This window comes from Geodermatophilus tzadiensis (assembly GCF_003002915.1).
Taxonomy (GTDB): domain Bacteria; phylum Actinomycetota; class Actinomycetes; order Mycobacteriales; family Geodermatophilaceae; genus Geodermatophilus; species Geodermatophilus tzadiensis.
On sequence record NZ_PVTG01000023.1, the window covers coordinates 1 to 57,671 of the forward strand.

47 protein-coding genes and 1 tRNA gene (1 of these 48 running past the window's edge) are annotated in these 57,671 nt (G+C 74.8%); 29 read left to right on the top strand and 19 right to left on the bottom strand.

Features of this window, described 5'->3' with window-relative positions:
* Positions 1-832 precede the first annotated feature (832 nt).
* From LY71_RS21915 to LY71_RS24590, 4 genes are all read right to left on the bottom strand, one after another.
* Positions 833-3,085, bottom strand: coding sequence for a putative bifunctional diguanylate cyclase/phosphodiesterase (locus LY71_RS21915; RefSeq protein WP_170121440.1), 2,253 nt, complete (start codon positions 3,083-3,085; stop codon positions 833-835).
* Positions 3,086-3,680: 595 nt separating this feature from the next.
* Positions 3,681-3,754: transfer RNA gene (locus tag LY71_RS21920), tRNA-Gly, on the bottom strand.
* Positions 3,755-3,798: 44 nt separating this feature from the next.
* Positions 3,799-6,450 (bottom strand): ATP-binding protein, encoded by a 2,652-nt coding sequence (locus LY71_RS21925; RefSeq protein ID WP_245888227.1) that lies wholly within the window; start codon positions 6,448-6,450, stop codon positions 3,799-3,801.
* A 183-nt stretch (positions 6,451-6,633) separates the two neighbouring features.
* The gene (locus tag LY71_RS24590) at positions 6,634-9,390 is read right to left on the bottom strand and encodes a S8 family serine peptidase (protein WP_146146211.1); all 2,757 of its coding nucleotides are present in this window, start codon (positions 9,388-9,390) and stop codon (positions 6,634-6,636) included.
* Positions 9,391-9,541: 151 nt separating this feature from the next.
* On the opposite strand from LY71_RS24590, the gene dcd reads away from it, so the two are divergent.
* The gene (gene dcd / locus LY71_RS21935) at positions 9,542-10,132 is read left to right on the top strand and encodes a dCTP deaminase (RefSeq protein ID WP_106281833.1); all 591 of its coding nucleotides are present in this window, start codon (positions 9,542-9,544) and stop codon (positions 10,130-10,132) included.
* On the opposite strand, the gene LY71_RS21940 is transcribed toward dcd, so the two are convergent.
* On the bottom strand, positions 10,098-11,372 hold the full coding sequence (locus LY71_RS21940; RefSeq protein WP_106281835.1) for an MFS transporter: 1,275 nt from the start codon (positions 11,370-11,372) through the stop codon (positions 10,098-10,100). The genes dcd and LY71_RS21940 overlap by 35 nt on opposite strands.
* 191 nt (positions 11,373-11,563) lie before the next feature.
* Complete coding sequence (locus LY71_RS21945) at positions 11,564-13,858, bottom strand: (Fe-S)-binding protein (protein WP_106281838.1); 2,295 nt, start codon at positions 13,856-13,858, stop codon at positions 11,564-11,566.
* Positions 13,859-14,458: 600 nt separating this feature from the next.
* Here LY71_RS21945 and dnaK point away from each other — a divergent pair.
* The 5 genes from dnaK to LY71_RS21970 are packed head-to-tail and all read left to right on the top strand — an operon-like array spanning position 14,459 to position 19,268.
* A complete protein-coding gene (gene dnaK / locus LY71_RS21950) occupies positions 14,459-16,330 on the top strand; it encodes a molecular chaperone DnaK (protein ID WP_106281840.1) in 1,872 nt (623 codons plus the stop codon).
* Complete coding sequence (grpE, locus tag LY71_RS21955; RefSeq protein WP_106281842.1) at positions 16,327-17,055, top strand: nucleotide exchange factor GrpE; 729 nt, start codon at positions 16,327-16,329, stop codon at positions 17,053-17,055. Before dnaK ends, grpE begins: the two co-directional genes overlap by 4 nt.
* A gap of 34 nt (positions 17,056-17,089) precedes the next feature.
* Positions 17,090-18,319, top strand: a complete 1,230-nt coding sequence (gene dnaJ / locus LY71_RS21960) for a molecular chaperone DnaJ (RefSeq protein WP_106281844.1) — start codon at positions 17,090-17,092, stop codon at positions 18,317-18,319.
* Entirely contained in the window at positions 18,316-18,780 is a 465-nt protein-coding gene (locus tag LY71_RS21965; protein WP_106281846.1) for a heat shock protein transcriptional repressor HspR, read from the top strand. Before dnaJ ends, LY71_RS21965 begins: the two co-directional genes overlap by 4 nt.
* Positions 18,777-19,268 (top strand): MarR family winged helix-turn-helix transcriptional regulator, encoded by a 492-nt coding sequence (locus LY71_RS21970; RefSeq protein ID WP_106281848.1) that lies wholly within the window; start codon positions 18,777-18,779, stop codon positions 19,266-19,268. Before LY71_RS21965 ends, LY71_RS21970 begins: the two co-directional genes overlap by 4 nt.
* Before the next feature lie 77 nt (positions 19,269-19,345).
* Here LY71_RS21970 and LY71_RS21975 read toward each other — a convergent pair whose 3' ends face one another.
* From LY71_RS21975 to LY71_RS21990, 4 genes are all read right to left on the bottom strand, one after another.
* Positions 19,346-21,118, bottom strand: a complete 1,773-nt coding sequence (locus LY71_RS21975) for an L-lactate permease (protein WP_106281849.1) — start codon at positions 21,116-21,118, stop codon at positions 19,346-19,348.
* 91 nt (positions 21,119-21,209) lie between these two features.
* Positions 21,210-22,556, bottom strand: a complete 1,347-nt coding sequence (glcF, locus tag LY71_RS21980; protein WP_211297483.1) for a glycolate oxidase subunit GlcF — start codon at positions 22,554-22,556, stop codon at positions 21,210-21,212.
* Positions 22,556-23,827 carry an FAD-binding oxidoreductase gene (locus tag LY71_RS21985; protein WP_106281851.1) on the bottom strand — a complete coding sequence of 424 codons (1,272 nt, stop codon included), beginning with the start codon at positions 23,825-23,827 and terminating at the stop codon, positions 22,556-22,558. Before LY71_RS21985 ends, glcF begins: the two co-directional genes overlap by 1 nt.
* Positions 23,828-23,840: 13 nt before the next feature.
* Positions 23,841-25,391, bottom strand: a complete 1,551-nt coding sequence (locus tag LY71_RS21990) for an FAD-binding oxidoreductase (RefSeq protein WP_245888238.1) — start codon at positions 25,389-25,391, stop codon at positions 23,841-23,843.
* A 236-nt stretch (positions 25,392-25,627) separates the two neighbouring features.
* Between LY71_RS21990 and LY71_RS21995 the strand changes: the two genes are divergently transcribed.
* The 3 genes from LY71_RS21995 to LY71_RS22005 all read left to right on the top strand — a co-directional run bounded on the left by LY71_RS21995 (position 25,628) and on the right by LY71_RS22005 (position 28,702).
* A complete protein-coding gene (locus LY71_RS21995; protein WP_281261629.1) occupies positions 25,628-26,398 on the top strand; it encodes an IclR family transcriptional regulator in 771 nt (256 codons plus the stop codon).
* 79 nt (positions 26,399-26,477) lie between these two features.
* Positions 26,478-26,957: a MarR family winged helix-turn-helix transcriptional regulator gene (locus LY71_RS22000; protein WP_106281901.1), complete on the top strand. Its 480-nt coding sequence runs from the start codon at positions 26,478-26,480 to the stop codon at positions 26,955-26,957.
* An 83-nt stretch (positions 26,958-27,040) separates the two neighbouring features.
* The gene (locus LY71_RS22005; RefSeq protein ID WP_245888230.1) at positions 27,041-28,702 is read left to right on the top strand and encodes a DHA2 family efflux MFS transporter permease subunit; all 1,662 of its coding nucleotides are present in this window, start codon (positions 27,041-27,043) and stop codon (positions 28,700-28,702) included.
* A gap of 63 nt (positions 28,703-28,765) precedes the next feature.
* On the opposite strand, the gene LY71_RS22010 is transcribed toward LY71_RS22005, so the two are convergent.
* Both LY71_RS22010 and LY71_RS22015 read right to left on the bottom strand, forming a co-directional pair.
* Positions 28,766-29,206: an OsmC family peroxiredoxin gene (locus tag LY71_RS22010; RefSeq protein WP_106281855.1), complete on the bottom strand. Its 441-nt coding sequence runs from the start codon at positions 29,204-29,206 to the stop codon at positions 28,766-28,768.
* Positions 29,207-29,297: 91 nt separating this feature from the next.
* The gene (locus LY71_RS22015; protein ID WP_211297485.1) at positions 29,298-29,771 is read right to left on the bottom strand and encodes a MarR family winged helix-turn-helix transcriptional regulator; all 474 of its coding nucleotides are present in this window, start codon (positions 29,769-29,771) and stop codon (positions 29,298-29,300) included.
* 203 nt (positions 29,772-29,974) lie between these two features.
* On the opposite strand from LY71_RS22015, the gene clpB reads away from it, so the two are divergent.
* The 9 genes from clpB (at position 29,975) to LY71_RS23635 (ending at position 39,854) form a co-directional block, all read left to right on the top strand.
* A complete protein-coding gene (gene clpB, locus LY71_RS22020) occupies positions 29,975-32,560 on the top strand; it encodes an ATP-dependent chaperone ClpB (protein ID WP_106281857.1) in 2,586 nt (861 codons plus the stop codon).
* Positions 32,561-32,748: 188 nt separating this feature from the next.
* Entirely contained in the window at positions 32,749-33,429 is a 681-nt protein-coding gene (locus LY71_RS22025; RefSeq protein ID WP_146146212.1) for a hypothetical protein, read from the top strand.
* A gap of 65 nt (positions 33,430-33,494) precedes the next feature.
* Positions 33,495-35,186, top strand: coding sequence for a molybdopterin-dependent oxidoreductase (locus LY71_RS22030; protein ID WP_211297486.1), 1,692 nt, complete (start codon positions 33,495-33,497; stop codon positions 35,184-35,186).
* A gap of 111 nt (positions 35,187-35,297) precedes the next feature.
* Positions 35,298-35,972: a fasciclin domain-containing protein gene (locus tag LY71_RS22035; protein ID WP_106281861.1), complete on the top strand. Its 675-nt coding sequence runs from the start codon at positions 35,298-35,300 to the stop codon at positions 35,970-35,972.
* A gap of 75 nt (positions 35,973-36,047) precedes the next feature.
* Positions 36,048-36,602, top strand: coding sequence for an orotate phosphoribosyltransferase (pyrE, locus tag LY71_RS22040; RefSeq protein ID WP_106281863.1), 555 nt, complete (start codon positions 36,048-36,050; stop codon positions 36,600-36,602).
* Positions 36,603-36,633: 31 nt separating this feature from the next.
* A complete protein-coding gene (locus tag LY71_RS22045; RefSeq protein WP_106281865.1) occupies positions 36,634-38,031 on the top strand; it encodes an FAD-binding oxidoreductase in 1,398 nt (465 codons plus the stop codon).
* Positions 38,032-38,105: 74 nt separating this feature from the next.
* Entirely contained in the window at positions 38,106-39,140 is a 1,035-nt protein-coding gene (gene fbaA, locus LY71_RS22050; protein ID WP_106281867.1) for a class II fructose-bisphosphate aldolase, read from the top strand.
* Positions 39,140-39,547, top strand: coding sequence for a DUF3151 domain-containing protein (locus LY71_RS22055; protein ID WP_106281869.1), 408 nt, complete (start codon positions 39,140-39,142; stop codon positions 39,545-39,547). Before fbaA ends, LY71_RS22055 begins: the two co-directional genes overlap by 1 nt.
* 163 nt (positions 39,548-39,710) lie before the next feature.
* Positions 39,711-39,854 carry a GPGG-motif small membrane protein gene (locus LY71_RS23635; RefSeq protein WP_170121441.1) on the top strand — a complete coding sequence of 48 codons (144 nt, stop codon included), beginning with the start codon at positions 39,711-39,713 and terminating at the stop codon, positions 39,852-39,854.
* A 41-nt stretch (positions 39,855-39,895) separates the two neighbouring features.
* On the opposite strand, the gene LY71_RS22060 is transcribed toward LY71_RS23635, so the two are convergent.
* The 3 genes from LY71_RS22060 to LY71_RS22070 form a co-directional block, all read right to left on the bottom strand.
* Complete coding sequence (locus LY71_RS22060; protein WP_106281871.1) at positions 39,896-40,696, bottom strand: ATP-binding cassette domain-containing protein; 801 nt, start codon at positions 40,694-40,696, stop codon at positions 39,896-39,898.
* Positions 40,693-41,739 (bottom strand): ABC transporter permease, encoded by a 1,047-nt coding sequence (locus tag LY71_RS22065; protein WP_245888232.1) that lies wholly within the window; start codon positions 41,737-41,739, stop codon positions 40,693-40,695. The genes LY71_RS22060 and LY71_RS22065 overlap by 4 nt, the downstream gene beginning before the upstream one ends.
* Before the next feature lie 77 nt (positions 41,740-41,816).
* On the bottom strand, positions 41,817-42,431 hold the full coding sequence (locus tag LY71_RS22070) for a hypothetical protein (RefSeq protein WP_106281909.1): 615 nt from the start codon (positions 42,429-42,431) through the stop codon (positions 41,817-41,819).
* 67 nt (positions 42,432-42,498) lie between these two features.
* Here LY71_RS22070 and LY71_RS22075 point away from each other — a divergent pair, with 67 nt between their 5' ends.
* A complete protein-coding gene (locus LY71_RS22075) occupies positions 42,499-43,788 on the top strand; it encodes an adenylosuccinate synthase (protein WP_106281910.1) in 1,290 nt (429 codons plus the stop codon).
* A gap of 16 nt (positions 43,789-43,804) precedes the next feature.
* Here the strand turns inward: LY71_RS22075 and LY71_RS22080 are convergent, their stop codons facing one another.
* Positions 43,805-44,839 carry a glycerophosphodiester phosphodiesterase family protein gene (locus LY71_RS22080; protein ID WP_106281875.1) on the bottom strand — a complete coding sequence of 345 codons (1,035 nt, stop codon included), beginning with the start codon at positions 44,837-44,839 and terminating at the stop codon, positions 43,805-43,807.
* 105 nt (positions 44,840-44,944) lie between these two features.
* Here LY71_RS22080 and rsgA point away from each other — a divergent pair, with 105 nt between their 5' ends.
* Positions 44,945-45,976 (top strand): ribosome small subunit-dependent GTPase A, encoded by a 1,032-nt coding sequence (gene rsgA, locus LY71_RS22085; protein WP_106281877.1) that lies wholly within the window; start codon positions 44,945-44,947, stop codon positions 45,974-45,976.
* A 38-nt stretch (positions 45,977-46,014) separates the two neighbouring features.
* A complete protein-coding gene (purD, locus tag LY71_RS22090) occupies positions 46,015-47,277 on the top strand; it encodes a phosphoribosylamine--glycine ligase (protein WP_106281879.1) in 1,263 nt (420 codons plus the stop codon).
* Positions 47,278-47,369: 92 nt separating this feature from the next.
* On the opposite strand, the gene LY71_RS22095 is transcribed toward purD, so the two are convergent.
* A complete protein-coding gene (locus LY71_RS22095; RefSeq protein WP_106281881.1) occupies positions 47,370-48,791 on the bottom strand; it encodes an AI-2E family transporter in 1,422 nt (473 codons plus the stop codon).
* 104 nt (positions 48,792-48,895) lie between these two features.
* Between LY71_RS22095 and purB the strand changes: the two genes are divergently transcribed.
* From purB to LY71_RS22135, 8 genes are all read left to right on the top strand, one after another.
* On the top strand, positions 48,896-50,203 hold the full coding sequence (purB, locus tag LY71_RS22100) for an adenylosuccinate lyase (protein WP_106281883.1): 1,308 nt from the start codon (positions 48,896-48,898) through the stop codon (positions 50,201-50,203).
* Positions 50,200-51,060: a phosphoribosylaminoimidazolesuccinocarboxamide synthase gene (locus LY71_RS22105; protein ID WP_106281885.1), complete on the top strand. Its 861-nt coding sequence runs from the start codon at positions 50,200-50,202 to the stop codon at positions 51,058-51,060. The genes purB and LY71_RS22105 overlap by 4 nt, the downstream gene beginning before the upstream one ends.
* Positions 51,060-51,821: an alpha/beta fold hydrolase gene (locus LY71_RS22110; RefSeq protein WP_211297487.1), complete on the top strand. Its 762-nt coding sequence runs from the start codon at positions 51,060-51,062 to the stop codon at positions 51,819-51,821. Before LY71_RS22105 ends, LY71_RS22110 begins: the two co-directional genes overlap by 1 nt.
* Positions 51,822-51,939: 118 nt before the next feature.
* A complete protein-coding gene (locus tag LY71_RS22115) occupies positions 51,940-52,818 on the top strand; it encodes a DUF559 domain-containing protein (protein ID WP_106281887.1) in 879 nt (292 codons plus the stop codon).
* Between the two features lie 128 nt (positions 52,819-52,946).
* Positions 52,947-53,186, top strand: coding sequence for a phosphoribosylformylglycinamidine synthase subunit PurS (gene purS / locus LY71_RS22120; RefSeq protein WP_106281914.1), 240 nt, complete (start codon positions 52,947-52,949; stop codon positions 53,184-53,186).
* Positions 53,187-53,197: 11 nt separating this feature from the next.
* A complete protein-coding gene (gene purQ, locus LY71_RS22125; protein WP_106281889.1) occupies positions 53,198-53,869 on the top strand; it encodes a phosphoribosylformylglycinamidine synthase subunit PurQ in 672 nt (223 codons plus the stop codon).
* The gene (gene purL, locus LY71_RS22130) at positions 53,866-56,199 is read left to right on the top strand and encodes a phosphoribosylformylglycinamidine synthase subunit PurL (protein WP_245888235.1); all 2,334 of its coding nucleotides are present in this window, start codon (positions 53,866-53,868) and stop codon (positions 56,197-56,199) included. Before purQ ends, purL begins: the two co-directional genes overlap by 4 nt.
* Entirely contained in the window at positions 56,199-56,582 is a 384-nt protein-coding gene (locus LY71_RS22135) for a sterol carrier family protein (protein WP_106281891.1), read from the top strand. Before purL ends, LY71_RS22135 begins: the two co-directional genes overlap by 1 nt.
* A 71-nt stretch (positions 56,583-56,653) precedes the next feature.
* Here LY71_RS22135 and LY71_RS23640 read toward each other — a convergent pair whose 3' ends face one another.
* Together LY71_RS23640 and LY71_RS22140 are read right to left on the bottom strand one after the other, a co-directional pair.
* Positions 56,654-56,800: an MFS transporter small subunit gene (locus tag LY71_RS23640; RefSeq protein ID WP_169064708.1), complete on the bottom strand. Its 147-nt coding sequence runs from the start codon at positions 56,798-56,800 to the stop codon at positions 56,654-56,656.
* A protein-coding gene (locus tag LY71_RS22140; protein WP_211297488.1) for an OFA family MFS transporter crosses the window boundary here: on the bottom strand, positions 56,797-57,671 show its 3' portion. Its footprint extends 544 nt past the window's final position; the window shows 875 of its 1,419 coding nt (coding positions 545-1,419); its start codon lies off the right edge, out of view; its stop codon occupies positions 56,797-56,799. The genes LY71_RS23640 and LY71_RS22140 overlap by 4 nt, the downstream gene beginning before the upstream one ends.

Below are 57,671 nucleotides of genomic sequence, written 5' to 3' on the forward strand. Positions count from 1 at the left end.
TGCACCTCCGGCGCCCCGGCGACGAGCAGGTCGAGGAGCCCACCGGTGAACACCGGCGGCGCGTCGTCCTCGATCTCGGGCACGAGCCGAACCTACGACCCAGGTACGACAGTTCCCGCAGGTCGATGCGGAGACGGAGCGACGTCAGGCAGCGACGGCCTCGGGGTGGGCACCGGGTAGGACTCCACCGCCGTCGACGGCATCACCGCGCCGTCGACGGTGGTCGCAGCGCGCGAGGAGACGCAGGAGAGCGGGTGACGAGAACCGAACTCGCACTGTCAGCTCGGAAGCCGCCACTCGCCACGATGACTGCACGAGTCAGGTCGATGTCGAGCCCGCCGGGTCGCGTCTCGTGACCCGTGCGACCTGAGCGCTCTCGATGGCATGTCCGGAGCGCGCGGATCTCGGCCCGCGACGGGCGGGATGGGGCCGGGCCATCAGGGTGCCGAGCGCCCGCGCGATCTCGTCGTCGCGGTGGTCGGCCGCGTGCCGGTAGCTCAGTGCGGCCGCTGGGGACGAGTGCCCACCGCGCGGTCTCGCGGTGCACGGCGACGTGGCGGAGCCTCTCGATCAGGGCAGGACCGGCCAGCAACTCCTCCGGCCGCTCGCGCTTCGAGGACGCGGCCGAGTGGTCTCGGTCGTCCGCCGTGGCGGCCAGTCGATCCCACAGACCCGACACCCGATCGGACGGATGGGCACTGGTCGACCACCGCACGCACCTCGTCGGCGTACCGGAGGAGCCTCGGCGCTCGTGCCGGGCACTCCACGCACTCGGCCGTGCTCAACTCGTCGTGACGGGTTCCTCCGGATCAGCAGGGGAGCTGCCTCGCCGTCACGGCACAGCGGTGTCACCGGCTGGGACCACCGTGGACGTGCTCCGCCGCACGAGCTGTCCGACCTCCTCAGCCGGCAGGGGCCGGCCGAAGAGGTAGCCCTGCGCGCTGTGGCACCCGAGCGACCGGAGCACCTGCAGCTGCCCCTCTGTCTCGACGCCCTCGGCGACGACGTCCAGGCCCAAGCTGGATCCCATCGCCACCATGGCACCGGCGATGGACCCGGTGGCCGTGTCCTCGTGCAGGGCAGCGATGAAGGAGCGGTCGATCTTGAGCCGATCGACCGGCAGAGCCCGGAGCCGGCCGAAGGACGAGTGGCCCATGCCGAAGTCGTCGATGGCGATGGAGACACCCAGAGCCCGGACGTCGTGCAGCGTCTGAGCAGCCTCGACGGCGCAGCTCATCGTGGCGGTCTCGGTGATCTCGATCTCCAGCCGGGCCGGGTCGACGCCGGTCGAGCGGATGCCTGATCGGATGGCGTCCGCGAGATCACCCCGCGCCAGGCGGTGGGCGGAGATGTTGACCGCCACGTGGAAGGGCGGGAGTCCGGCTTCATCCCACGCAGCGAGCTGCCGACAGGCCTCCTCGAGAGCCCAGTCGTCGATCAGGTCGATGGTGCCGGTGCCCTCGGCGATGGGGATGAAGGTGTCGGGCATGACCAGTCCACGGACGGGGTGCTGCCACCGGGCGAGCGCCTCGAAGCCGGTGATGCGCCCCGACTCCACGTCGACCTGGGGCTGGTAGAGCAGGAGGAACTGGCCATCGGTGGTGGCACGCCGCAGGTCCCGCGAGAGCTGGCTCTGCGCCACGACCTCCTCACGCATGGCCTCCTCGAACACCTCGAAGCGGTTGCGTCCGGCAGTCTTGGCCGCGTACATGGCGATGTCGGCGTCGCGGACCACCTCGTCGGTGCTCCGCCGGTCGGCGGGATCGATGAGAGCGATGCCGACGCTGCAGCCGACCTGGAAGACCTCCGCCCCCCACTCCACGCGCTCGTTCGAGGCAGCGATGAGGCGCTGAGCGACGGCGGTCACCTCCTCGAGGCCGTGCACCGCCTCGAGGAGGACGACGAACTCGTCCCCGCCGAGACGCGCGACGGTGTCCTCCGGCCGGACACACGCACCGAGCCGCTCCGCGATCGACAGCAGCACCGCGTCGCCGGCCCCGTGACCGAAGACGTCGTTGACGGACTTGAAGTCGTCGAGGTCGAGCAGCAGGACCGCGCTGTGGGCGTCACGACGAGCGGAGAGCCGTGCCGTGAGCCGTTGCTGCAGCACCGCTCGATTGGCCAGGCCGGTGAGGGGGTCGTGGAGGGCGAGCCGGGTCAGCTCGCCGGCCTGGCGCGCGAGCCGCTCCGCGGCGTCGACCGCCTCGGCCCGGGCGCGCTTCTGCGCGGTGACGTCCCGGGCGATGGCGGCGTGCCCGGTGAGCGCACCGTGCGCGTCCCGGATGGCGGAGACGGTGATGAGCGCCTCGAAGACAGAGCCGTCCCTGCGCCGGTGCAGTCGTTCGAGATGGAGGTTGGAGCTCCGGTCGAGGGACAGGAGCGCCGGCTCGACGAGGTCCTCCATCTCCGGTGCGACCAGGGCACGGACGTGCCTCCCGAGGACCTCCGCGGTGGTGTAGCCGTAGAGCCGCTCCGCCCCGGGGTTCCACGTCTCGATCAGGCCCTCGGGCGACGCGGTGTAGACGGCGTCGTCCGTGGAGTGCACCACGGCGGCCAGACGGGCCAGCGCGTCGTGCTGCCGGCGGAGCTGGGCGGTGCGCTCGGACACCAGGCGCTCGACCAGCTCACGGCGATCCTCGAAGCGCCGCCAGGCGACGAAGCAGGCCCAGCTCTCCACGAGGATGAGGACGGCGTGCAGCAGCGCCATCTGCAGGACCGGCTGGCCGTGCATGAACACCGACCCGTGCAGCAGCGAGCCGACGACGAAGTGGTGCAGGACGACGTAACCGACGGCCACGACGAACGGCGCGGGCGTCGCGTAGAGCGCCGCCAGCGGGAGCAGGGCGAAGAAGAGGAAGTGAGCCTCGGTGTGACCACCCGAGATGTGCACGACGACGGCGGCCGCGGTCATCAGACCGGCGGCGCCCAGGTTGGCCTTCTCACCCCGGGTCAGGATCGGCAGGGCGGCGGCGAGACCCAGGGCCGCCACCGGCAGGGCGAGACCGAGCGCGCCCAGGAGTCCGTGCTGCGCGTAGGAGGCGTAGGCGATGACGGTCGCGGTGAGTCCGACGAGAGTCCGCAGCACGAAGCGGTGGTGCTGTTCCCACTGCTCGTCCGGGAGATGACGCCCTGACGGCAGCATCCGCACGATCCGCTGCACGACGGGTCCGGCGGCGGGCCGCGCTCCGACCGCGGCGGCGCTGCCCCCCGCTGCGGCGTCCGCGTCATCCCGTCCGCCGGCCAGGACCGGGGCAGCAGCCATCGGCACGGCGTCAGCTGGGACCTCGGCGCCGAGCTCCCGTTGATCGTGCGGAGCTGTCACGGTCGGCATATCGGATCAAGATCGGCCGAACTCAACGCGACTCCTCCCGATGGGGGAGGCGGCACAGGCGGGGTGGTCCAGCGATCCTCGGCAGCGCCGTCCGTACCGGAGGAGGACCGGAGGTCAGCGCGCGCCAGGCGGACCCGGCGGCGGCTCGGTCCGGCCGCACGGTGCCGCCGCCGTCCCGAAGGCTGTGCACAGCCTGGGGGCGCTCACCTGGGCCTACGGCCGCTCGAGCGTGACCTGCCCATGACCTGACGAGCGGACTCGGAGGGTCACGAGGGGCGCGCTGGAGGACTGCCGAGCAGTCCTCCAGAGTTCCGCCCAGGAGGCCCACAGGCGCTGACCTGCGGCTTCGTGGAGCGGGTGACGAGAATCGAACTCGCACTGTCAGCTTGGGAAGCTGATGTTCTGCCATTGAACTACACCCGCGGTGGCCCTGGGGCCGTCCGCCAGCGTAGCAAGCCGCGGGCCGGTCAGGCCGCGGTGTCCCCGTCGGAGGGGCGCGGGCTGCGGATGACCACCGTCGTCCCGGTGGGGCCGGGCGTCGCCACGACGTCGGCGAAGGCGCTCATCAGCATGGAGCCCCGGCCGCGGTCCATGCTGGCGGTCCGCTCGCGCCACTGGCCGTGGTCGCGGACGGCGATCTCCACGGCGCCGTCCTCCACCGCGACGCGCACGTCGACGAACGGTTCGGTCGGGTCCTGGGCGTGCTCGACGGCGTTGGTGGCGGCCTCGCAGGCGGCCAGGAGCAGGTCGTAGGCGCGGTCCTCGTCGAGGCCGGCGTCGGCCAGCAGGGCGCGCAACCGGCGCCGCAGCGGCGGGATCGACGCGGGCGTGGACGGGAAGCGCCACGCGGTCGCCGACGCGGGCGCGGCCGGGACCGGCGCGGGGACGGAGGCGGCCCGCTCGGCGCGGGGGCGGGGCGGCCGCGGCGCGATCGGCGCGGCCGCTGCCGGTGGCGCGGGCGCGCGGCGGCCGCGGGAGCGCTCGAGCACCGACCGCAGGCGGCCGAGCAGCTCCGCGGACTCGAACGGCTTGGCCAGGTAGTCGTCCACGCCGGCGTCGAAGCCCTCGACGGCTGCCTCCTGCCCGGCACGGGCGGTGAGCATGACGACCGGGACGGTGCGGGTGTCCGGATCGGCGCGCAGTGCCCGCAGCAGGCCGAAGCCGTCGACGCCGGGCATCATCACGTCGGTCAGCACGACGTCGGGCCGCGACCGGGCCACGTCGCGCAGCGCCTCCTCCCCGTCGGCCGCCGTCCGCACCGTCCAGGACGGCGCCAGCAGCCGGGTCAGGTAGGCGCGCATGTCGGCGTTGTCGTCGACGACCAGCACGGTGCCCAGGACGCCGGTGGGCGCGGCCGGGCGGTCGGACCAGGACGGGCCGTCGTCCCACGGGGTCAGCGCGGCGCCGCGGACGGCGGCCGGCACCGACGGCGGGACCTCGGTGGTGTCGGGCTCGCCGAAGGGCAGCCGCACGGTGAAGGTGCTGCCCACCCCCGGCTCGCTCTCGACGTCCACCGTGCCGCCGTGCAGCCCGACCAGCTCGCGCACCAGCGCCAGGCCCAGACCGGTGCCCTCCCGGCTGCGGGCCGGGGAGTCGGTCACCCGGTGGAAGCGCTCGAAGAGCGCGGGCAGCTCGGGGGCGGGGATGCCCACGCCGGTGTCGGAGACCTGCAGCACCACGTCGTCGCCCTCGGCGCGCAGCCGCACCCCGATGCCGCCGACGAAGGTGTACTTCACCGCGTTGGCCACCAGGTTGAGGACGACCTTCTCCCACATCCGCGGGTCGACGGCGGCCGGTCGGGGAAGCGGCGGGCAGTCCACGGTGAGGGTCAGCCCGGCCCGCTCGGCGGCGGCGCGCAGCACGCCGGCCAGCTCGGCGGTGGTCGCGGCCAGGTCGACCCCGACCCGCACCGCCGCCGTCCGGCCCGACTCGATGCTGACGAACTCCAGCAGGTCGTCGACCAGCCGCTTGAGCCGCTGGCCGTTGCGCAGTGCGAGGGTCAGCCGGTCGCGGACGGCGGGTGGCAGCCCGCCGCCGGACTCGGCCAGCGCGTCGGTGATCGGCGCCAGCAGCAGGGTCAGCGGGGTGCGCAGCTCGTGGCTGACGTCGGAGAAGAAGGTCGTCTTGGCCCGGTCGAGCTCGGCGAGGGCCTCGGCGCGGGCGCGCTCGGCGGCGTAGGCCCGCGCGTCGACGACGGCGCCGGCCACCTGGCCGGCCAGCAGCTCGTGGAAGGTGCGGTACTCGTCGTCCAGCGCCCGGTTGGGGTTGACACCCACCAGCAGCGCACCCACCGGCTCGCGGCCGGCCCCGCCCGACAGCGGCAGCACGACCGCGTCGGTGACCGCGTCGCCGAACGGGCCGCCGGCGACGCCGAGGGCCGCGGCGTCCACCCGGCGCAGCTCCTCGGCGGTGGCGGCGACGGCGGGCAGCCGGTCGGCGTCCACCCCGGTGACGGCGGCCCGCCGCAGCCGCCCGCCGTCATCCGTCAGGTACACCGCGGTGAGGGGCACGTCGAGCGGGTCGTCGCCCAGCGCCCGGCAGACCTGCACGGCGAGGTCGCGCTCGTCCTCGCGCCGGCCGGCGGCGGTGGACACCGCGTGCAGCAGCCGCTGCCGCCGCTCGGCGACCACCTGGCGGGTGACCTCGGTGCAGACCGCGTGCATGCCGGCCACCTCGCCGGCGTCGCCGAAGGCGGGTGCGTGGGAGACGGTGAAGTAGGTCTCCTCGCGGTAGCCGGCGCGCTCGAGGAGCAGCAGCAACTGGGGGATCCAGGACGCCTCGCGGGCGGCCATCGCGTGCTCGACCGGTTCCTTCAGCGCGGCCCAGCCCTCGGCGAGGGTCACCCGCAGGTCGTCGCCGATGGCACCGGGGTGCTTGGCGCCGATGAGGGTGGCGTAGGCGTCGTTGTAGAACTGCGTGTACTGCGGGCCCCAGGTCAGGATCATGGGGAACCGGGAGGCCAGCACGGTGCGGACGGCGTGGCGCAGGCCGGCCGGCCAGCCCGCCACCGGCCCGACCGGCGTCGCCGACCAGTCGAAGGCGGCCATCAGACGGCCGTTCTCGCTGCCCCCGGCGAAGACGCTCCCGGTGTCGGGGCCCACGGCGGCATCCGCAGACACGCGCACCTCCAGGACGACCCTCCCGCGCGCACGCCGGGGCACCGGGACCCCGCCCGACGTCGGGAACCGGGCGGCCGACCGGCCGCCGCACTGCCGGTCACGGTACATGCGGGCCCGGTGAGGACGTCGGACGCGGCCGGGACCGGACCGGGGGCGGTGTGGCCCCCGGTCCGGTCCGGGCCCTCAGGCGTCCAGGACGACGCCGCGGCAGGACGTCGAGCAGTCCTGCGCCCACACCGACGCCGGGAGCGCGGCCAGGCGGGCCGAGCGCACCAGGCGCTGGCCACCCGGGCCGGTCCGGACGTCGGACCGGTCGCCGGCCGCCGGATCCGGTGCCGGCGCGGGGCTCGGGGCCGGTGCCGGCGCCGGAACAGGTGCCGGTGCCGGTTCCGGCGTGGGTGCCGGTGCCGGTGCGGGCGTGACCCCGCCCGGGCCGGGGACCGGTGCGGTCCCGCCGGACGTGGTGTCGACGTACTCCAGGACGAGGCCGAGCACCTGGAGTCGGCCGTCGGGGGCGAAGACCGTCACGTCGTACCGGCCGACCACGCGGGCCGGTGCGCGGAACACCAGCTCGGTCGTGGTGCTCCGGACCACCTGCGCCGCTCCGGTCGTGCCCACGAGCACCCGGGCCCCGGTCGGCAGGGCCTCGCCGGTGATGCGCACCGGGGTGCCGCCGTCCACGCCCACCCGCACCGGGCTGATCCCGGTGATCCGGAACTGCCCGCGGGCGGGGAAGGTGAGCTCGCCGCCCTCGCCCGGCGAGGGCGTCCCTCCGCTGCCGGTCGGCGGCGGGGTGCCGCCGGAGCCGCCGGGAGCCGGGGTGCCCGGCGCGTCGGGTGACGGCGCACTGCCCTCCCCGGAGCCGCCGTCACCGGAGCCGCCGGACCCGCCGGAGCCGCCGGAGCCGTTGTCGTTGTCCGGCGTGCCGGAGCCGGTGTCGGGCGTGCCGGTGCCGGGGTCATCGGTCCCCGGGGTGCCGCCGCCGGTCCCCGAGTCGCCGTCGCCCGAGCCGTCGTCGTCGAGGTCGGGCGTGCCGGTGCCGGGCCTGCCGGCGCCGGGGTCGCCCGTACCCGGAGTGCCGCCGTCGCCGCTGCCCGAGCCGCCGTCGCCGGTGCCGCCGTCGCCGGTGCCCGGCGTGGTGCCCGGCGTCGTGCCCGGGGTCGTGCCGGGTGGGGTGCCCGGCGTGGTGCCGCGGTCGGGGGTGCCGGCGCCGCCGTCGTCCCCGCCCGTGCCGGGACCGGCCTGGGCGCCGGACCCGACCAGCAGCGGGGCCGCGCGCGTGGTGCCGAGCGGCGCGCCGTCGCGGGTGAGCTGGACGGTGAGCACGTACCGCCCGTCGGTCAGCGGCAGGGTCGGTGCCAGTTCGAGGCCGGCCAGGCTGCTGCGGGCGCCCAGGGCGAAGGTCGCCTGCCCCTCGTCGTCCGTCGTCACAGTGGCGCCGTCGAGCACGACGGGGACGTCGGCCACGGCCCACACGCTCCCCTCGTGCTGCATGCCGAGGCCGAGGGTGACGGCGAACGAGCCCGGTGCGGCCGTGCCGGTCACCGCGATGCGCGGGGCCACGACGCCGGCCGGCGCCGTCATCCCGGAGAACGTGTAGTCGACCGCTCCGAGCCCGGCGTCGGCCAGGCCGGCGACGGAGAGCCGGCCGCCGGTGACCGAGCGCCCGCGGAAGGCCGCCACCTGGTCGACGTCCTCGAGCAGTGCCTGGCGCACCTGCGCGACGGTCGCGTCGGGCAGCGCGGCCCGGTAGAGGGCCGCGGCCCCCGCGACCAGCGGGGAGGAGAACGAGGTGCCGTCCACGAGGCGGTAGCCGCCGTCGTTCCAGGTGGAGAGCACCCGGCTGCCCGGCGCGAACAGGTCGACCGTGGTGGCGCCGTAGGCGGAGAAGGAGCTCACCGTGTCGGCGGCGGTGCTCGAGCCGACGGTGACGACGTTGGGCTCGGTCAGGTTGGCCGGGTAGACCGGGCTGCGGTCGCGGTCGGCGGAGTCGTTGCCCGCGGCGGCGACGACCAGCACGCCCTTGGAGCCGGCGTAGGCCACCGCGGAGCGCAGCACCTCCAGCGGCCAGCCGGAGAGCTGCCCGCCCCAGGAGGCGTTGACGACGTCGGCGCCGTGGTCGGCGGCGTAGCGGATGGCCTCGGCGCCCAGCAGGACGTCGACCCCGCTCCCGCTGCCCACGACCAGCGGCATGATCGTCACCTCGGGCGCGATGCCGGCGCCGCCGCGGCCGTTGCCGGCGCGGGCGCCGACCGTCCCGGACACGCTCGCGCCGTGGCTGCCGTTGGCGCCGTTGTCGACGTCGGGCGAGTTGGTCGTGAAGTTCCAGCCGTGGCAGTCGCCGGCCCTGCCGTCGCGGTCGGTGTCGAGCGTGCCGCAGGGCTCGGCCGGGTCGGTCCACAGCGCGCCCGCGAGGTCCTCGTGGTCGGAGTCGTAGCCCGTGTCGACGACGGCGACCACCACGCCCGAGCCGCGGCCGCCGGCCCAGCCGTCGGGGGCGTCGGTGTCGGCATCGGGCACCGCGGTCTGCCCCGGCGCGTTGCCGCCGGTGTTGTCCAGGTGCCAGCCGTAGGCCGGCAGGAAGGGGTCGCTCACCGTGCCGAACACCTCGGCCGTCGGGGAGGGCTCGGCCGCGGCCACGCCGTCCACCGCGGCCAGGTCGTGCTCGTCGAGCGAGCCGGTGGCCACCAGGGCGCGGCCGTCGCTGAGGCGCTGCACGCTGGCCACGCCCTCCAGTGCGGCCAGCGGCTCCAGCAGCCCGGTGGCGTCCCCGGTCGTCGCGGTGACCACGTAGCGGGTCAGTCCGTCACCGGGGCCGAAGTCGCCGGCCACCGCCACGGCGGGGGCGGCCAGCGCCGTGTAGGCCGCCGCTCCCGCGTAGCCGGCCACCAGGGCCGTCACCAGCACACCCGCCTGGGTGCGCCTCCTCAGGGTCGACACGTGCCCTCCTCCCGGCCCGGAGCGTGCCCGGGCGAACGCGGGCCTCCGACGGGCCAGCAGGACGGCATCGGCGCGCGGGCCGGCCGGGCGGAGGGGGCGGGCGCCGGGTCTGACCCGGGAGGATGAGGCCGGCCTCCCTAGACTCCGCGCCATGCTGCTGTCCGACCGCGACATCCGCGCCGCGATCGCCGAGGGGCGTCTCGGCATCGAGCCGCACGACGCGGGGCTGGTGCAGCCCTCGAGCATCGACGTCCGGCTCGACCGCTACTTCCGCGTCTTCAACAACGCCCGCTACACCCACATCGACCCGGCGCAGCAGCAGGACGACCTCACCACCCTGGTCGAGCCCGACGGGGACGAGCCGTTCGTGCTGCACCCCGGCGAGTTCGTGCTCGGCTCGACCCTGGAGGTCGTCTCGATCCCGGACGACCTCGCGGCCCGCCTCGAGGGGAAGTCGAGCCTGGGGCGTCTCGGCCTGCTCACCCACTCGACGGCGGGCTTCGTGGACCCGGGCTTCTCCGGGCACATCACGCTGGAGCTGTCCAACGTGGCCAACCTGCCGATCACGCTGTGGCCGGGCATGAAGATCGGCCAGCTGTGCCTGTTCCGGCTGGCCACCCCGGCCGAGCACCCCTACGGCTCCCCGGTCTACGGCTCCCGCTACCAGGACCAGCGCGGGCCGACCCCGTCGCGGTCCTACCGCAACTTCAGCCGCGCGGAGACGCGGCCGGTGCCGGACTGACCGCCGCCGGCGACCAGCCGGGCAGCTCGTCGTCGACGTACCGCGGGCGGGTGGCCAGCCACCCGGTGACCGTCAGGCCGACGGTGGTGACGGCGACGAGCCAGAACATGCCGGTGTAGCCGCCCGTGACACCGCGCAGCACGCCCACCAGCAGCGGGCCGGCGGCGGCCAGGACGTAGCCCCAGCTCTGGGTGAACGTCGACAGCGCCGCGACCGTCTCCGCCGTCCGGGCGCGCACGCCGATGAGCGCGAGCACCATGCTGAAGGTCCCCATGCCGACGGCGAGCACCGACATCCACAGCCACGGGACGCTGCGCGGAGCCAGGAACAGCCCGCCCCAGCCGACGACGTAGCAGGCCATGAAGCCCAGCAGCAGCGGCCGCTGCAGCCGCTGCCGCACGGCGAGCGCCGGGGCGACGGCGTTGACGGGGATGACCACGACGGAGTTGACCCCGAGCAGCAGCCCGGCCGCCGCCGCGCTCAGGCCGGCGTCGCGGAGGTACTGCGCCGACCAGCCCATGACGACGTAGGCCTGCGTCGCCTGCAGGCCGAAGAACAGCGCCAGGACCAGCGCGGTCGGGCTGCGGCGCAGCGGCCCGAGACGGACGGCGCGGTGCTCCCCCCGGGAGCTGCCCGGCTGCCGCGGGGTGAGGAACCAGGGCAGCGCCGCGAGGAGGGCCAGCACCGCCCAGACGCCGAGCCCCAGCCGCCACCCGTCGGGGCCCACCGCGGCCGCGATCGGCGCGGTGGCCGTGGCGGCGACGGCGCCGCCGATGGCCATGGCCGCGCTGTAGGCGCCGACCAGCAGCCCGGTGTTCCCGGGGAACCAGCGCTTGACCAGGCCGGGCAGCAGCACGTTGCCGAGCGCGCCGCCGACCATCGCCAGCGCCGTCCCCACCAGGAAGAACGGGAAGGAGTCGACGACGGCGCGCAGCACCAGCCCGGCGGCCATGGTGAGCAGGGCACCGGCGAGCACGTGCGCGTCGCGGAAGCGGGCGGCCAGCGGCGGCCCGGCGAAGCCGATCGCGGCGAAGCAGACCACGGGCATCGTCGTCACCACGCCGGCGGCCGCGCTGGAGACGCCGAGCCCCGCCTCCAGCTCCTCGAGGACCGGGCCCACCGAGGAGACCGCCGTCCGCAGGTTCGCCGCGGTCAGCACGATGGCCACCGCCACCAGGACGAGGCCCCGCCGCCGGTCGGGTGCGGCGGCGGTGCTGGGGGCGGCGGCGGTGCGGGTCACCCCCCGATGGTGCCTGGTGGGTGTGCGGTGCAACCAATCCGCTGGTCAGCGCCGCCCTGCGGCACCGGCCCCGGAGACGACGGACGCCGCCGGCGAGGAGGTCCTCCTCGCCGGCGGCGTCCTGGTTCACCCGGCCCCCTCGCAGGGGCCCGCCGCGAGCGTGCGAGCGGTGGGGGGCGAGGGGGCCTTCCTCAGGCCTGCGGGCCGTGACCGGTGGCGGCCGAGCCGGTGCCCGCGACGTCGTCGTCGGCGGTGCCGATCTCGGCGCCGTGCTCGGTGCCCGGGGTGCCGGCCGGCGCCATCGAACGCAGCAGGATCTGGCTGACGTCGAGCACCTCGACGTGCTCGGCGGCCTCGCCGTTCTGCTTCTTCGACGTCAGGGCGTCCGAGAGCATCGTGATGCAGAACGGGCAGGCGGTGGAGATGACGTCGGGGTCGAGGCCGAGGGCCTCCTCGGTGCGCTCCACGTTGATCCGCTTGCCGATCTTCTCCTCCATCCACATGCGCGCGCCGCCGGCGCCGCAGCAGAAGCCGCGGTCCTTGCAGCGGTGCATCTCCTGGGTGGAGAGGCCCTGCACGCTGTCGAGGATCTCCCGCGGCGGCGTGTAGACCTTGTTGTGCCGGCCCAGGAAGCACGGGTCGTGGTAGGTGACCTTGCGGTCCACCGGGGTGACCGGGGTGAGCCGGCCCTCCTCCACCAGCTGGCTGAGCAGCTGCGTGTGGTGGACGACCTCGTACTCGCCGCCGACCTGCGGGTACTCGCGGCCCAGCGAGTTGAAGCAGTGCGGGCAGGTGGTGACGATCTTGCGGGTGCCCGGCACCCGGCCCTCGAAGACGCCGTTGAGGGTCTCCACGTTCTCCTGGGCCATCATCTGGAAGACGAACTCGTTGCCCATGCGGCGGGCCGGGTCGCCCGAGCAGGTCTCGCCGGAGCCCAGGACGGCGAACTCGACGCCGGCGGTGTGCAGCAGCTCGGCGACGGCCTTGGTGACCTTCTTGGCGCGGTCGTCGATGGCGCCGGCGCAGCCCACCCAGAACAGGTACTCGACGTCGTAGGGCAGCGGGCCGTCGGCCATCCGCACCTCGAAGTCCATGTCCTTGATCCAGTCCTCGCGGGTGCTCGGGCTGACGCCCCAGGGGTTGCCGCGGTTCTCGAGGTTGCGCAGCATCACGCCGGCCTCGGACGGGAAGTTGGACTCGATGAGCACCTGGTAGCGGCGCATGTCCTCGATGTGGTCGACGTGCTCGATGTCGACCGGGCACTGCTCGACGCAGGCGCCGCAGTTGGTGCAGCTCCACAGCACGTCGGGGTCGATGACCCCGCCCTCCTCGAGGGTGCCCACGAGGGGGCGGTGCGCCTGGGCGTCGTTGGTGCCCTCGATGCGGGCGTAGCCCGACGCCCAGACCTGCTCGTCGGAGGGCTTGAGGACGTCGTAGTCCGGCGCGGTCTCCGACGCGGTCTTCTCGCCGAGGAGGTAGGGGGCCTTCGCGTACAGGTGGTCGCGGAGGTCCATGATCACCATCTTGGGGCTGAGCGGCTTGCCCGTGTTCCAGGCCGGGCACTGGCTCTGGCACCGCCCGCACTCGGTGCAGGTGGTGAAGTCGAGCATCCCCTTCCAGGTAAAGTCCTCGATCTTCCCGCGACCGAAGACGTCGTCCTCGCCCGGGTCCTCGAAGTCGATCGGCTTGCCGTTCGAGGTCATCGGCTGCAGCGGGCCGAGCGCGACGCTGCCGTCGTCGTTCCGCTTCCAGTAGATGTTGAAGAACGCGCTGAACCGGTGCCAGGCCACGCCCATGTTGAGGATCCGGCTGACGACCACGAGCCAGGCCAGCGAGACGACGATCTTGACGAACGCGACGACGCTGAGCAGGTCGGGGCTGTCGGGCAGCACGGTGGCCAGCAGGCTGGAGACCGGGTGCGACCAGGTGGGCGCCTCGGTGAGGCCGGAGGAGACCTTGAGCGCGCGGATCAGCAGGATGCAGATGCCGACGGTGAGGACGACGGCCTCGACGAAGTAGCCGCGGCCCTCGTTCGAGCCGGCGAAGCGGCTGGTGCGGCCCTGCCGGCGCGGGTGGTCCTTCTGCCGCCGGTAGATCAGGTACAGGATCCCGAGGACCGTGCCGGCGCCGATGACGTCGACGAAGAGGTTCCACAGGCTCCACTCGCCGATCAGCGGCAGGTGGAAGGCCGGGTTCCAGACCTCGCCGAAGGCCTCGACCAGCGTGAGGAACAGGCCGTAGAAGCCGACGAAGACGAACCAGTGGGCGGCGCCGATGGCCGACCACTTGAGCATCCGGGTGTGGCCGAGCGACTCGACGGCGAGCGTCTTGAGCCGCGGGCCGACCGGGCCGTGGCGGGTGGCGTCCGGTTGCCCGGTCCGGATGATCCGCACCATCGCGCGGACGGCGCGGTAGGCGAAGACGACCGCCACGATGAGGAACAGCGCGCTGATCGTGCCGAGCACGATCTGCAGGGGGCCCGTCATGATTCCCTCTCCCCACGCCCAGCGGCGTCGGTTGCTCCGTCCGCCCGGACGGTGCGCGAGGGGCCTCGCCGCCGTCCCCACCGGCCCGCGGACCGGCGGCGGATCGCGCGCGGGCGCCTGTGCCCACGCAGCCCAGCACGATAGCTGGCCGGGGCACAGGTTACTCGGCGGTAACCGCGGGTGCCGCACCCCGGCCGCGGGGCGCGGCGCGGCGCTCCCGGCCCCGTCGTCGGCACCCTGACCGGCCGGTCCCGGCCCGTGGGGTGGGGCCGGACGCGGGGTCGGGGGAGTCCCGGTAGTGGGGCGGCCGACCGGGAGTGAGGCGGGTCACCGGGGCGGCGTCCCCGCCGTCCGGTACCGCCGTCCGGCGTTGTCAGGGCGGGGAGGGGGAGGCGCCCCCGAGGGGTGAGCGGCGTGTGGGCCACGTCACGGAGGAGGACGGCGGCGGGGCGGGGAACACCCGGAGCGGGAGTGCCGTTAGGGTGGGCAGGAAAGTTGAGCGGACCCGACGCAAGGCGGCTGTGAGCGCCGCGCCGGGACCGCCCGACGACCTCCGGACCAGCACGACCCCCAGTACGCACACGGAAGAGAGGCCAGCTCATGGCTCGAGCGGTCGGTATCGACCTCGGCACCACCAACTCCGTCGTCACCGTCCTCGAGGGCGGCGAGCCGACGGTCATCGCGAACTCCGAGGGCTCGCGCACCACCCCGTCGGTGGTCGCCTTCGCCAAGAACGGCGAGGTCCTCGTCGGCCAGTCGGCGAAGAACCAGGCGGTCACCAACGTCGACCGCACCATCCGCTCGGTCAAGCGCCACATGGGCACCGACTGGCGGACCGGCGAGATCGACGGCAAGCGCTACACGCCGCAGGAGATCAGCGCCCGCATCCTGCAGAAGCTCAAGCGGGACGCCGAGACCTACCTGGGCGAGCCGGTGACCGACGCCGTCATCACCGTCCCGGCCTACTTCGAGGACGCCCAGCGCCAGGCCACCAAGGAGGCCGGTGAGATCGCGGGCCTCAACGTCCTGCGCATCGTCAACGAGCCCACCGCGGCCGCGCTGGCCTACGGCCTGGACAAGGGCGAGACCGAGCAGACGATCCTCGTCTTCGACCTCGGCGGTGGCACCTTCGACGTCTCGCTGCTCGAGATCGGCGAGGGCGTCATCGAGGTCAAGGCCACCGCGGGTGACAACCACCTCGGCGGTGACGACTGGGACCAGAAGGTGGTCGACCACCTGGTCAAGACCTTCAACGCCTCGAACGGCATCGACCTGTCCAAGGACAAGCTGGCCATGCAGCGGCTCCGCGAGGCCGCCGAGAAGGCCAAGATCGAGCTGTCGGGCGCGCAGTCGACCAACGTCAACCTGCCCTACATCACCGCCGGTGCCGAGGGCCCGCTGCACCTCGACGTCACGATCACCCGCGCGGAGTTCCAGCGGATGACCGCCGACCTGCTCGAGCGCACCCGCGCGCCGTTCAACCAGGTCGTCCGCGACGCCGGCATCTCCATCGGCCAGATCGACCACGTCGTCCTCGTCGGCGGCTCGACCCGCATGCCGGCCGTCACCGACCTGGTCCGCGAGCTGACCGGCGGCAAGGAGCCCAACAAGGGCGTCAACCCGGACGAGGTCGTCGCCATCGGCGCGTCCCTGCAGGCCGGTGTCCTCCGCGGTGAGGTCAAGGACGTCCTGCTGCTCGACGTCACCCCGCTGTCCCTGGGCATCGAGACCAAGGGCGGGATCATGACGAAGCTCATCGAGCGCAACACCACGATCCCGACCAAGCGCTCGGAGATCTTCACGACGGCCGACGACAACCAGCCCTCCGTGCAGATCCAGGTGTTCCAGGGCGAGCGCGAGATGGCGATGTACAACAAGAAGCTCGGCATGTTCGAGCTGACCGGCCTGCCCCCGGCGCCGCGCGGGGTGCCGCAGATCGAGGTCGCCTTCGACATCGACGCCAACGGCATCGTGCACGTGACCGCCAAGGACCTCGGCACGGGCAAGGAGCAGTCGATGACCATCACCGGCGGCTCGGCCCTCCCGAAGGACGACATCGAGCGGATGATGCGCGACGCCGAGGCCCACGCCGAGGAGGACAAGCGCCGCCGCGAGGAGGCCGAGACCCGCAACCTGGCCGAGTCGCTGCAGTACCAGACCGAGAAGTTCCTGGCCGAGAACGGCGAGCGGATCCCGGCCGACAAGAAGGAGGAGCTGGGCGAGGCCCTCACCGAGCTGCGCTCCGCCCTCGGCGGCTCGGACATCGCCGCGATCAAGTCGGCGCAGGAGAAGGTCGCCCGGGTCTCGCAGGAGGTCGGCGGGGCGCTCTACGCCCAGCAGGCCGAGGCCGGTGCCGCCGGCACCGGGAACGGTGCGACGGGTGGCGCCGGTGCCGCGGGTGCCTCGGCCCCGTCGGGTGACGACGACGTCGTCGACGCCGAGATCGTCGACGAGGACGCCGACCGCCGATGAGCCAGGGGGACGAGCAGCCGCGGGTCGTGATCCGTGACAAGCGGCGGATCGACCCCGTCAGCGGCGCGGTGCGGGCGCCGGCCGGCGAGCAGCCGGCCGGCGCCCCGCCGGGCCCGTCCACAGCCGACCCATCGCCAGGGGAGCAGATGAGCGAGAACGAGACGGTCACCGGCCCGGAGGTCACCCCGGACGCGGTCGCGGCGGACGGCGACGACGTCGTCCGGCAGCTGGCCGAGCGCACCGAGGACCTGCAGCGGGTGACCGCCGAGTACGCCAACTACCGGCGGCGCGTCGACCGCGACCGCACCCTCGTCGTCGACCAGGCCGCCGAGCGGTTCGCCGCGCAGCTGTTCCCGGTGGTCGACGACATCGAGCGGGCCCGCGACCACGGTGACCTCACCGGCGCCTTCAAGGTGGTGGCCGACCGCGTCCTCGGCGTCCTCGACGGGCTGGGCGTGGAGGCCTTCGGCGTCGCGGGCGACCCGTTCGACCCGGCGCTGCACGAGGCCGTCCTGCACGACACGTCCGACACGGTCGAGGTGCCGACGGCGACGACGGTGCTGCGGCAGGGTTTCCGCCGTGGCGAGCGCGTGCTGCGCACCGCCATGGTGGCCGTGACCGAGCCGGCCGGTGGCGCGGCGCCGGAGCCGGCCGCCCAGCACGCGACCGGCGCGGAGACGACGACCGGCGGCGGTGTGCCGGGGGAGACCCCGGCCGCCGGCTGACCGGCCGTCCCGACGTGAGGAGAGGAGGCGCCCGATGAGCACTCGGGACTTCATCGAGAAGGACTACTACGCCGCGCTGGGCGTCTCCCAGAGCGCCGACGCCGCGGAGATCAAGAAGGCCTACCGCAAGCTGGCCCGCGACCTGCACCCGGACAAGAACCCGGGCGACGCCGACGCCGAGACCCGCTTCAAGGAGGTCTCGGAGGCCTACGACGTGCTCTCCGACCCCAAGCGGCGCGGGGAGTACGACGAGGCCCGCCGGCTCTTCGGCTCCGGCGGCGCCGGGGCGCGGGCCGGGTTCCCGGGTGGCTTCCCCGGCGGCAGCGGCGGCGGTCAGCCCTTCGACCTCGGCGACCTCTTCGGGGGTGCCGCGGGCGGGGCCGGCCGTGCCGGTGCCGGCGGGCTCGGCGACATCTTCGGCAACATCTTCGGCGGTGGGGGGAGTGCCGCCCCGGGCTCGGCGCGCGCCCGCTCGCAGGCGGCGTCCGGCCCGGCCCGCGGGCAGGACGTCGAGACCGAGGCGACGCTGTCGTTCGAGGAGGCCGTCCTCGGCGTGACGGTGCCGCTGCGCATGCAGAGCCCGGGCACCTGCCCGACCTGCCACGGCAGCGGCGCCCGCCCGGGCACCTCCCCGCACACCTGCGAGGTGTGCGGCGGTGCCGGCGTCACCAGCCGCAGCCAGGGCGCGTTCGCCTTCTCCGAGCCCTGCCGCGCCTGCCGTGGCAGCGGGTCGGTGATCGACGACCCGTGCCCCACGTGTGCGGGCAACGGCGTCACCACGCAGACCCGCACGATCACCGTGCGGATCCCGTCGGGCGTCAAGGACGGCCAGCGCATCCGGCTGGCCGGCAAGGGCGCTCCCGGCCGGCGGGGCGGCCCGGCCGGCGACCTGTTCGTCGTCGTGCACGTCAGCGACCACGACCTGTTCGGCCGCAAGGGCGACGACCTGACGCTCACCGTGCCGGTCACCTTCCCCGAGGCGGTCCTCGGGACGACGCTGACCGTGCCCACCCTCGACGGCAACGTCACGCTGAAGGTCCCGCCGGGCACCGCGAGCGGGCGGACGCTGCGAGTCCGCGGGCGGGGTGTCCCCGGCCGCGGCCGCTCGGGCGACCTGCTGGTCACCGTCGAGGTCGCCGTCCCGCAGCGGCTCTCGGCCGAGGCGGAGCGGGCGGTCAAGACGCTCGACGCCGAGCTGCCCGACCCGCGGCCGCAGATCACCGCGTTGGTGGAGAAGGGCGCGGACAAGGGGAGCTCCCGGTGAGCGCCGACGGGCACGAGCGGCGCGACGCCGCCCGCGCGGTGGCCGAGGACGCCCCCGTCTTCGTCATCTCGGTGGCCGCCGAGCTGGCCGGCATGCACGCGCAGACGCTGCGCCAGTACGACCGCCTCGGCCTGGTGACGCCGGGCCGCACGCCCGGCGGGGGCCGCCGGTACAGCCCCCGCGACGTCGCCCTGCTGCGGGAGGTGCAGCGCCTGTCCCAGGAGGACGGCGTCAACCTGGCCGGCATCAAGCGCATCATCGACCTCGAGTCGCAGGTCGAGGCGCTGCGGCAGCGGGTGCACGAGCTGGTCGACGACCTCGAGGACGCCGAGCGCCGGCGGATCGCCGCGGAGTCCGCCCTACGCAGCGGCTTCGGCACCCCGCTGCGGCGGGCCGACCTGGTGCCGGTCCGGCAGGCCAGCTCCGCGCTCGTCGTCTGGCACCCCCGGGGCGAGCGGTGAGCGCCGAGCAGGTCCCGCAGCGGCCGGACGCGCACGAGTCCTTCGTCCGGCTGGAGCGGGAGATCGGCCTGCTGCTGCGCCGGTCGCGGGCCATCTCGGCCCGGCTGGCCCGCGAGCTGCACCCCGACCTCGACGGCGCGGCCTACGGCCTGCTCGCCCTGCTGCAGGACGCCGGCCCGCTGCGGGCCAGCGACCTGGTCACCCGGCTCGGCCTGGACAAGAGCACGGTCAGCCGCCAGGTGGCCTCGCTGGTCGACCTCGGCATGGTCACCCGCGAGCCCGACCCGGACGACGGGCGGGCGCAGGTGCTCAGCACCTCGGCGGAGGGCTCGGCCCGCCTGGCCCGCATCCGCGAGGTGCGCCGCGCCCGCTGGGAGGCCGACATGTCGGGCTGGCCGGCCCAGGACGTCGCCACGCTCGGCGAGCTGCTGGCCCGGCTCAACCGGCTCGGCGAGGCCCGCGAGGCGGAGTCGGCCGGCCGCGACTGAGCCGACGCGACGGCGCCCCCGTACCGGACCGGTACGGGGGCGCCGTCGTCATCGACGACCCTGCGGAGGGTCCTCCCTCAGGACCCGGGCACCATCCAGTCGAGCACCGGTGAGGCCTGCAGCACCACGATCAGGCACATCAGCAGGAGCAGCAGCATGCTCCAGCCGAAGACCTTGCGGAACAGCTCGCCCTCCCGGCCGGCCATGCCCACCGCGGCGGCCGCGATGGCCAGGTTCTGCGGGCTGACCATCTTGCCCATGACGCCGCCGGAGGAGTTGGCCGCCGCCAGCAGCACCGGGTCGAGGCCGGCGTTGGTCGCCGCCTGCACCTGCAGCGCCCCGAACAGCGCGTTGGCGGAGGTGTCCGAGCCGGTCACCGCGACGCCGATCCAGCCGAGGATGGGCGACAGGAAGGCGAAGAAGCCGCCGGTCTCGGCCAGCAGCCGGCCGAGGTGGCCGGTCATGCCCGACTGGTTGAGCACGTAGGCCAGGGCGAGCACCGCCATGACGGTGACGATGGCCCACTTGAGCTCGCGGTAGGTGTCGACGTAGGCCTTCAGCGCCCGCCCGGGCGAGACCCGCAGGACGAGCATGGTCAGCAGCCCGGCGATGATCATGAGCGTGCCGGCGGCGGGCAACCAGTTGAAGGTGAACGTCGTCGACGCCAGCTCCTCGCTCGAGCCGGCCGCGAACACGTTCAGCCCGGGCCAGGGGAACGTCGTCGTCCACGGTGCCTCGGCGAGCGCGGCCTTGACGGGCGCGAGGTTCGCCAGGGCGAAGATCACGATGATGATCCCGTAGGGGGCGTAGGCCTTGGCGACCTCCGCCGTGGTGTCGGGCAGCGCCGGAACCCCCTCGGCCCCGGCCCGCGGGGCGTGCGGGTCGCGCGCGGACTGGCGACCCGGCGCGTCACCGAGCTCCTCGCCGGCGGTGGCGCCGACGCCGCCCCGGTCGCGGCCGCGGCCACCGGCGGCCGCCGTGCCGCCGGCCAGGGTGGCCGCGGTGACCGGCTCGTAGCTCGCCTTGCGCACGCGGACGACGGCGACGACAGCGGCCGCGGCCACGAGCGCGGCGATGATGTCGGTCAGCGGCACCGAGATGTAGTTCGCGGCGATGAACTGCGCGACGCCGAAGGCGACGCCGGCGACGAGGGCCTCGAGCCAGGTGTCCTTGAGCCCGCGCCTGCCGTCGACGACGAGCACCAGCACCAGCGGCACGAACGCGGCCAGGATCGGCGTCTGCCGGCCGGCCATCGCGCCGAGGGTGTCGACGGTGAGCCGCGCGTCGTCGCTGACGCCGGAGGTGACGGTGGCGAGGGTGACGATCGGGGTGGCCAGCGCGCCGAAGGCCACCGGCGCGGTGTTCGCGATCAGTGCCACCGCGGCCGCCTTCATCGGCTGGAAGCCCAGCGTCATCAGCATGACGACGCTGATGGCCACCGGCGTGCCGAAGCCCGCGAGCGCCTCGAGCAGGGCACCGAAGCAGAAGGCCACGATGATGGCCTGGATCCGCTGGTCGGGGCTGACCTTCTCGAAGGACCGCCGCAGGACGTCGAAGTGCCCGGTGGCGACGGTGAGGTTGTAGACCCAGATCGCGTTGATGACGATCCACAGGATCGGGAAGAACCCGAAGGCGGCGCCCTCGGTCGCCGACAGGACGGCCTGCCCGACCGGCATGCGGAACGCGAGGATGGCCAGGACGAGCGCGACGGCCAGCGAGATCAGGCCGGCCAGCCACGCCTTGACCTTGAGCGCGCCGAGGAGCACGAACAGCGTGAGCAGCGGGACGGCTGCCACCAGGGCGCTGAGGGCGAGTGACCCCCCGACGGGGTCGACGACCTGTTCGAACATCGGGGCTCCTTCCCTCGGCGTTGAGGGCCCGAGGCTGGGTGGGACAGGGGCGGTGGGGAAGCAGGAGGGGCCCTGGGGGCAGGGCCCGCGCTCAGGTGCTGACGCCCAGCGCGGACACCGGGAGCCCGCGGATGGAGGCGTCCAGGACCTCGACGGTGTGCGCCATCCCGATGTCCGTGCCGCGGCGCTGCAGCGAGGAGGCCACCTGCATGAGGCAGCCGGGGTTGGCCGTCACCAGCAGGGCCGCCCCGGTGGAGGCGATGTTGGCGGCCTTGCGGTCGCCGAGCTCGCGGGCGGGCTCGGGGTTGAGCACGTTCCAGATGCCGGCCGAGCCGCAGCAGATGGCCGCCTCGGGGATCTCCCGCAGCTGCAGGCCGGGGATCTCCTGCAGCAGCGCCCGCGGCTGGGCGCGGACGCCCTGGGCATGCGCCAGGTGGCAGGCGTCGTGGTAGGCGACGGTGACCTCGAGGGGGTGCCGCGTGGCGACGGTGCCCAGCTCGGCGAGGATCTCCGAGACGTCGCGCACCTTGTCGGTGAACGCCCGGGCCCGCTCGGCGTAGGCCGGGTCGTCGGCGAGCAGGTCGGCGTACTCCTTCATGCTCGAGCCGCAGCCGGCCGCGTTGACCACGACCCAGTCCACGCCGGCGCTCTCGAAGGCCTCGACGGTGCGGCGGGCGAAGCGCTTGGCCTCGTCGTCGCGGCCGTTGTGCACCGACAGCGCCCCGCAGCAGCCCTGTGACTGCGGCACGATGACGTCGCAGCCCTCGGCGGCCAGCACCCGCACGGTGGCGGCGTTGACGCCGGGGAAGAACTCGCCCTGCACGCACCCGGTGAGCAGCCCGACGACGGCCCGGCGGGTGCCGGTCGCCGGCGTCCGCGCGGGGATCGGCTCCCGCTTCTCCAGCGGCGGCGCCAGGCTCTCCATCACGGCCAGCTTCGGCGCGAGCCGCTCGAGCAGGCCGCTGCGGCGGACCACCTTCGGCAGGCCGCTGCGCTGGTAGAGCCGCAGCGGACCGCGCAGCGCGCGCAGCCGCCGCTTGTAGGGGAACAGCGCGAAGATCGCGTTGCGCAGCGCGCGGTCGCCCGGGGAGCGGTCGTGGTTGCGCTCCACCTGGGCCCGGGTGGCCTCGATGAGCTTGTCGTACTGCACGCCCGACGGGCACGCCGTCACGCAGGCCATGCAGCCCAGGCAGGCGTCGAAGTGCTGCACCATCGAGTCGGTCATGGGCTCGCCCTCGAGCCCCGACTTCATCAGGTAGATGCGCCCCCGGGGGGAGTCCATCTCCTCGCCCCACAGCGTGTACGTGGGGCAGGTGGTCAGGCAGAACCCGCAGTGCACGCAGTCACTGATCAGCTCCTTCGACGGCGGGTGGTCCCCGTCGAACGCGCCGCGGCCGGGCATCCCCAGCTCCACCGGACGCTCCGGCGTCGTCGTCATCAGATGCCTCCCACGAACCGTCCGGGCGCCAGGCGGCGCTCGGGGTCGAACCGTTCCTTCACCCGGCGCATGAGGTCCAGCGCCGGCACCGGGCCCCAGGTGTCCACCGCGGCCGCGACCTCCGGGGCGGCGTCCAGCACCACCAGGGCACCCCCGACGTCGGTGCACTCGGCGCGCAGCCGCTCGACGACGCGCGCCACCGCGGCGGGGTCGGCGTCGGCGGCGAGGGCTCCGTGCAGGACGCCGGCGCCGGCCGACCCGCGCAGGTCGAGGTCGAGGCCCGTGTCGGCGGCCACCGCGCGGGCGGTCTCGAGCACCCGGGCCAGCCCGGAGAGCGCGAACGTCGCCTTGAGCGCGGTCGGGCGGCCGGGGCGCCCCGCCCACGGGAGGGCGGCCCAGTCCTCCGGCAGCCCGGCGGCGGCGGAGGACGCCTCGCCCAGCAGCTGCCGGGTGGTGGCGGTGCGGCCCTCGACGCCGGCCTCGATGCCCTCGAGCAGCACCGAGACGGTTCCGGTACCGCCAGGGCGCCAGGAGACCTCGACCGCGGAGGGCACCACCTGGGCCTGCAGCACCGCCTGCACCAGGCGCTGGGCCTCCTCCGGCCGCTCGAACGGCGCGGACACCACGCTGCGGGCGGCCGGCAGCGGGTGCAGCCGGAACACCGCCTCGGTGACGACGGCGAGCGTGCCGAACGAGCCGATGACCAGCTTGCCGAGGTCGTAGCCGGCGACGTTCTTCACCACCCGGCCGCCGGCCTTGGCCACCACGCCGTCCGCGCGGACGACGGTGACGCCGATGAGCAGGTCGCGGGCGGTGCCGAAGGCCACCCGGCCCGGGCCGCTGGCGTTGGTGGCCAGCGTGCCGCCGACGCTGCCCCCGGGCACCGTCTCGTCGAGGGCCAGCCGCTGGCCGGCGCCGGCGACGGTGCGCTGCACCTCGGCCAGCGTCGTCCCGGCCTGGGCCTCGACGATGAGGTCGCCGGCGGCGTGGTCGAGGACGGCGTCCATCCGGCTCAGGTCGACGACGAGGTCGGCCCGCTCGGGCGGCCGGCCCCAGGTGAGCTTGGTGCCGCGGCCGCGCGGGACGACGGCGAGCCGGTGCGCGGCGGCCGCCCGCAGCACCTCGGCGACCTCCGGGGTGGAGCCCGGGCGGGCCACCAGGGCCGGCGTCACGCCGTCGACGGCGTCGGCGGGGCCGGCGTCGGCGACCTCCCCGCATGCGGCGGACAGCGCGGTGCGCGCGGCGGCCAGGTCGACGTCGAGGGTGGTCATCAGGAGGCTCCCATCAGAAGGCGGTCGCCTTGCCGGCCGCGACCAGCGGGTGCGGGGCGCCCTTCTTCTTCCCGGGCACCTCGCCGCACAGCCGCGGTGTGGGGAAGACCTTGCCCGGGTTGGCCACGCCGTCGGGGTCGAACGCGCAGCGGACCAGCTGCATGGTGTCGAGGTCCTCGTCGCTGAACATCTTCGGCATGTAGGCGGCCTTGTCGATGCCGACGCCGTGCTCGCCGGTGATCGACCCGCCGTGGGAGATGCAGAGGTCGAGGATGGCGCCGCTGACGGCCTCGGCGGCCTCCGCGGCGCCCTCCACCGCGTCGTCGAAGAGGACCAGCGGGTGCAGGTTCCCGTCACCGGCGTGGAAGACGTTGGCCACCCGCACGCCCGAGGACTCCGACAGCTCGGCGATCGACCGCAGCACGCCGGGCAGCGCCGTCCGCGGGATGACGCCGTCCTGCACGATGTAGTCGGGGCTGATCCGGCCGACCGCGGCGAACGCGGACTTGCGGCCCTTCCAGATCAGCGCCCGCTCGGCCGGGTCGGTGGCCACGCGGGTGGCGAAGGCGTGGTGCTCCTGGCAGATGCGCTCGACCTGGGCGAACTCGTGCTCGACCTCGACCGCCGCGCCGTCGAGCTCGATGACGAGCACCGCCCCGGCGCCGGCCGGGTAGTCGCAGTGCGTGGCGGCCTCGGCGGCCTCGATGGCCAGCGCGTCCATCATCTCGATCGCCGCGGGCACGATGCCGGCGCCGATGATGGCCGAGGTCGCCGCGCCGGCGTCGTCGGTGGAGGCGAACCCGGCGAGCACCGTGCGCACCTCCTGCGGGAGGCGGGTCAGCTTGACGATCGTGCGCGTCGCGATGCCGAGCGTGCCCTCGGAGCCCACGACGGCCCCGAGCAGGTCGTAGCCGGGGCTGTCGGGGGCCATCCCGCCGAGCTGGACGACGTCGCCCTGCGGCGTCACGAACTCCGCGCCGAGGACGTGGTTGGTGGTGAAGCCGTACTTCAGGCAGTGCGCCCCGCCGGAGTTCTCGGCGAGGTTGCCGCCGATCGAGCAGATCTGCTGGCTGCTCGGGTCGGGTGCGTAGTAGTAGCCCTTCGGGCCGGCCGCGTGCGTGACGTCGAGGTTGATGACGCCGGGGTCGACGACGGCCCGCTGGTCCTCGGGGCGGATCTCGTGGATGGTGCGCATCCGCGAGGTGACGACGAGGACGCCGTCGGCCCGGGGGAGGGCGCCGCCGGACAGGCCGGTGCCCGACCCGCGGGCGACGAACGGGACCCCGTGGTCGGAGCAGGCCCGCACCACGGCGGCCAGCTGCTCGGTGGTCTCGGGCAGCACCACCAGCGCCGGTGTCACCCGGTAGTGCGCCAGCCCGTCGCACTCGTAGGTGCGCAGCCGGATGTGGTCGCTGACCACCGCGTCCGGCGGCAGCGCCGCCTCGACCGCGGCGACCACCGCGGCCATGGCCTGCGGGTTGCTGCCCGCCTCGCCGGTGGCGCTCGTGGCCTCCGGCGGGACCGGGCCCTCGATCGGTCCCGCTGTCGTCTCCGTGCCGTGCATGCCGCTCACGTGCCGGCCTCCCGTCCGCCTCGTCGCGTCGGTGTGGATGGGATGGGTCTACTCGCTCCCGCCGGTCCCGGCATCCGGTCGCGCCCGTCTCCGGGCGGGTCACCCGGGAGGATGCCGAGTGTTCCGCACAGTGGAAAGGGAGGTCTACATTCCGGAAAACGGTGGGCCGGACGGTAGTGCGCCCGGTCACCGTGGCGCAAGACGGGGCCCCGGGCGGAGGTGCGGTGGTGGCCGGAGGAGCGGCGGACGGGGTCCAGTCGCTCGAGCGGGCGTTCGTGCTCCTCGAGCTGATGGCCGACGCCGGTGGTGAGGTCGCCATCAGCCGCCTGGCGGCCGACAGCGGGTTGCCGGTGTCGACCATCCACCGGCTGGTGCGCACGCTGGTCGGTCGCGGTTACGTGCGGCAGATGCCGTCGCGGCGCTACGTCCTGGGCCCTCGGCTGATCCACCTGGGCGAGTGCTCCTCGCGCACGCTGGCCACCTGGGCGCAGCCGCACCTGACCCGGCTGGTCGACGCCATCGGCGAGACGGCCAACCTGGCGATGCTCGACGGCGACCGCGTCGTCTACGCCGCCCAGGTGCCGTCCCGGCACTCGATGCGGATGTTCACCGAGGTCGGGCGGCGGGTGCACCTGCACTGCACGGGTGTGGGCAAGGTGCTGCTGGCCCAGCTGGCACCCGAGCAGGCCCGCCGGCTGCTCGACAGCGCCGGCATGCCGCTGCGCACCGAGCGCACGGTCACCGATCCCGACCGGCTGCTCGCCGAGCTCCCGGGCATCGCCGAGCAGGGCTACGCCGTCGACGACGGTGAGCAGGAGGCCGGTGTCCGCTGCGTCGCCGTCCCGGTGCCCGGCGGCTGGGCGGCCGGGGCGATCTCGGTGTCCGGACCGGCCGGCCGGCTCGGCATGGACGCCGTCGCGCGGGTGGTGCCGCTGCTGCAGTCGGCCGCCGCGGCCCTGGCCGCCGAGCTCCGCGAGGACCGGGCGCCCGCCGGCTGACACGGTAAGAAGTTGCCGACTACAACCAACTGGATGTATGGTTGTGGTCTGCAAGCACTTCTCCTCCCGCGAGGACGCCATGCCCCTCTCCTCCGCCACCCGCGACCGCCTGGTCGCCGGCGTCGTGCAGCTGCTGCGCACCGGCCGGCACGTCTCCTCCCGCGCGGCCGAGTCCGTCTACGGCGGGCTGCCCTCCTTCGGCTGGACGCTGCTGGTCCCGCTCGAGCGGGACGGCGAGCAGCGCTGCAGCGCCCTGGCCGCGCACGCCGGCGTCGACGTCTCCGTCGCCAGCCGCCAGGTCGCCGCCCTCGAGCGGGACGGCTACGTCGAGCGCCGGCCCGACCCGCACGACGGCCGGGCCAGCCTCATCGGGCTCTCCCCGGCCGGCGCCGCCGCGCTCGAGCGCACCCGCGAGCTGCGCTCGGCGTGGGCCACCGCCGCGCTCGCCGACTGGGACGAGGACGACGCCCGCCGGCTCGGCGAGCTCGTCGAGCGCCTCGCCGCCGACCTCGACCGCGCCGCCACGCCGGCCCGCCAGCCCATGGGGGCCGCCTCGTGAGCGGCGCCCGTCCTCCCGCCCCCGCACCCGCGCCACCGACGTCGCGGCCCTCCCCGACCCACCGCGAACCGTCCAGGAGCACCGTGACCACCACCCGCGAACCCGACACCGGCGCCGCCGGCCCGGCCGCCCCCGCGCCGTCCGCCCCCGGCACGGCCGCCGAGGCGCCGGCCGAGCAGCAGGGCCGGATGAGCCACCGCCAGATCCTCGAGGCGCTCTCGGGGATGTTGCTGGCGATGTTCGTGGCCTTCCTGTCCTCGACCGTCGTCTCCAACGCCCTGCCCACGATCATCACCGACCTGCGCGGCACCCAGAGCCAGTACACGTGGGTGGTCACCGCGACCCTGCTCGCGTCGACGGCGTCCACGCCGATCTGGGGCAAGCTCGCCGACCTCTTCAGCAAGAAGCTGCTCATCCAGCTCTCGATCGTGGTCTTCGTCGTCGGCTCGATGCTGGCCGGCCTGTCGCAGTCGGTGGAGACGCTCATCGCCTGGCGCGTGCTGCAGGGCCTGGGGCTCGGCGGCCTGCAGGCGCTGGTGCAGATCGCGATGGCCGCGATGATCAGTCCGCGCGAGCGGGGCCGGTACTCCGGCCTGCTCGGCAGCGTCATGGCCGTGGCCACGGTGGGTGGCCCGCTGCTCGGCGGCCTGCTGGTCGACACCAGCTGGCTGGGCTGGCGCTGGTGCTTCTACGTCGGCGTCCCGTTCGGCGTCGTGGCCCTGGTGCTGCTGCAGCGCACCCTGCACCTGCCGGTGACCAGGCGGAGGGTGCACATCGACTACCTGGGCGCCGCGTTCCTCGCCGCCGGTGTCTCGGCCCTGCTCATCTGGGTCACCCTGGCCGGGGACACCTTCGCCTGGGCGTCCACGGAGACCGCCCTGTTCCTCTCGGGCGGCATCGCGGCGGTCGTGGCCTTCGTGGTGACCGAGCTCCGGGCCACGGAGCCGATCGTCCCGCTGCGGCTCTTCCGCGACCGGACGACCACGCTGGCCATCGTCGCCAGCGTCGCGATCGGTGTGGCGATGTTCGGCTCGTCGGTCTTCCTCGGCCAGTACCTGCAGATCTCCCGCGGCTACTCGCCGACGGCGGCCGGTCTGCTCACCATCCCGATGGTCGGCGGGCTGCTGGTCTCCTCGACCGTCTCGGGCGTGCTCATCACCCGCTACGGCCGGTGGAAGGGCTTCCTGGTGGCCGGCTCCCTCCTCGTCGTGACCGGCTTCGGGCTGCTCGCGACCATCGACCACGAGACCGACATGGTCCTGCTCGGGGTCTTCCTGTTCGTGCTCGGCGTGGGCATCGGCATGACGATGCAGAACCTGGTGCTGGCCGTGCAGAACACCGTCGCGGCCACCGACCTCGGCGCGGCCAGCTCCGCGGTCGCCTTCTTCCGCAGCCTGGGCGGCACGATCGGCGTCTCGGTGCTCGGCGCGGTGCTCAGCGCCCGCGTCGGCGACCTCATCGCCGCCGGGCTGCCGCCGGAGGCCGCTGCCGCGTCCGGTGGGGGCGGTGTCGGCCTGGCCGACCTCGCCGACGCGCCGGCGCCGGTCCAGGAGCTCATCCGGGTCTCCTACGGCGACGCGACCGGGCGGGTCTTCCTCGTCTCCGCGGTGATCGCCGTGGCCGCCGTCGTGGCGATCCTGCTGATCCGCGAGGTGGCCCTGCGCACGGAGAGCGGCGAGGAGCAGCTGCGCCGGGAGTCCGGGCCGGCCCTGGCCGAGGACGACCGGGTCGGCACCGCCCGGTAGCCGGCCGAGGACGCACGACGGCCCGCTCCCCGATGGGGGAGCGGGCCGTCGTCGTGTGGCGCGTCAGCTCTCGAGGGCTGCGTCCAGGGAGATGTCGACGCCGGTCAGCGCCTTGCTCACCGGGCAGGCGACCTTGGCGTCCTGCGCGGCCTTCTCGAAGCCCGCGGCGTCGAGGCCCTCGACCTCGCCGCGCACCGTCAGCTGGATGCCGGTGAGCCGGAAGCCGCCCGCCGGGTCCGGGCCGAGGGAGACGTCGGCGGAGACCTCCAGCGACTGCGGCGTGCCACCGGCCTCCGCGATGATGGCCGACAGCTGCATCGCGTAGCAGGCGGAGTGGGCCGCGGCGACGAGCTCCTCGGGGCTGGTGGTGCCCCCGGCCTCGTCGGCGGCCCGCTTGGGGAAGCTGACCTCGTAGGTGCCGACCTTGCTGCTGCTCAGCTCGACCTGGCCGGACCCCTGCTCCAAGGTGCCGTTCCAGGCGGTGCGTGCGGTACGGGTGGGCATGCGGGTGCCTTCCGATCGGGGTGCCGGCGTCGTCTCGCCGGCCGGACCCCGCCGCCCTACCCCGGTGGGTTGGGCGCAACCCACCGGCCGGTCAGGAGCTGCGCGGCGACTCGTTCACCCGCTGCGTGAGCACGTGCAGCGTCTGCTTGAGGTCGGCGAAGTCGTCGACGTCGAGCCGCAGCGCGCAGATCATGTCCTGGGAGATCGCGAACGCCTTGTCCCGGAGGGCGCGGCCCTCGTCGGTGAGCGCGATGGACACCGAGCGCTCGTCCTCCACCCGGCGGTGGCGGGTGACCAGGCCGGCGGAGGTCAGCCGCTTGAGGAGCGGGGAGAGGGTGCCGCTGTCCAGCGCGAGCCGGTGGCCGAGCTGGCCGACGGTCTGCTGGTCCTCCTCCCACAGCAGCATCATCACGAGGTACTGGGGATAGGTGAGGCCCAGCTCCTCGAGCATCGGCCGGTAGCGCGCGGTCATCGCGCGGGAGGCGGCGTAGAGGGCGAAGCAGAGCTGGTCGTCGAGGGCCACGCTCGGCGAGGGGAGGCGGGGCTCCTCGGACGTCTGGGTCATGGCGCCGAGTGTAGGGACCATCTTGTCGCGTGGCATGCAGTTGTGTCTGGCGTCAACCCCTCCGGGCAAGGTCCCGTTGCTCCCCGGGAAGTAGGAGGACTTGAGCGGAACAGACTCAACTCCTGACTCGTTGCAGCTCACGACACCGAACCGGCCGGGACGACCCGGCCACCCGCCCGACGAGAGGACCGTCCGCACCGACCATGGAGAGCAAGCTCACCACCCGTTCCCAGGAGGCGTTCGCCGCCGGCCAGCGGCTCGCCGTCGACCGGGGGCAGGCCGCCCTCGAGCCGCTGCACCTGCTGGTGGCCCTGCTGCAGCAGACCGACGGGATCGCCGGCCCGCTGCTCACCGCGACCGGGGCCGACCCGGCCGACGTCCGCGCCAAGGCCGAGGCCGCGCTGCGGCGCATGCCCAGCGTCCGGGGGGCGACCGTCGCCGCACCCTCGCCGTCACGCGAGCTGCTGCGCGTGGTCAACGCCGCCGGCGAGCAGGCCAGCGCGCTGGGCGACGAGTACGTCTCCACCGAGCACCTGCTCGTCGGCCTGGCCGACTCGGAGGGCGAGGCCGGCGCGGTGCTCACCAGCGCCGGGGCCACCCGCGACGCGCTGCTGGCGGCGTTCCGCACCGTCCGCGGCAACCGCAGGGTGACCACCGCCGACCCGGAGAGCACCTTCCAGGCGCTGGAGAAGTTCGCCGTCGACCTCACCGAGCGCGCCCGCGAGGGCAAGATCGACCCGGTCATCGGCCGCGACACCGAGATCCGCCGCGTCGTGCAGGTGCTCTCCCGCCGCACCAAGAACAACCCGGTGCTCATCGGCGAGCCCGGCGTCGGCAAGACGGCGATCGTCGAGGGCCTGGCCCAGCGGATCGTGGCCGGCGACGTCCCCGAGAGCCTCAAGGGCAAGCGGCTCATGGCGCTCGACCTGGGCGCGATGGTGGCCGGCGCCAAGTACCGCGGGGAGTTCGAGGAGCGGCTCAAGGCCGTGCTGCAGGAGATCACCGAGGCCGAGGGCCAGGTGGTCACCTTCATCGACGAGCTGCACACCATCGTCGGGGCCGGCGCCACCGGCGACTCGGCGATGGACGCCGGCAACATGATCAAGCCGATGCTGGCCCGCGGCGAGCTGCGCATGGTCGGCGCCACCACGCTCGACGAGTACCGCGAGCACATCGAGAAGGACCCCGCCCTCGAGCGCCGCTTCCAGCAGGTCTTCGTCGGCGAGCCCTCCGTCGAGGACACCATCGGCATCCTGCGCGGCCTCAAGGAGCGCTACGAGGTGCACCACGGCGTGCGGATCACCGACGCCGCGATCGTCGCCGCCGCCACGCTGTCCGACCGCTACGTCACCGCGCGCTTCCTGCCCGACAAGGCCATCGACCTGGTCGACGAGGCCGCCAGCCGGCTGCGCATGGAGATCGACAGCCGCCCGGTGGAGGTCGACGAGGTCGAGCGGGCCGTGCGCCGCATGGAGATCGAGGAGATGGCGCTGGCCAAGGAGGACGACCCGTCCTCCCAGGAGCGCCTGGCCGCGCTGCGCGCCGACCTCGCCGACCGCCGGCAGCAGCTCGACGAGCTGACCGCCCGCTGGCAGCAGGACAAGTCGGCCATCGAGCGGATCCAGCGGATCAAGGAGGAGCTCGAGTCGGTGCGCACCGAGGCCGACCGGGCCGAGCGCGACGGCGACCTCGCCCGGGCCGCGGAGCTGCGCTACGGCCGGCTGCCCGAGCTGCAGCGCTCGCTGGTCCGGGCCGAGGAGTCGGTGGAGACCGGCGAGTCGATGCTCAAGGAGGAGGTCGGCCCCGACGACATCGCCGAGGTCGTGCAGGCCTGGACCGGCATCCCCGCGGGCCGGCTGCTCGAGGGCGAGACGCAGAAGCTGCTGCGCATGGAGGACGACCTCGGCCGGCGCGTCGTCGGCCAGCCCGACGCCGTCCGCGCGGTGTCCGACGCCGTCCGCCGGGCGCGCTCGGGCATCTCCGACCCGGACCGGCCCACCGGCTCTTTCCTGTTCCTCGGCCCCACGGGCGTGGGCAAGACCGAGCTGGCCAAGGCGCTGGCGGAGTTCCTGTTCGACGACGAGCGGGCGATGGTCCGCATCGACATGAGCGAGTACTCCGAGAAGCACTCGGTGGCCCGCCTCGTCGGTGCCCCTCCGGGCTACGTCGGCTACGAGGCCGGCGGTCAGCTCACCGAGGCGGTGCGGCGGCGGCCCTACACCGTCGTGCTGCTCGACGAGGTGGAGAAGGCCCACCCCGACGTCTTCGACGTGCTGCTGCAGGTGCTCGACGACGGCCGGCTCACCGACGGGCAGGGGCGCACGGTCGACTTCCGCAACACCATCCTGGTGCTGACGTCGAACCTCGGCTCGCAGCTCATCGCCGACCAGTCGCTGCCGGAGGAGGCGCGCCGCGCCGCGGTGATGGACGTCGTCCGGTCGCACTTCAAGCCGGAGTTCCTCAACCGGCTCGACGACGTCGTGGTGTTCCGCGCGCTGGGCAGCGAGGAGCTGGCCGGGATCGTCGACATCCAGGTCGGGGTGCTCGCCCGCCGGCTGGCCGCGCGCCGGCTGACGCTGACGGTCACCGACGCCGCCCGCGAGTGGCTGGCGATCAACGGGTTCGACCCGGTCTACGGCGCCCGTCCGCTGCGCCGGCTGGTGCAGTCGGCGATCGGCGACCCGCTGGCCCGGTCGCTGCTGGCCGGCGACATCCGGGACGGCGACGAGGTCGTCGTCGACGCGCCCGCGGACCTGGCCGAGGAGGGCCTCACCGTCCGCCGCGCCTGAGAGAGGACCTCCCTGCCTCCCCTGCAGGCAGGCCGGAGGAGCGTTCTCGAGGGCCCGCCGTCCCGACCGGGGCGGCGGGCCCTCGCGCGTCCGCACCGATCCGGTGTCGATCGGCCACACCTCCTGGCCCGCGGCCTGCACCGTCCGTGACGATCGGCGGGACACCCGAGACACGACAGGGAGCAGGGATGACGTCAGGACAGGGCGACTGGGACCCCCAGCAGGGCCGGCCGCCGCAGGGACAGCCGGGCTGGCAGGCGCCGCCGGGGCAGGGCTGGCAGAACCCGCCGCCCCAGGGTCCACCGCCCCCGGGCCCGCCGCCGCAGGGCCGGCCGGGGCCGCCCTCCGGCTACGCCCCCGCCCCGTCGGCTCCCGGCCCGCAGTTCCCGTCCGCGGCGCCGGAGCGGCCGACTCCCGTCCGGGTGGGGATCGGGGCCTTCCTCGCCGCCTTCATCCTCGGCCTCGTCGCGTCCGCGGTGCAGTTCTCCGACCTCGACGGCCTGGTCGCGCAGGCCTCCGCGGCCGCCGACGACCCGGCGATCACCGAGGACGTCGTCCGCGCCGGGATCGTCGTCGGTGCGGTGATCGGCCTGCTGCTCACCGCGCTGCAGGCGCTGTTCATCTGGCTGGCCTGGAAGGGCCGCAACTGGGCGCGCGTCGTCCTGCTGGTGCTCGGGGGCCTGAGCGTGCTGCTCGGCCTGAGCGCCCTGTCCGGCACCGGCGGGGGCATCGCGGGCTCGGGCTTCCTCGACTCGCTGTCGGTCTTCTCGCTGCTCATCACGCTGGTCGGGGTCGTCGCGCTGGCGGTGCGGCCGTCGAGCGAGTGGTACCGCGCGATGACCGCGCGCCGGCAGGCCGGGCTGCGCTGACGGCCCGTTACGCAACCGTGACCGCGGGACTGAACCCATCGGGCGGTTGACGGCGAAGACAGTCCGTGACCACCACCGAGCAGGCCGCCACGCCGGCCACCGGACCGGACGGGGCCCCGACCCCCTCCGGCCGGCGCCGGCGCCGGCTGCTCGCCGGGCTCGCCGGGCTGCCGGCCGCGGCCGTCGCCCTGGGTGCCGCCGAGCTCGCGGCCGGCCTCGTGGGCCCGTCCTCCTCGCCCGTCGTGGCGGTGGGGGGCACGGTCATCACGCTGGTCCCCGAGCCGGTCAAGCAGTTCGCCATCGCGACGTTCGGCGAGCACGACAAGACCGCCCTCGTCGTCGGCACCCTGGTGCTGGTCGCGCTGTACGCGGTGGTCCTCGGCCGGGTCGCGCTGCGCTCGCGCCGGGCCGGCGTCGCGGGCACCGCCGCCTTCGGCCTGGTCGGCGCGCTGGCGGCCGTCACCCGCCCCGCCGGCGGCCCGCTCGACGCGCTGCCCTCGGTGGCCGGCGCCGTCGTCGGCGTCGTCGCCCTGCTCGCGCTGGTCGCGCCGCTGACGGTGCCCGCCCCCGCGCGGCACGCCGCACCGCCGGGCGACGGCGGCGCCGCGCGGCGGCACGCCGACGAGGTCGTGCTGGACCGGCTGCGCGGGGCGCTGGGCACGGCCGACCGCAAGGGCGCCGGCATGGACCGCCGCCGCTTCTTCGTCACTGGCGGAGCCGTCCTCGGCGCGGCCGCGGTGAGCGGTGGTGCCGGTCGGCTGCTGCAGCGCCGCTTCGACGTCAGCGGGGCGCGCGGGGACCTCACCCTGCCCCCGCCGTCGTCCCCGGCCCCGGCGCTGCCCGCCGGCGCCGACCTCGCCGAGCGGGTCCCCGGCCTGACGCCGCTGTTCACCGCCAACCGCGACTTCTACCGCGTCGACACCGCCCTCACCGTGCCGCAGATCCGGCCGTCGGAGTACTCGCTGACGCTGCGCGGGATGTTCGACGCGCCGTGCAGGTACACGTTGCCCGACCTGTTCGACCGCGACGACGTCATCGAGCGCGACATCACGCTGACCTGCGTCTCCAACGAGGTCGGCGGCACCCTGGCCAGCACGGCCCGCTGGACCGGCGTCCCGCTGGGCGCCCTGCTCCGGGAGAACGGCATCCAGGCCGGCTCCGACCAGCTCGTCTGCCGCTCGCAGGACGGCATGACCATCGGTGCCTCCACCCGCGCGGCCCTCGAGGTCGAGGACGCGATGATCGCCTTCGGCCAGAACGGCGAGCCGCTCCCGGTGGAGCACGGCTTCCCGGTGCGGATGCTCATCCCCGGCCTCTACGGCTACGTCTCGGCGTGCAAGTGGCTGACCGAGATCGAGGCGTCCACCTACGACGCCTTCGACGTCTACTGGACCCAGCGCGACTGGGCGCGGCAGGCACCGGTCAAGCTCTTCTCCCGCATCGACACCCCGGTGCCGCTGCGCCGCTTCCCGGCCGGCCGGACGGCGATCGCCGGGGTGGCCTGGGCGCAGACCCGCGGCATCGCCCGGGTCGAGGTCCGGATCGACGACGGCGAGTGGCGGGAGGCGCAGCTGTCCCCCCGGGTCGACGCCGACCTGTGGCGCCAGTGGGTGCTGCCCCACGACTTCGCCCCGGGCGCCTACCAGCTCACCGTCCGCGCCACCGCGGCCGACGGTGAGGTGCAGACCGAGGAACGGGCCGCCCCCTTCCCGGACGGCGCCAGCGGCCTGCAGTCCATCCGGGTGATCGCGACGTAGCGGTCCCCGCACCCCCAGACCCGTCTCGGCCGCCGGCCGCAGACGCCTCTCCCGTCCCCTCGAACGGGCCGGGAGGGACTCCACCACGGACGACGACCCCAGGAGCACCTCGTGACGAAGACCCTGACCCGCGGCATCCTGCTGGCCTCCGCCTCCACCCTCGCGGTGACGCTGAGCGCCTGCGGCTCCTCCGACAGCGGCTCCACCGACAGCTCGGCGTCCTCGGACACCAGCAGCTCGACGGCCGACAGCGCGGCGGAGGAGAGCACCTCGAGCACCACCGCCATGACCAGCAGCGACGAGCCCTTCGGCGCGGGCTGCACCGCCGTCCCGGCCGACGGCGAGGGGTCGTTCACCGGCATGACCGACGACCCGGTCGCCACCGCCGCCAGCAACAACCCGGTGCTGTCCACGCTGGTGCAGGCCGTCACCCAGGCCAACCTGGTCGACGCCCTCAACAGCGCCCAGGACGTCACCGTCATCGCCCCGGCCAACCCGGCCTTCGAGGCCATCCCGGCCGACCAGCTGCAGGCCGTGCTGGCCGACAACGCCCAGCTGACCGCGATCCTCACGCACCACGTCATCGAGGGCCGCCTGGCCCCCGAGGAGCTGGCCGGCACCCACACCACCCTCAACGGCGACGAGATCACCATCGAGGGGTCCGGGGAGGCGTTCACGGTGGCGCAGACCGTGACCGGCACCCCCGCCTCGGTCATCTGCGGCAACGTGCAGACGGCGAACGCCACCGTCTACATCGTCGACCAGGTCCTGGCCCCGACCGCCTGAGCACGGGCCCGCTCCCAGCAGCGGCTCGGCTCCCACGGAGGGAGCCGGGCCGCCGGCCTGCGTAGGGTCGGCCGGGTGACGGCTCCTGCCACCCTCCCCGACCGCGACCGCCTGCTGCAGCTGGTCGTCGACCTCGCCGTCGTCCGCGGGCGCGTCACGCTGTCCTCCGGGCAGGAGGCCGACTGGTACGTCGACATGCGCCGGCTGACGCTGCACCACGAGGGCGCGCCGCTGGTCGGCCGGGTGATGCGCCAGCTCACCGGCGACCTGCGCTACGACGTCGTCGGCGGGCTGACCCTGGGCGCCGACCCGGTGGCCGCGGCCATGCTGCACGCCGCCGCGGCCGGGGAGGGGTTCCTCGACGCGTGCGTCGTCCGCAAGACGGGCAAGGCGCACGGCCTGCAGCGCCGCATCGAGGGCCCCGACGTCACCGGCCGGGCGGTGCTCGTCGTCGACGACGTCTCCACCACCGGCAGCAGCCCGCTGGCCGCCGTCGAGGCCCTGCAGGAGGCCGGCGCCGAGGTGCTGGGCGTGGCGGTGGTCGTCGACCGCGGCGGGCGGGCCGCCGTCGAGGCCGCCGGACTGGAGTACCGCGCCGCGTTCACCCTCGCCGACCTCGGCCTGGCCTGACCGGTCCCCGGCCCCGCCGTACCGTGGGGCGGTGACCGCGCTCACCACCGCCTGGGTCGACGAACTCACCGCCGCGCTCGGGCCGGACGCCGTCCGCACCGACCCCGACGTCACTGTCGCCTACGCCCGCGACCAGGCGCTCATGGCCGAGGCCGGCACCCCGGCCGCGGTGGTCTTCCCCCGCAGCACCGACGACGTCGTCGCGGTCGTGCGGCTCGCCTCCCGGCACGGCATCCCGGTGGTCCCGCGCGGCGCGGGCTCGGGCCTGGTGGGCGCGAGCAACGCCGTCGACGGCGGGATCACCATGGTGCTGACCCGCATGGACGCCGTCCTGGAGGTGTCGGCGGCCGACCGGCTGGCCGTCGTCCAGCCCGGCGTGGTCAACAAGGCGCTGCGCGACGCGGTCGCCGCCGAGGGGCTGTTCTACCCGCCGGACCCGGCCAGCTACGACTGGTGCACCCTCGGCGGCAACCTGGCCATGAACTCCGGCGGCCTGTGCTGCGTCAAGTACGGCGTCACCACCGACTACGTGCTCGGCCTGGAGGTCGTGCTCGCCGACGGCCGGGTGCTGCGGACCGGACGGCGCACCGTCAAGGGCGTCGCCGGCTACGACCTCACCCGGCTGTTCGTGGGCTCCGAGGGCACCCTCGGCGTCATCACCGAGGCGACCCTGGCGCTGCGGCCGGCGCCGGCCGCGGACCCGGTAACCCTGGTGGCCACCTTCGCCACCAGCGCGCAGACCGGGCAGGTCGTCGAGTCGGTGGTGACCAGCCGGGTGGTGCCCAGCATGCTCGAGGTGATGGACCGCACCTGCATCCGCGCGGTCGACGACATGCTGCGGGCCGACCTCGACCGCGACGCCCAGGCGCTGCTGGTCGCCCGGTCCGACGCCGGGGGAGCGGCCGCGCTGGCCGAGATCGCCGAGCTGACCCGGCTGTGCGAGGCGGCCGGCGCCGACCTCGTGCACTCCACCGCCGACCCGGCCGAGGGCGACCTGCTGCTCGCCGCCCGTCGCGCCGCGCTGCCGGCCCTCGAGCGGCTGGGCAGCGTGCTGCTCGACGACGTCGCCGTGCCCCGCTCGCGGGTGGCCACGTTCATCGACGGCTGCGACGCGATCTCCTCGCAGTACGGCCTGGTCATCGGCGTCATGGGGCACGCCGGTGACGGCAACATGCACCCGACGATCGTGTTCGACGCGACCGACGCCGACCAGCGGGCGCGGGCGGTGGAGGCCTTCGACGCCATCCTCGAGCTGGGCCTGTCGCTCGGCGGCACGATCACCGGGGAGCACGGCGTCGGCACGCTCAAGGCCGACTGGCTGGAGCGCGAGATCGGCCCGGTGTCGGCCGACGTGCACCGCTCGATCAAGGACGCGCTCGACCCCGCCGGGATCCTCAATCCCGGCAAGGTGGTGCGCCGCAGGGGCTGACGCCCGCTGTCGGCGCGACCCCCGCAGGTGGGATGCTGACCGGCGACCAGCGCCGATCGACGAGGAGAGCCCGCATGCCCATCGCGACCCCCGAGGTCTACGCCGACATGATCAGCCGGGCGAAGGAGAGCGGCTTCGCCTACCCGGCGATCAACTGCACCTCGTCGGAGACGGTCAACGCGGCGCTGCGCGGCTTCGCCGACGCCGGCAGCGACGGGATCATCCAGTTCTCGACCGGTGGCGCGGAGTTCGGCTCGGGCACCCGGGTGAAGGACATGGTCACCGGCGCGGTCGCGCTGGCCGAGTTCGCGCACGTCGTCGCCGAGAAGTACCCGGTGAACGTCGCGCTGCACACCGACCACTGCCCCAAGGACAAGCTGGACGCCTACGTCCGCCCGCTCATCGCGCTGTCGAAGGACCGCGTCGACGCCGGCCAGGCGCCGCTGTTCCAGTCGCACATGTGGGACGGCTCGGCCATCGACCTCGACGAGAACCTGCAGATCGCCGAGGAGCTCATCGAGAAGTGCGCCGCGGCCAAGATCGTGCTCGAGCTGGAGATCGGCGTCGTCGGCGGCGAGGAGGACGGCGTCAGCCACGACATCAACGACAAGCTCTACACCGCCCCCGGCGACTTCGTGGCCACCGCCAAGGCCCTCGGCCTGGGTGAGAAGGGCATCTACCTGCTCGCCGCCACCTTCGGCAACGTGCACGGCGTCTACAAGCCCGGCAACGTCAAGCTGCGCCCGGAGATCCTCCAGCAGGGCCAGGAGGTCGTCACCTCCGAGCTCGGCCTGCCCGAGGGCAGCAAGCCGTTCAACTTCGTCTTCCACGGCGGCTCGGGCTCGGCGCAGTCGGAGATCCGCGAGGCGCTGTCCTACGGCGTGGTGAAGATGAACGTCGACACCGACACCCAGTACGCCTTCACCCGGCCGATCGCCGGTCACATGTTCAGCAACTACGACGGCGTGCTCAAGGTCGACGGCGAGGTCGGCAACAAGAAGACCTACGACCCGCGCACCTACATGAAGCTCGCCGAGACGAACATGGCCGCCCGCGTCGTCGAGGCCTGCGAGGACCTGCTGTCGGCCGGCCAGTCGCAGGGGGCCTGATGACCCACTCGCACCACAACCTGCTCGGCGAGCCCCCGGCCACGCTGCTGCCCGGCGACCCCGACGCGGAGGCGGCACTCGCGGCGGGCGCCGACCCCGCCGGGGTCGCCGCGGGGCACCCCCGCGCCAGCGCGGCGTGGGCGGCGCTGGCCGAGGGCGCGCTCGACGGCGGCCGCACCATCGAGGCCTACGCCTACGCCCGCACCGGCTACCACCGCGGCCTCGACGCGCTGCGGAAGAACGGCTGGAAGGGCTACGGCCCGGTGCCGTGGTCGCACGAGCCCAACCGGGGCTTCCTGCGCTGCGTCACCGTCCTGGCGCGCGCGGCCGGGTCGATCGGCGAGGTCGACGAGCAGCAGCGGTGCACCCAGCTGCTGCGCGACTGCGATCCGTCCCTCGTGCCCTGACCCGACCCGATCCGCGGCGGCCGCCGTCCCCCTCCGGGACGGCGGCCGCCGTCGTGTCCGGCCCGTCCCCCGTCCGGGCGACGATCCGGTGGCCCCCGGCGCTGGTCAGGGCCACACTCCAGAGTCCCGGGCGTCCTGTCCGGGCCGTCCTCGGAGGTCGCTCGTGGCCACACTGCTCTGGATCCTCGCCGTCGTCCTGGTCGTCGCCGGCATCCTCGCCATCGTCCGCCGGCAACTGCTCTGGGGGATCGTGCTGATCATCGTCGGGCTGGCGGTCGGGCCCGGCGGCGTCAGCATCTTCACCTGACCCGTCGTCGGGCCCGTGCACCCGCCCCCGGGTGCACGGGCTCAGCGCTCGCCCAGCTCCGGGTGCAGCTCGTGCAGGCGGGTGGTGAGCGCGGTGAGCTCCTCGCCGCCGGCCATCAGCCGGGTCAGGTCGTCGGAGTCGACGTCGGCGCGGGTGAGGTCGCCGGCCACCTGCCCGCGCGCGAGCAGCAGGTAGCGGTCGCCGACCAGGTGCGCGTAGCGCGGGTTGTGCGTCACCAGGACGACGGCCAGCCCCTCCGCCCGTGCCCGCAGCACCGCCTGCCCCACGAGCGTCTGCTGGGCGATCGTCATCGGCGCGGTCGGCTCGTCGAGGACCAGCGCGCGGGCACCGAAGTGCAGCGCCCGCGCGATGGCCAGGCTCTGCCGCTCGCCCGCGCGCAGGGAGTTGGCCGGCTGGTCGGGGTCGACCCCGGTCACCCCGACCCGCTCCAGCGCCCGCACGGCCGTCTCACGTGCCGCGCCGACGTCGAGCCGGCGCAGCGGCCACCTGCCCCGCGTGGGCTCGGCACCCAGCACGAGGTTGCGCCACACCGACAGCAGCGGCGCGACGGCGAGGTCCTGCCAGACCGTGGCGATCCCGGCGGCCCGCGCGGCCCGGGGGCTGCCGAAGCGCACCGGCACGCCGTCGAGCAGCAGCTCGCCCTCGTCGTGGGGCGTCAGCCCGGACAGCACCGACACCAGCGTCGACTTGCCCGACCCGTTCTCCCCGAGCACGCAGGTGATCCGGCCGCCGTCCAGGGAGACGCCGACGCGGTGCAGCGCGGCCACGCTGCCGAACCGCACGGTCAGGCCGCGCAGCTCCAGCACCGGTGGGGCGCTCACGAGCGTGGCGCGGCGCGCAGCCGCCCCCGCACCCCGCCGCTGACCATCAGCGCCACCAGCAGCAGGACGCCGAGCAGCGCCTGCGACCAGCGCGGGTCCCACCCGGAGAGCTCCACGCCGCGGCGGGCGACGGCGTAGAGCAGCGCGCCCACCGCGGCGCCGGCCATCGACCCGTGGCCGCCGGTGATCAGGCAGCCGCCGATGACGGCGACCACCACGAAGTCGATCGCGGTGGCCAGCGCGGGCGTGGCGGCCACGCTGGCGACGGGCACCAGGGTCAGCGTGCCGATCAGCCAGGCCGCGGCGGCGGTGAGCGCGTAGAGGGTGATCGTCGTGCGGGCCACCGGCACGCCCAGCTCGCGGGCCGCCCGGCGGGCACCGCCCATCGCCAGCACCTGGTTGCCGAACCGGGTCCGCCACAGCAGCCAGCCGGCGCCGATGGTCAGCACGGCCCACCACAGCAGCGAGACGGCAAAGACTCCGCCGCCGGCCTCCGCCGTCGACCCGAACAGGGCGGCCGCGGACCTCCAGCCCGGCGCCTCGTCCAGGCCGGTGACCCGCGGCGCCCCGGCCAGCAGCGGCATCCCGGCCAGCGTGGTGCCCTGCAGCACCAGCGCCGTGGCCAGGGTGACCAGGAAGCTCGGCAGCCCGGTGCGGACGACCAGCCAGCCGTTGAGCACGCCCACCGCCAGCGCCGCCGCCAGCGAGACGCCCAGCGCCGCCCAGATGTCCCACTCGCCCGGCCCGGCGAGCACCCCGGTGAGGACGGCGGTGGAGACCGCGAGCGTGCCGATGGACAGGTCGAAGTGGCCGCCGGCGAGCAGGAGCCCCACGGCCACGGCGCCGATGCCGAGCAGCGCCGCCACGTCGAGCACCCCGGCCAGGCCGCCGGCGCTGAGCAGCCCGGGCGCGCGCAGGCCGAACAGCACGACGACGACCGCCAGGCCCGCCACCGAGACCAGGCTGGGCCGGGCCAGCAGCCGGTCGAGCAGCCGCCGACGCGGTGGTGCCCCGCGGGTGGAGAGCAGGCGGCCGGCGGTCACCGGCACGGCACCCCGGACGGGTTCGGGCGCAGGGGGACCTCCTCGGCTCGGTGCCCAGTGTCCACGACCGGGGTCCCTCAGGGCACCAGCCGCCAGCGCACGCGGTCGTCGGCGTACCAGGTCCAGCGGGTGACCGGCCGGGCGTACGGGACACCGTCGCGCGTGACCTGCGCGGGGTCGCTGGCCAGCTGCAGCGCCCGGCCGGTGCTGCGCCGCGGCGGGCGCAGGAGCACGGTGGAGACGGCCACGCGGAGGGTGTCGACGGCCCGCCAGTCGGGCCGGACGTCGATCCGCGCGACCTCGCCGTCGGCCACCCTCGCGTCGTCGTGGTGGGCCTGCACCCCCAGCCGCGCGGCGAGCGCCAGCCGGCCGCGCTCGGCGGCCTCGTAGCGGCCGTGCTGCAGCAGCACCCCGCCGTGGTCGTCACGCACCAGCGACAGCTCCCGCTCCCCGCCGGTGCCGATGCCCAGGTCGCGCGCCAGGCCGCGGGAGGAGGAGTCGTCGGCGGGCTCCCAGGAGACCGGCACCGCGGCGGTGCGGCCGGCGCCGTGCAGCGCCGCCAGCACCGCGGCCAGCGCCGGCACGGGCCCGCGGACGAGCAGCGACCCGGCCCCGGCGGCCTCGGCGACCGCGGCCCGGTCGGGCGCCTGACCGGGCTCCAGACCGCGCAGGTCGAACTCGACGAGGGACATGCCGATACCCTGCCACTCGACCGGCCGGGCCACGTCCGGCGTCGACGACGAAGGGGTGCGCCACCCGATGCCGGCAGTCGTGCTGATCGGTGCCCAGTGGGGCGACGAGGGCAAGGGCAAGGCCACCGACCTCCTCGGCGGCCGCGTCCCCTACGTCGTCCGCTACCAGGGCGGCAACAACGCCGGGCACACCGTGATCACCCCCGACGGAGAGCGCTACGCGCTGCACCTGATCCCGTCGGGGATCCTCACGCCCGGGTGCACGCCGGTCATCGGCAACGGCGTGGTCGTCGACCCGCAGGTGCTCATCGGCGAGCTGGCCGGGCTCGAGGAGCGCGGCGTGGACACCTCGCGGCTGGTGATCTCGGCCGACGCGCACCTGATCATGCCGCACCACCGGGCGCTGGACCGGGTCACCGAGCGGTTCCTCGGCAAGCGCAAGATCGGCACCACCGGCCGGGGCATCGGCCCCGCCTACGGCGACAAGGTGGCGCGCACCGGCATCCGGGTGGCCGACCTGCTCGACCTGTCGATCCTGCGCCAGAAGCTCGAGGGCACGCTGGTCGAGAAGAACCAGGTCCTGGTCAAGGTCTACAACCGCAGGGCCATCGACGTCGACGAGGTGGTCGAGGAGTACGCCGGTTACGCCGAGCAGCTGCGCGACCGCATCGCCGACACCCGGCTGCTGCTCGCCGGCGCGCTCGACGCGGGCGAGTGGGTGCTGCTGGAGGGCTCGCAGGGCACCCTGCTCGACGTCGACCACGGCACCTATCCGTTCGTGACCTCGTCGAACCCGACGGCGGGCGGCGCGTCGACCGGCAGCGGGATCGGCCCCACCCGCATCTCGCGGGTGGTCGGCATCCTCAAGGCGTACACGACGCGCGTGGGCTCGGGGCCGTTCCCGACCGAGCTGTTCGACGCCAACGGCGAGTACCTGCGCAAGCAGGGCGGCGAGGTCGGCGTGACGACCGGCCGCGACCGCCGCTGCGGCTGGTTCGACGCCGTCGTCGCCCGCTACGCCAGCCGGGTCAACGGGATCACCGACTACTTCCTCACCAAGCTCGACGTGCTGTCGGGTCTGGAGACGGTGCCGGTCTGCGTGGCCTACGACGTCGACGGCGTCCGGCACGACGAGATGCCGATGACGCAGACCGGCTTCCACCACGCCCGGCCGGTGTACGAGGAGCTGCCGGGCTGGTCCGAGGACATCCGGCACTGCCGCACCTTCGACCAGCTGCCGGCGAACGCGCAGGCCTACGTCCGCCGGGTCGAGGAGCTCTCCGGCGCGCGGGTCAGCGTGATCGGCGTGGGGCCCGGCCGCGACGAGAACGTCGTCGTCCACGACCTGCTGGACTGACGGACCCGCTGGTGCCCTACGCGGCGGCGGGCTCGGTGCGGGTCAGCTCGGTGCGGGCGGCCACCGCGACGTCGGGGTTGTCGGTGATGACGCCGTCGACGCCGAGCGCGAGCAGCAGGCGCGCCTCGCCCTGCAGGTCGCCGATGCCGGCCGGGTCGTCGCCGATCCGCAGGTGGCGCGGCAGGAAGGCGTTCTCCGCGGCCAGCGACCACGGCACCACCAGCAGGCCGGCGGAGTGTGCGCGGCTGACCAGGTCCGAGACGCCGGTCAGCGTGCCCTCGGCGTCGCGCAGCAGGATGCGGTCGCGGCTGGGCGCGATGCCCTGGGCGTAGGTGGACACCGCCCGCAGGCCGGCGTTGGTGAGCAGCGAGTCGTCGGACGGGCAGACGTCGACCAGCTGGAACATCGTCGGGCCGTCGTCGCCGAGGTCGGCCCGCAGCCGGCGCAGCGCCGCGACGTCGAAGGACTGGACGACGACGGTGCCGTCGGGGCCGGTGGCGTCCAGGCGCCGCAGCTCCGCGGCGACCAGCTCGGTCATCGGCTGGCCGCGCTCGGCCGACCAGCTGGGCTTCTTCAGCTCGGCCAGCACGCGCACCTGCCGCTGCGGGGTGGAGCGGCGGCGCGCCAGCTCCACAACCTCCTCCAGCGTGAGGATCCCGTACTGCCCGTCGTAGGCGGTGTTGGTCGGGCGCAGCCCGGGGAAGCGCTCGACGGCGCGCAGCGTGCGGAGCTCGGCGAGGGTGAAGTCCTCGGCGAACCAGCCGACGCGCTTCTTGCGGCCCACCCGGCGGGTGGTGCACCGGTCGGCGAACTCGGGCCGGGTGGCGACGTCGGTCGTGCGCGACAGCTCGTTCTCGTGGCGCGCGACGAGCGCGCCGTCCTTCGAGACGACGATGTCGGGCTCGATGAGGTCGGCGCCCATGTCGATGGCCAGCTCGTAGCTGGCGATCGTGTGCTCGGGGCGGTACGCGCAGGCACCACGGTGCCCGACGACGACCGCGCGGGGGAGACGGGCCGCTGCGTGAGTCGCGAGCGACTCGGTCGCGTGCATGCCACCTAGAACACCCGACCGAGGTGTCGGGATGGCGAACGACGGCTGGCGAGTCGCTGAGAAATGGGAGGACGGCGCGCTGACCTGCGGGCCACCATCCGGGGCGTGACGCATCTCTCCTCCATCGGCTGGTCGGCCGACCTCTCGGACCACCTGCCGCCCGGCAGCGAGCCCGCCCGCGTGGCCCGGGTCGACCGGGGCCGGCTGACCGTGCTGACCGCGGACGGCGAGCGGCGGGTGCACCCGGCGGCCGCGCTGCACGACCCCGACGGCGTGGCCGCACCGGCGGTCGGCGACTGGGTGGCGCTGCGCGGCGAGCTCGCCGTCGCCCTCCTCCCGCGGCGCTCGGCGTTCACCCGCACCGTCGCCGGGCGGACGTCGGCGGCGCAGGTGGTCGCCGCCAACCTCGACCTGGTGCTGGTCGTCGACGCGCTGGCCGGACCGACCCGTGCCCGCCGCGTGGAGCGCTACCTCGCGGTGGCGTGGGGCAGCGGCGCGACCCCGGTCGTCGTGCTCACCAAGGCCGACCTGTGCGACGACGTCGCGGCGGCCGTGGCGGAGGTGGCCGAGGAGGCGATCGGCGTGCAGGTGGTCGCGGTCAGCGCGCACACCGGTGAGGGCGTGGACGAGGTGCGGGCGCTGCTCGGGCCGGGGCGCACCGCGGCGATGGTCGGCCCGTCCGGCGTCGGGAAGTCCTCACTGGCCAACGCGCTGGCCGGGCGGGAGGTGGCGCCCACCCGCGAGGTGCGCGCCGCCGACGGCCGCGGCCGGCACACCACGACCGCGCGCGAGCTGCACGTGCTGCCCGGCGGCGGCCTACTGGTGGACACCCCCGGCATGCGCGAGCTGGGCCTCTACGACGACGAGGGCGTCGACACCGCCTACGCCGACGTCGCCGAGCTCGCCGCCGGCTGCCGATACCGCGACTGCGCCCACCTCACCGAGCCCGGCTGCGCGGTCGCGGCCGCCATCGACGACGGCCGGCTCGACCCCGCGCGGCTGCTGGGCTGGCGCAAGCTGCAGGCCGAGGCGCACCGGCAGCTGCTGCGCGCCGACGCCCGGGCCCGGGCCGCCGAGCACGCGCGGGTCAAGGCGCTGCACCGGGCGATGCGGACGCAGCCCAACCGGGTGCGCTAGACGGGCGGGCGGGGAACGGATCGGTAGGGTCGCCGTCCGTGCGCGTGCTCGTCGTCGGCTCCGGTGCCCGGGAGCACGCCCTGTGCGTGGCTCTGTCCTCCGACCCCGCGGTCGCCGCGCTGGCCTGCGCGCCGGGCAACGCCGGCACCGCGCGGATCGCCGAGGCCGCGCCGGTCGACGTCACCGACCCGGTCGCCATCGCCGCGCTGGCCACCGGGTGGGGCGCCGACCTGGTCGTCGTCGGCCCGGAGGTGCCGCTGGTGGCCGGTGCCGCCGACGCCGTCCGCGAGGCGGGGATCGCCTGCTTCGGCCCGTCCGCGGAGGCGGCGCAGATCGAGGGCAGCAAGTCCTTCGCCAAGCACGTGATGGCCGCCGCCGGGGTGCCGACCGCCCGCTCCTGGCCGGTGGGCGGACCGGCCGAGCTGGAGACGGCGCTGTCGGAGTCCGGCGCGCCGTACGTGGTCAAGGACGACGGGCTGGCCGCCGGCAAGGGCGTCGTCGTCACGACCGACCGGGACGCCGCCGTCGCCCACGGGCGGGCGGTGCTCGACGCCGGCGGGGCGGTGCTCGTGGAGGAGTTCCTCGACGGGCCGGAGGTCTCGCTGTTCGCCGTCACCGACGGGACGACGGTGCTGCCGCTGCTGCCCGCCCAGGACCACAAGCGGCGCGACGACGGCGACGCCGGTCCCAACACCGGCGGGATGGGGGCCTACGCGCCGCTGCCCTGGGCGCCGCCCGGGCTGGTGGACGACGTGCTGGCGACCGTGCTGCAGCCGACGGTGGACGAGATGCGCCGCCGGGGCGAGCCGTTCAGCGGGCTGCTCTACGCCGGGCTGGCGCTGACCTCGCGGGGTGTGCGGGTGGTGGAGTTCAACGCCCGCTTCGGCGACCCCGAGACCGAGGTGGTGCTGCCGCTGCTGGAGACCCCGCTGGCCGGGCTGCTGCACGCCGCGGCGACCGGCACGCTCGCCGACCACCCGCCGCTGCGGTGGCGCCCGGGTGCGGCGGTGACCGTCGTCGTCGCGGCGTCCGGCTACCCCGAGACGCCGCGCACCGGGGACCCGGTGACCGGCGCCGACGGCGAGGGCGTGCTGCACGCGGGCACCGCGGTGGACGCCGAGGGGACGGTCCGCTCGGCCGGCGGGCGGGTGCTCGCGGTGACCGCGACCGGCCCCGACCTCGCCGCCGCGCGGCAGGCGGCCTACGAGCGGGTGGCCGCCGTCCGGCTGGCCGGCGCGCACTGGCGCAGCGACGTCGCGCTGGCCGCCGTCGAGGGACGGATCGCCGTCCCGGAGGCGTAGGCGGCGTCCTCCCTCACCGCAGGGTGTCCTACCCGGCCGCCCACCGTCGGGTGGGACGCGCGACGATCAGGTCACCTGATCGTCGCCGCCCCTCAGCTCCGGACGCCCACCGCCGGACGGGCCTGCTCGGGACGCGGCTCCGGCGGGCGCGGCCCCTCGTGCCGGCGCGACAGGTAGGTGCCGGCCACGTTGGTGCAGGCCACCACCGGCACCGCGATCAGCGCGCCGAAGATGCCGGCGACGAGCAGGCCGGCGGCGATCGCGAGGACGACGGCCAGCGGGTGCACGTGCACCGCCTTGCCGAGCAGCAGCGGCTGCAGGACGTGCCCCTCCAGCTGCATGACCAGCACCACGATCGCCAGCGCGATCAGCGCCTTGATCGGGCCGACGGCCACCAGCGCGACCAGCACGGCCACCGACCCGGCCAGGAACGACCCGATGATCGGGATGAAGGCGCCGAGGAAGACCAGCGCCGCCAGCGGCACCACCAGCGGGACGCCGAGGACGGCCAGCCCGATGCCGATGCCGACCGCGTCGACGAGCGCGACGGCGACGGTGGCCCGCACGTAGGAGATCAGCGTGCGCCACGACCGGCGGGCGGCCTCGTCGACGTAGGCGCGGGCGTCGCGCGGGAACAGGCCGACCAGCCACAGCCAGATGGACCGGCCGTCCTTGAGGAAGAAGAACAGCGTGAACAGCGCGAGGGCGACCCCGGTGAAGACCTCGCCGACGGTGGTGGCGGTGGTGATCGCCCCCGAGGCGAGCTCCTCCTGGTTCCCGGCGACGAATCCCTGGAACGCGGTGAGGGCCTCGTCGATCTGCCGCTGGCTGACCGGGAAGGTCTCGACGACGAAGTCGCGGATCTGGTCGAGGCCCTGGTTGACCTGGTCGGCGAGGTCGGTGAAGCCGGCGGTGACCTGCTGGACGACCAGCGTGATGATCCCCGCGACCACCCCCAGCCCGACCAGCAGCATGAGCAGGGCGGCCAGCGAGCGCGGCCACCCGTGCCGGATGAGCGCGGCCGCCCCCGGCTGCAGCAGCGCGGCCAGGAGCAGCGCCACGAGCACCGGGACGATGACCACCGCGACGTAGGCGGCCACGTAGAGCAGCACGTACAGGCCGGCGAGGACGGCGATCACCCGCCAGGACCAGGCGGCGGCGGTGCGCAGGCCGCCGGGGACGGTGGCCTCGCCGTGCGGCACGTCGCGCCCGGGCCCGAGCAGCCGGCGCCCGCGCTCGGCGGGACGGTGCGGGCGGCCGCCCTCGGGAGGCCCGCTGACGCCGCCGGGCCCCAGCGGCCCGTCGAGGTCGGGGGCGTCGGCCGCGGGGCTGCCGAGGGGCTGGTCGCCGTCGCCGTCGCTCTCGCCGTCGTCCTCCGGCGGCAGCGGCTCGTCGTCGTGCACGAGGATCGCCCGGTCGTCGTCGCGCTCGGGCCAGGCGTGCGGGTCGTGCTCGGCCGCGGCGCGGATGCGCTCGCGCGCCCGGGCGACCAGGTGGGTGGACCGTCGCAGCATCGTGGTCCTCCGCGGGGTGGGTGGGGCCCGTTCTCGATCACGCTAGCGCTGCGGGAGGATGCCCCCGTGCTTCCACGAGCTGACCGGGTGCGGGCGGTACCCGCGTGATCGACCGCTACACGCTCCCCGAGATGGGCCGGGTCTGGAGCGACGAGCACAAGTACGAGCTGTGGTGCCGCGTGGAGACGCTGGTGCTGGAGGCGCACGCCGCGGCCGGGCGGGTGCCGGCCGACGTCGTCGAGCCGGTGCGCAGCGCGCCGCCGCCGACGCCGCAGCGCGTGGCCGAGATCGAGGAGACGACGCAGCACGACGTCATCGCCTTCCTCACCGCGTGGGCCGACAACACCGAGCCCCGGTCGGCCGCCGCGTACGTGCACCACGGCATGACCTCGTCGGACCTGCTGGACACCGCGCTCGCCGTCCAGCTCACCGAGGCCACCGACGTGCTGCTGGCCAAGGCCGACCGGCTGGTGGCGGCGCTGCGCGACCACGGGCTGGCCCACCGCGACACGATCCGGGTCGGCCGCACCCACGGCGTGCACGCCGAGCCCGACGTGTGGGGTCACCGGGTGGCCGACCTCGCCTTCGCGACGGCCCGGTCCCGCGCCCGGCTGCGGGCGGCGCGCGAGCGGGTCGGCGTCGTCGCCATCTCCGGCGCCGTCGGCACGTACTCGCTCATCGACCCGTCGGTCGAGGTCGCCGTGGCGCAGGCGCTGGACCTCGCGCCCGCCGACGCCTCCACCCAGGTGGTCATCCGCGACTCGATCAGCGAGTGGGTGGCGGCGCTGGCGGTCATCGCGACCGTGTGCGAGGCGGTCGCGCTCGAGGTGCGGCACGGGCAGCGCACCGAGGTGCGGGAGCTCTCGGAGGCCTTCGGCTCCGGCCAGAAGGGCTCCAGCGCGATGCCGCACAAGAAGAACCCGATCCGCTCCGAGCGCATCGCCGGGCTGGCGCGGGTGGTGCGCGCCGCCGTCGTCCCGGTGATGGAGGGCATCCCGCTGTGGCACGAGCGCGACATCTCGCACTCGTCCACCGAGCGCGTCTTCCTGCCCGACGCCGCGATCACCACCGACTACCTGCTGCACCTGACCACCGGGCTCGTGGAGAACCTGGTCGTCGACGTCGAGCGGATGCGCGCCAACCTCGACTCCACCGGCGGGCTGATCTACACCTCCGCCGTCCTGCTGGAGCTGGTGGAGGGCGGGCTCTCCCGCGAGGACGCCTACGCGCTGGTGCAGACGGCGGCGATGGAGACCTGGAACAGCGGCACGCCCTTCCGCGAGACCCTCCGCGCCCGCGCCGCGTCCTCCGGCGTGACGCTGGACGAGGCGCGGCTGGACGCGATCTGCCGGCCCGAGGGCTACGTGCGGCAATTGGGTCCGCTGTTCGACCGGCTGGCCGCGCTGTCGTGACGCTCGACCTGCCCCTCCTCGCGCGCGGCAAGGTGCGCGAGGTCTACGACGCCGGCGGCGACCGGCTGCTGCTGGTGGCCTCCGACCGCATCTCGGCCTACGACCACGTGCTGCCCACCCCGATCCCGGACAAGGGGCGGGTGCTCACCCAGCTGTCGGTGTGGTGGTTCGAGCAGCTCGCGCCGGTGCTGGCGTCGTCCGGCGCGACGCACCACCTGGTGTCGGCCACCGACGTGCCGGCGTCCGTGGCCGGGCGGGCGATGCTCGTGCGGCGGCTGGAGATGCTGCCGGTCGAGTGCGTGGCCCGCGGCTACCTGTCGGGCTCGGGGACGGCCGAGTACCAGCGGACCGGGTCCATCCGCGACGTCCCGCTGCCGGCCGGCCTGGTCGAGGGGTCGCAGCTGCCCGAGCCGGTGTTCACGCCGTCGACCAAGGCGGAGGCCGGCGAGCACGACGAGCCGATCGACTTCGCCCGCGTGGTCTCTCTCGTCGGCGCGGCACGGGCCGAGGAGCTGCGCGAGCTCACGCTGGCGCTGTACCGGCAGGGGGCGGAGATCGCCCGCGGCGCCGGCATCGTGCTGGCCGACACCAAGTTCGAGTTCGGGCTCTCCGGGGGTGCCCTCGTGCTCGGCGACGAGGTGCTCACCCCCGACTCGTCGCGGTTCTGGCCGGCGTCGTCGTGGTCGCCGGGCGCGGCGCAGCCGTCGTTCGACAAGCAGTACGTCCGCGACTGGCTGACCTCCTCGGGCTGGGACCGCGTCTCGCCGCCGCCGGAGCTCCCGGACGACGTCGTCGCCGCCACGCGCGAGCGCTACGTGGCCGCCTACGAGCAGCTCACCGGCACTGCCTTCCGCTGATGAGCACACGACCCGGCCTGGCCCTCCGCTCCGGCGGCTCCGGCGGCGACCTGCTCCTGCTGCTGCACGGGCTGGGCGCCACCGGTGCGGTCTGGGACCGGCTGCTGCCGCTCGTCGAGCGCGACTGGCCCGGTGCCTGGGCGGTGCCCGACCTGCGCGGGCACGGCCGCTCGCCCGCCGAGCCGCCCTACGGCTACGGGGTCCACGCCGCCGACGTCGCTGCCCTGGCGGCCGGCGCCTCCCGGGTGACCGTGCTGGGCCACTCCTTCGGCGGGGTCGTCGGCGCGGCGCTGGCCGGCGGCTGGTACGGCGTCGAGGTGGCCCGCGTCGTCGCGCTGGGCGTGAAGATCGACTGGACGGACGACGAGGTCGCCCGGGCCCGCGCGATGGCCGCCCGCCCGCCGCAGGTGTTCGCCAGCGCCGCCGAGGCCGCCGAGCGGCACCTGCGCCTGGCCGGGTTGACGGGCCTGGTGGCGCCCGAGGACCCGGTGGCGCTGGCCGGTGTGCGCGAGGTCCCCGACGGCGGGTTCGCCGTCGCGTTCGACCCGCGCGCGTTCGGCGCCGTCGGGCCCCCGGTCGAGGAGGTGCTGTCGCGGGCGGTGGCGCCGCTGCGGCTGGCGGCGGGGTCGGCCGACCCGATGGTGGGCGCCGACGCGATGCGGCGGGTCGACCCGGACGCGGTGGTCGTCGAGGGCGCCGGGCACAACGCGCACTGGGAGGCCCCCGAGGCGGTCTGGCGCCTGCTCGTCTCCGGGTTCTGACGCGCGAGATCGCCGCTCTCGTGGCCATCGGGTGCTGATCGCCACGAGAGCGCCGATCTCGCGGCGGACCTGTGGACGGCATCAGCGCGACGGCGGCCCGCTCGGCCACAGTGCGCGGGTGCCGACCCGCCGCGTCCGCTGCCGCCTGACCGGCCCGGCGACGAGGGCCGACGCGCTGGCCGCGGGCATCCGCGACTGGCAGCTGCGCCACGCGGGTGTCGACCGCCTCTCCCGGGACACCTACCTGCCGCGCGCACTGTCCGGCGAGATCGGCTCCCGGCTGGCGGCGGTGCTGCTGACCGCGCCACCGGGGGCGGTGGCCAGTCACCTGACCGCGGCCGTGCTGTGGGGCCTGGAGGTGCCGCTCGTCGACCGGGCGGACCGACGCGTCGACGTCACGGTGCCGATGACGTCGCGCGCCGGGAGCCGACGGGACCGGCGGGTCCACCGGACCCCGCTGCCGGACGGGGACACCACGCAGCTGGGCGCCGTGCCCGTCACCACCCCGGAGCGCACCTGGCGGGACCTCGCCGGGGTGCTGCAGCCGGCCCCGCTCCTGGCGGTCACCGACCAGCTGCTCGCGCGCGGGTGCCGTCGTCCCGACCTCGAGGCCGCTCTGGTCGGACGTCCCACCGGCCGGGGGTCGGCGCGGGCCCGGGCCGTGCTGCCGGTCGCCGACCCGCGGGCCGAGTCGCCGATGGAGTCGGTGCTGCGGTGGCTGGTCCACGCGGCGGGGCTGCCCGCGCCGGCACTGCAGCACGTGGTGCGCGACGCGGCGGGGAGGTTCCTCGGGCGCGCCGACCTCGCCTGCCCCGACCGCAGGCTGCTCGTCGAGTTCGACGGCGACGTGCACCGCGAGCGGGACGTCTTCGTCGACGACGCCCGCCGGCAGAACCGCCTGGTCGCTGCCGGCTGGACGGTCCTCCGGTTCACCTCGGCGGACGTCCTCGGCCACCCGGACGACGTCGTCACCGGGATCCGCCGCGCCCTCCGCTGATGAGATCGGCGCTCTCGTGGCGATGAGCGCCTGATGGCCACGAGAGCGCCGATCTCGCGGGGAGGAGCGGGACGGGTGCTCGGCGGCGGCGGGAGGTGACCTCGGCCACCCCGGTACGCTCGGGAGCCGTGCCGCAGGTGGTCGTCGACGTCGTGCTCAAGCCGGAGATCTCCGACCCCCAGGGGCAGGCGGTGCTCGGCGCGCTCGGCCGGCTGGGCCACACCCAGGTGACCGGCGTCCGCCAGGGCAAGCACTTCGTCCTCGACGTCGAGGGCACCGTCGACGAGGCCGACCTGAGGCAGATCGCCGAGACGCTGCTGGCCAACCCGGTCATCGAGGACGTCGAGCTGCACCTCCCCACCGACTGAGAGAGACCGCCGTGCGCATCGGTGTCATCACCTTCCCGGGCTCCCTGGACGACGTCGACGCCGCCCGCGCGGTGCGGCTGGCGGGCGGGGAGCCGGTCACCCTCTGGCACGCGTCGCACGACCTCGCCGACGTCGACGCCGTCGTCCTGCCCGGTGGCTTCTCCTACGGCGACTACCTGCGCGCCGGCGCCATCGCCGCCCGGGCGCCGCTGATGCGCGAGGTCGTCGACCGGGCCCGCCAGGGCATGCCGGTGCTCGGCATCTGCAACGGCTTCCAGGTGCTCTGCGAGGCCGGGCTGCTGCCCGGCGCGCTCACCCGCAACAGCCACCTGCACTTCCGCAACCGCGACCAGCGGCTGCGCATCGAGCGGGCCGACACCGCGTGGACGTCGGCCTACGCCGAGGGCCAGGAGATCGTCGTCCCGGTGAAGAACGGCGAGGGCCGCTACGTCGCGTCGCCGGCCGAGCTCGAGCGGCTGGAGGGCGAGGGACGGGTCGCCGTCCGCTACGTCGGCGGCAACCCCAACGGCAGCCTGCGCGACGTCGCCGGCGTCACCAGCGAGGACGGCCGGGTGGTCGGGCTGATGCCGCACCCCGAGCACGCCGTCGAGGACCTCACCGGCCCGAGCACCGACGGCCTGGGCTTCTTCACCAGCGTCCTGAAGGCGGTCGTCGCAGCGTGAGCGCAGGCCTGTCCGACCTCGACACCGGGCCCGGCCCGCTGTCGCACCGGCTCGACACCGTCGCGCTCGCCGAGAGCACCTCCGACGTCGAGCAGCCCTACGCGGAGCTGGGGCTCAAGAGCGACGAGTACGCCCGCATCCGCGACATCCTCGGCCGCCGGCCCACCACCGCCGAGCTGGCCATGTACTCGGTGATGTGGAGCGAGCACTGCTCCTACAAGAGCTCGAAGGTGCACCTGCGGCAGTTCGGCGACCTGCCGCGCAGCGAGCACCTGCTCGTCGGCATCGGCGAGAACGCCGGCGTGGTCGACGTCGGGGACGGCTACGCGGTCACCTTCAAGGTCGAGTCGCACAACCACCCGAGCTACGTCGAGCCCTACCAGGGTGCGGCCACCGGCGTCGGCGGCATCGTCCGCGACATCCTCACCATGGGCGCCCGCCCGGTCGCGGTCATGGACTCGCTGCGCTTCGGCCGCGCCGACGCCCCCGACACCGCCCGCGTGCTGCCCGGCGTGGTCGCCGGCGTCGGCGGCTACGGCAACTGCCTGGGCCTGCCCAACATCGGCGGCGAGCTGCTCTTCGACGAGTGCTACGCCGGCAACCCGCTGGTCAACGCGCTGTGCGTCGGCGTGATGCGGCACGAGGACGTCCGGCTGGCCAAGGCCGAGGGCGTGGGCAACAAGGTCGTGCTGTTCGGCGCGCGCACCGGCGGCGACGGCATCGGCGGGGTGTCGGTGCTGGCGTCGGAGACGTTCGACGCCGAGGGCCCGGCCAAGCGCCCGAGCGTGCAGGTCGGCGACCCGTTCACCGAGAAGCTGCTCATCGAGGCCTGCCTGGAGATCTTCGCCGCCGACCTGGTCACCGGGATCCAGGACCTCGGCGGCGCCGGGCTGTCCTGCGCCACCTCCGAGCTCGCCAGCGCCGGTACCGGCGGCATGCACGTCGACCTCGACCGCGTCCCGCTGCGCGACAGCACCCTCACGCCGGCCGAGATCCTGATGAGCGAGTCGCAGGAGCGCATGTGCGCGATCGTCGAGCCGGCGAAGGTGGCCGACTTCCTCGCCGTCTGCGAGAAGTGGGACGTGCTGGCCACCGTCATCGGTGAGGTCACCGACGGCGACCGGCTCACCGTCGACTGGCACGGCGAGCGGATCGTCGACGTCCCGCCGCGCACCGTCGCCCACGAGGGGCCGGTCTACGAGCGGCCGATGGCCCGCCCTGCCGACCTCGACGACCTGCAGGCCGACGACCCGGCCGCGCTGCCCCGCCCGGAGACGCCGGAGGAGCTCACCGCGCACTGGCTGGCCGTCGTCGCCAGCCCCGACGGCGCGGACAAGACCTGGGTCACCGAGCAGTACGACCGCTACGTCCGCGGCAACACGGTGCTCGCCCAGCCCGACGACGCCGGCGTGGTGCGCATCGACGAGCAGACGCACCGCGGCATCGCGCTCGCCCTGGACGGCAACGCCCGCTTCGCGCGGCTGGACCCCTACACCGGCGCGCAGCTCAACCTCGCCGAGGCCTACCGCAACGTGGCGGTCAGCGGCGCCCGGCCGCTGGCGGTCACCAACTGCCTGAACTTCGGCTCCCCGGAGGAGCCCGAGGTGATGTGGCAGTTCGCCGAGGCCGTCCGCGGCCTGGCCGACGCCTGCCGCGACCTCGGCCTGCCGGTCACCGGCGGCAACGTGAGCCTCTACAACCAGACCGGCGACGTCGCGATCAACCCCACGCCGGTCATCGGCGTCCTGGGCGTGCACGAGGACGTCCGCACGCGGGTGCCCACCGGCTGGCGCGCCGGGGGCGAGACCGTGCTGCTGCTCGGCGAGACCCGGCCGGAGCTCGGCGGGTCGGCCTGGGCCTCGGTCGTGCACGGCCACCTCGGTGGCCGCCCGCCGGCGGTCGACCTCGGGGCCGAACGTGCGCTCGGCGAGCTGCTCGGCGCGCTGGGCCGTGAGGGCCTGGTCACCTCGGCGCACGACCTGGCCGACGGCGGCCTCGCGCAGGCGCTGGCCGAGTCCGCGCTCCGCTACGGCACCGGCGCCACCCTGCGGCTCGGCGACGACGCCTTCACCGCGCTGTTCAGCGAGTCCGGTGCCCGCGCCGTCGTCACCACGACCGACCCGGAGGCGGTGCGGACGACGGCCGAGTGGGCCGGGGTCGCGGTCACCGAGCTGGGGACCACCGGCGGCGACGCGCTGGCGGTCGAGGGCGTCGGCGAGCTGCCGCTGGCCGAGCTGCGCGCGGCCTGGACGGCGACCCTGCCGGCGCTGTTCGGCGCGCCGGAGGCCGCGGTCGGCACCGTCCCGGCGGGCACCGTCCCCACCAGCTGATGCCCGCGCAGCAGCCGATCCCCGCCGAGGAGCTGCGCGCCGCCGTCGACCCCGCCCGCCCGTGGCTGGCCGGGGAGGCCGAGCAGCCGCCGCGGTCGGTGCTGGGCGCGGCGGTGCGGACCAGCGCCCGCTGGCTGGCCCAGCAGGTGCCCGGCCGGTCGGTGGAGCTGCGGGTGCCGCCGCACGTCGCCGTCCAGCTGGTGCCCGGGCCGCGGCACACCCGCGGGACGCCGCCGAACGTGGTGGAGACCGACGCGGCCACCTGGCTGCGGCTGGCGACGGGAGCGCTCACCTGGGCCGAGGCCGTCGCCGCCGGCGCGGTGAGCGCCAGCGGCAACCGCGCCGACCTGTCCGGGCACCTGCCGCTGCGCCCGCTGCGCTGACGGACGTGCCCCGGACGGCACAGCGCCCCGTCCGGCCGGCGGACGGGGCGCTGCACGGGGTAGAGCGGGGATCAGCCGCCGAAGAGGGCGCCGGCGGCCTTGACCGTGTTGTAGAGCCCGTAGGCCAGCGGCACCCCGACGAGGGTCCACGCGAAGGCGATGAAGGCGACCGGGGTGGTCGAGCGCTGGCCGTGGTGGTCGCTGGAGGTGTGGCTCATCGGACGGAGCTCCGTTCGGCGTCGGCACGGGCGGTGGCGGGGGTGACGGCCTTCGGCTCCCAGTACTTCTCGGCGACCGGCTTGATCAGCAGGTTGGCGACGAAGCCGACCGCGAGGAGGCCGACCATGATGAACAGCGCCGGGCGGTAGTTCGCCGCGACCAGCTGGCCGGGGGTGCCCTGGGTGTCGAGCACGCCGTTGACGATCAGCGGACCGGCCACACCGGCGGCCGCCCAGGCGGTCAGCAGCCGGCCGTGGATGGCGCCCACCTGGTAGGTGCCGAAGAGGTCGCGCAGGTAGGCCGGGACCGTGGCGAAGCCGCCGCCGTAGAAGCTGATGATGATGGCGGCGGTGAGCACGAAGATCCAGGTCGCCGTGCTGCCGAAGAGGGCCAGGACGACGTACAGGACGATCCCGACGCCCAGGTAGACCATGTAGATCGGCTTGCGGCCGATGAAGTCCGACGTCGTGGACCAGGCGAACCGCCCGCCCATGTTGAACAGGGACAGCAGGCCAACGAAGCCGGCGCCCGTCGCGGCGGCGACCGTGGAGGTCTCCCCGGTCCGGAAGAAGTCCTGGATCATCGGCGAGGCCTGCTCGAGGATGCCGATGCCCGCGGTGACGTTGCAGAACAGCACCGTCCACAGCAGCCAGAACTGCGGCGTCTTGATGGCGTTGTTGGCCGACACGTTCTCGGTGGTGACCAGCGCCTTCTTCTTGACCGAGGCCGGGTCGAAGCCCGCCGGACGCCAGTCACTGGCCGGCACCCGCACGATGAAGGCGCCGAACATCATGAAGACGGCGTACAGCGCGGCGAGGGTGAAGAACAGCGCCGCGACGGCGTCACCGTTGGGCACCGAGCTGCTGTCGC

What these genes read in the sequence shown, in the direction of transcription:
- LY71_RS22070 (WP_106281909.1), bottom strand. Translation starts at nt 42,431, where the DNA reads ATGTCCCTCGTCGAGTTCGACCTGCGCGGTCTGGAGCCCGGTCAGGCG.
- LY71_RS22095 (WP_106281881.1), bottom strand. Translation starts at nt 48,791, where the DNA reads ATGCTGCGACGGTCCACCCACCTGGTCGCCCGGGCGCGCGAGCGCATC.
- LY71_RS22110 (WP_211297487.1), top strand. Translation starts at nt 51,060, where the DNA reads ATGAGCACACGACCCGGCCTGGCCCTCCGCTCCGGCGGCTCCGGCGGC.
- LY71_RS22055 (WP_106281869.1), top strand. Translation starts at nt 39,140, where the DNA reads ATGACCCACTCGCACCACAACCTGCTCGGCGAGCCCCCGGCCACGCTG.
- glcF (WP_211297483.1), bottom strand. Translation starts at nt 22,556, where the DNA reads ATGACGACGACGCCGGAGCGTCCGGTGGAGCTGGGGATGCCCGGCCGC.
- LY71_RS21985 (WP_106281851.1), bottom strand. Translation starts at nt 23,827, where the DNA reads ATGACCACCCTCGACGTCGACCTGGCCGCCGCGCGCACCGCGCTGTCC.
- dnaJ (WP_106281844.1), top strand. Translation starts at nt 17,090, where the DNA reads ATGAGCACTCGGGACTTCATCGAGAAGGACTACTACGCCGCGCTGGGC.
- LY71_RS21945 (WP_106281838.1), bottom strand. Translation starts at nt 13,858, where the DNA reads ATGACGGGCCCCCTGCAGATCGTGCTCGGCACGATCAGCGCGCTGTTC.
- dcd (WP_106281833.1), top strand. Translation starts at nt 9,542, where the DNA reads ATGCTGCTGTCCGACCGCGACATCCGCGCCGCGATCGCCGAGGGGCGT.
- LY71_RS21990 (WP_245888238.1), bottom strand. Translation starts at nt 25,391, where the DNA reads ATGCACGGCACGGAGACGACAGCGGGACCGATCGAGGGCCCGGTCCCG.
- LY71_RS22075 (WP_106281910.1), top strand. Translation starts at nt 42,499, where the DNA reads ATGCCGGCAGTCGTGCTGATCGGTGCCCAGTGGGGCGACGAGGGCAAG.
- fbaA (WP_106281867.1), top strand. Translation starts at nt 38,106, where the DNA reads ATGCCCATCGCGACCCCCGAGGTCTACGCCGACATGATCAGCCGGGCG.
- LY71_RS22000 (WP_106281901.1), top strand. Translation starts at nt 26,478, where the DNA reads ATGCCCCTCTCCTCCGCCACCCGCGACCGCCTGGTCGCCGGCGTCGTG.
- LY71_RS23640 (WP_169064708.1), bottom strand. Translation starts at nt 56,800, where the DNA reads ATGAGCCACACCTCCAGCGACCACCACGGCCAGCGCTCGACCACCCCG.
- LY71_RS22015 (WP_211297485.1), bottom strand. Translation starts at nt 29,771, where the DNA reads ATGACCCAGACGTCCGAGGAGCCCCGCCTCCCCTCGCCGAGCGTGGCC.
- LY71_RS22010 (WP_106281855.1), bottom strand. Translation starts at nt 29,206, where the DNA reads ATGCCCACCCGTACCGCACGCACCGCCTGGAACGGCACCTTGGAGCAG.
- LY71_RS22025 (WP_146146212.1), top strand. Translation starts at nt 32,749, where the DNA reads ATGACGTCAGGACAGGGCGACTGGGACCCCCAGCAGGGCCGGCCGCCG.
- clpB (WP_106281857.1), top strand. Translation starts at nt 29,975, where the DNA reads ATGGAGAGCAAGCTCACCACCCGTTCCCAGGAGGCGTTCGCCGCCGGC.
- LY71_RS22080 (WP_106281875.1), bottom strand. Translation starts at nt 44,839, where the DNA reads ATGCACGCGACCGAGTCGCTCGCGACTCACGCAGCGGCCCGTCTCCCC.
- LY71_RS21975 (WP_106281849.1), bottom strand. Translation starts at nt 21,118, where the DNA reads ATGTTCGAACAGGTCGTCGACCCCGTCGGGGGGTCACTCGCCCTCAGC.
- dnaK (WP_106281840.1), top strand. Translation starts at nt 14,459, where the DNA reads ATGGCTCGAGCGGTCGGTATCGACCTCGGCACCACCAACTCCGTCGTC.
- grpE (WP_106281842.1), top strand. Translation starts at nt 16,327, where the DNA reads ATGAGCCAGGGGGACGAGCAGCCGCGGGTCGTGATCCGTGACAAGCGG.
- LY71_RS22135 (WP_106281891.1), top strand. Translation starts at nt 56,199, where the DNA reads ATGCCCGCGCAGCAGCCGATCCCCGCCGAGGAGCTGCGCGCCGCCGTC.